Annotated in this window: 59 protein-coding genes (2 of these 59 cut by a window edge); 45 read left to right on the forward strand and 14 right to left on the reverse strand. The window is 51.5% G+C overall.

Going from position 1 to position 57,036, the window contains the following annotated elements:
* The 6 genes from GCU45_RS32005 to GCU45_RS32030 all read left to right on the forward strand — a co-directional run.
* Positions 1-872: the 3' portion of a helix-turn-helix domain-containing protein gene (locus GCU45_RS32005; RefSeq protein WP_152404066.1), read on the forward strand. Its footprint begins 715 nt before the window's first position; the window shows 872 of its 1,587 coding nt (coding positions 716-1,587); its start codon lies beyond the left edge, outside the window; the stop codon is at positions 870-872.
* A gap of 93 nt (positions 873-965) precedes the next feature.
* Positions 966-1,880, forward strand: a complete 915-nt coding sequence (locus tag GCU45_RS32010) for a carbohydrate ABC transporter permease (RefSeq protein WP_152404068.1) — start codon at positions 966-968, stop codon at positions 1,878-1,880.
* Positions 1,881-1,892: 12 nt separating this feature from the next.
* Complete coding sequence (locus GCU45_RS32015; protein WP_425281321.1) at positions 1,893-2,726, forward strand: carbohydrate ABC transporter permease; 834 nt, start codon at positions 1,893-1,895, stop codon at positions 2,724-2,726.
* A gap of 108 nt (positions 2,727-2,834) precedes the next feature.
* Positions 2,835-4,154, forward strand: coding sequence for an ABC transporter substrate-binding protein (locus tag GCU45_RS32020; protein ID WP_152404071.1), 1,320 nt, complete (start codon positions 2,835-2,837; stop codon positions 4,152-4,154).
* A gap of 127 nt (positions 4,155-4,281) precedes the next feature.
* A complete protein-coding gene (locus GCU45_RS32025; RefSeq protein WP_152404073.1) occupies positions 4,282-5,931 on the forward strand; it encodes an MGH1-like glycoside hydrolase domain-containing protein in 1,650 nt (549 codons plus the stop codon).
* 12 nt (positions 5,932-5,943) lie between these two features.
* A complete protein-coding gene (locus GCU45_RS32030) occupies positions 5,944-6,825 on the forward strand; it encodes a glycoside hydrolase family 43 protein (RefSeq protein WP_152404075.1) in 882 nt (293 codons plus the stop codon).
* Between the two features lie 502 nt (positions 6,826-7,327).
* On the opposite strand, the gene GCU45_RS32035 is transcribed toward GCU45_RS32030, so the two are convergent.
* Positions 7,328-8,248 carry a nucleoside hydrolase gene (locus tag GCU45_RS32035; RefSeq protein ID WP_152404077.1) on the reverse strand — a complete coding sequence of 307 codons (921 nt, stop codon included), beginning with the start codon at positions 8,246-8,248 and terminating at the stop codon, positions 7,328-7,330.
* A gap of 239 nt (positions 8,249-8,487) precedes the next feature.
* Between GCU45_RS32035 and GCU45_RS33960 the strand changes: the two genes are divergently transcribed.
* Positions 8,488-8,652 (forward strand): hypothetical protein, encoded by a 165-nt coding sequence (locus GCU45_RS33960; RefSeq protein WP_167527303.1) that lies wholly within the window; start codon positions 8,488-8,490, stop codon positions 8,650-8,652.
* Positions 8,653-8,834: 182 nt separating this feature from the next.
* Here GCU45_RS33960 and GCU45_RS32040 read toward each other — a convergent pair whose 3' ends face one another.
* Both GCU45_RS32040 and GCU45_RS32045 read right to left on the reverse strand, forming a co-directional pair.
* On the reverse strand, positions 8,835-10,583 hold the full coding sequence (locus GCU45_RS32040; RefSeq protein ID WP_152404079.1) for a methyl-accepting chemotaxis protein: 1,749 nt from the start codon (positions 10,581-10,583) through the stop codon (positions 8,835-8,837).
* A gap of 137 nt (positions 10,584-10,720) precedes the next feature.
* Complete coding sequence (locus GCU45_RS32045) at positions 10,721-11,509, reverse strand: AraC family transcriptional regulator (protein ID WP_208837168.1); 789 nt, start codon at positions 11,507-11,509, stop codon at positions 10,721-10,723.
* Positions 11,510-11,925: 416 nt separating this feature from the next.
* Between GCU45_RS32045 and GCU45_RS32050 the strand changes: the two genes are divergently transcribed.
* Together GCU45_RS32050 and GCU45_RS32055 are read left to right on the forward strand one after the other, a co-directional pair.
* Positions 11,926-12,369: a DUF5348 domain-containing protein gene (locus tag GCU45_RS32050; protein WP_152404082.1), complete on the forward strand. Its 444-nt coding sequence runs from the start codon at positions 11,926-11,928 to the stop codon at positions 12,367-12,369.
* Positions 12,370-12,478: 109 nt separating this feature from the next.
* Complete coding sequence (locus tag GCU45_RS32055; protein WP_425281322.1) at positions 12,479-12,970, forward strand: GNAT family N-acetyltransferase; 492 nt, start codon at positions 12,479-12,481, stop codon at positions 12,968-12,970.
* A gap of 37 nt (positions 12,971-13,007) precedes the next feature.
* Here GCU45_RS32055 and GCU45_RS32060 read toward each other — a convergent pair whose 3' ends face one another.
* Positions 13,008-13,478 (reverse strand): GNAT family N-acetyltransferase, encoded by a 471-nt coding sequence (locus GCU45_RS32060; protein ID WP_152404086.1) that lies wholly within the window; start codon positions 13,476-13,478, stop codon positions 13,008-13,010.
* A gap of 241 nt (positions 13,479-13,719) precedes the next feature.
* Here GCU45_RS32060 and GCU45_RS32065 point away from each other — a divergent pair, with 241 nt between their 5' ends.
* The 15 genes from GCU45_RS32065 to GCU45_RS32140 all read left to right on the forward strand — a co-directional run bounded on the left by GCU45_RS32065 (position 13,720) and on the right by GCU45_RS32140 (position 27,518).
* Positions 13,720-14,496 (forward strand): ABC transporter ATP-binding protein, encoded by a 777-nt coding sequence (locus GCU45_RS32065; RefSeq protein WP_152404088.1) that lies wholly within the window; start codon positions 13,720-13,722, stop codon positions 14,494-14,496.
* A 37-nt stretch (positions 14,497-14,533) separates the two neighbouring features.
* Positions 14,534-15,343 (forward strand): ABC transporter permease, encoded by an 810-nt coding sequence (locus tag GCU45_RS32070; protein ID WP_152404090.1) that lies wholly within the window; start codon positions 14,534-14,536, stop codon positions 15,341-15,343.
* A 12-nt stretch (positions 15,344-15,355) separates the two neighbouring features.
* On the forward strand, positions 15,356-16,273 hold the full coding sequence (locus GCU45_RS32075; RefSeq protein ID WP_152404091.1) for an ABC transporter permease: 918 nt from the start codon (positions 15,356-15,358) through the stop codon (positions 16,271-16,273).
* Between the two features lie 32 nt (positions 16,274-16,305).
* Positions 16,306-17,907: an FAD-dependent oxidoreductase gene (locus tag GCU45_RS32080; RefSeq protein ID WP_152404093.1), complete on the forward strand. Its 1,602-nt coding sequence runs from the start codon at positions 16,306-16,308 to the stop codon at positions 17,905-17,907.
* Positions 17,904-18,236: a 4Fe-4S dicluster domain-containing protein gene (locus tag GCU45_RS32085; protein WP_076166160.1), complete on the forward strand. Its 333-nt coding sequence runs from the start codon at positions 17,904-17,906 to the stop codon at positions 18,234-18,236. The genes GCU45_RS32080 and GCU45_RS32085 overlap by 4 nt, the downstream gene beginning before the upstream one ends.
* Before the next feature lie 27 nt (positions 18,237-18,263).
* A complete protein-coding gene (locus GCU45_RS32090; RefSeq protein WP_152404094.1) occupies positions 18,264-19,286 on the forward strand; it encodes an ABC transporter substrate-binding protein in 1,023 nt (340 codons plus the stop codon).
* A gap of 32 nt (positions 19,287-19,318) precedes the next feature.
* Complete coding sequence (locus GCU45_RS32095) at positions 19,319-20,929, forward strand: FAD-dependent oxidoreductase (protein WP_152404096.1); 1,611 nt, start codon at positions 19,319-19,321, stop codon at positions 20,927-20,929.
* On the forward strand, positions 20,926-21,276 hold the full coding sequence (locus GCU45_RS32100) for a 4Fe-4S dicluster domain-containing protein (RefSeq protein ID WP_152404098.1): 351 nt from the start codon (positions 20,926-20,928) through the stop codon (positions 21,274-21,276). Before GCU45_RS32095 ends, GCU45_RS32100 begins: the two co-directional genes overlap by 4 nt.
* A 256-nt stretch (positions 21,277-21,532) precedes the next feature.
* On the forward strand, positions 21,533-22,591 hold the full coding sequence (locus tag GCU45_RS32105; RefSeq protein ID WP_152404100.1) for an ATP synthase beta subunit C-terminal domain-containing protein: 1,059 nt from the start codon (positions 21,533-21,535) through the stop codon (positions 22,589-22,591).
* 99 nt (positions 22,592-22,690) lie between these two features.
* Positions 22,691-23,317 (forward strand): hypothetical protein, encoded by a 627-nt coding sequence (locus GCU45_RS32110; protein ID WP_152404102.1) that lies wholly within the window; start codon positions 22,691-22,693, stop codon positions 23,315-23,317.
* Between the two features lie 181 nt (positions 23,318-23,498).
* The gene (gene wecB / locus GCU45_RS32115) at positions 23,499-24,650 is read left to right on the forward strand and encodes a non-hydrolyzing UDP-N-acetylglucosamine 2-epimerase (RefSeq protein ID WP_152404104.1); all 1,152 of its coding nucleotides are present in this window, start codon (positions 23,499-23,501) and stop codon (positions 24,648-24,650) included.
* Positions 24,651-24,655: 5 nt separating this feature from the next.
* Entirely contained in the window at positions 24,656-25,213 is a 558-nt protein-coding gene (locus GCU45_RS32120) for a hypothetical protein (protein ID WP_152404106.1), read from the forward strand.
* 228 nt (positions 25,214-25,441) lie between these two features.
* A complete protein-coding gene (locus tag GCU45_RS32130; RefSeq protein WP_152404108.1) occupies positions 25,442-26,044 on the forward strand; it encodes a class I SAM-dependent methyltransferase in 603 nt (200 codons plus the stop codon).
* A gap of 61 nt (positions 26,045-26,105) precedes the next feature.
* Positions 26,106-27,092 carry a phosphotransferase enzyme family protein gene (locus GCU45_RS32135; protein ID WP_167527304.1) on the forward strand — a complete coding sequence of 329 codons (987 nt, stop codon included), beginning with the start codon at positions 26,106-26,108 and terminating at the stop codon, positions 27,090-27,092.
* Between the two features lie 69 nt (positions 27,093-27,161).
* Complete coding sequence (locus GCU45_RS32140; RefSeq protein ID WP_152404112.1) at positions 27,162-27,518, forward strand: hypothetical protein; 357 nt, start codon at positions 27,162-27,164, stop codon at positions 27,516-27,518.
* 121 nt (positions 27,519-27,639) lie between these two features.
* Here GCU45_RS32140 and trxA read toward each other — a convergent pair whose 3' ends face one another.
* A complete protein-coding gene (trxA, locus tag GCU45_RS32145) occupies positions 27,640-27,948 on the reverse strand; it encodes a thioredoxin (RefSeq protein ID WP_152404114.1) in 309 nt (102 codons plus the stop codon).
* Positions 27,949-27,981: 33 nt separating this feature from the next.
* On the reverse strand, positions 27,982-28,872 hold the full coding sequence (locus tag GCU45_RS32150; RefSeq protein WP_152404116.1) for a class I SAM-dependent methyltransferase: 891 nt from the start codon (positions 28,870-28,872) through the stop codon (positions 27,982-27,984).
* Positions 28,873-29,211: 339 nt separating this feature from the next.
* Here GCU45_RS32150 and GCU45_RS32155 point away from each other — a divergent pair, with 339 nt between their 5' ends.
* Complete coding sequence (locus GCU45_RS32155; protein ID WP_152404118.1) at positions 29,212-29,769, forward strand: GNAT family N-acetyltransferase; 558 nt, start codon at positions 29,212-29,214, stop codon at positions 29,767-29,769.
* A gap of 128 nt (positions 29,770-29,897) precedes the next feature.
* Complete coding sequence (locus GCU45_RS32160) at positions 29,898-30,092, forward strand: GNAT family N-acetyltransferase (RefSeq protein ID WP_152404119.1); 195 nt, start codon at positions 29,898-29,900, stop codon at positions 30,090-30,092.
* An 88-nt stretch (positions 30,093-30,180) separates the two neighbouring features.
* On the opposite strand, the gene GCU45_RS32165 is transcribed toward GCU45_RS32160, so the two are convergent.
* A complete protein-coding gene (locus tag GCU45_RS32165; RefSeq protein ID WP_152404121.1) occupies positions 30,181-30,918 on the reverse strand; it encodes an SDR family oxidoreductase in 738 nt (245 codons plus the stop codon).
* 79 nt (positions 30,919-30,997) lie between these two features.
* The gene (locus GCU45_RS32170) at positions 30,998-31,252 is read right to left on the reverse strand and encodes an Atu4866 domain-containing protein (protein ID WP_152404123.1); all 255 of its coding nucleotides are present in this window, start codon (positions 31,250-31,252) and stop codon (positions 30,998-31,000) included.
* Between the two features lie 217 nt (positions 31,253-31,469).
* Here GCU45_RS32170 and GCU45_RS32175 point away from each other — a divergent pair, with 217 nt between their 5' ends.
* From GCU45_RS32175 to GCU45_RS32190, 4 genes are all read left to right on the forward strand, one after another.
* Positions 31,470-32,402, forward strand: a complete 933-nt coding sequence (locus tag GCU45_RS32175; RefSeq protein ID WP_152404125.1) for an AraC family transcriptional regulator — start codon at positions 31,470-31,472, stop codon at positions 32,400-32,402.
* A 14-nt stretch (positions 32,403-32,416) separates the two neighbouring features.
* Entirely contained in the window at positions 32,417-32,953 is a 537-nt protein-coding gene (locus GCU45_RS32180) for a GNAT family N-acetyltransferase (RefSeq protein ID WP_152404127.1), read from the forward strand.
* Between the two features lie 114 nt (positions 32,954-33,067).
* Positions 33,068-33,379 carry an ArsR/SmtB family transcription factor gene (locus GCU45_RS32185; protein WP_152404130.1) on the forward strand — a complete coding sequence of 104 codons (312 nt, stop codon included), beginning with the start codon at positions 33,068-33,070 and terminating at the stop codon, positions 33,377-33,379.
* A 146-nt stretch (positions 33,380-33,525) separates the two neighbouring features.
* On the forward strand, positions 33,526-34,137 hold the full coding sequence (locus GCU45_RS32190) for an NAD(P)H-dependent oxidoreductase (protein ID WP_341874567.1): 612 nt from the start codon (positions 33,526-33,528) through the stop codon (positions 34,135-34,137).
* A gap of 149 nt (positions 34,138-34,286) precedes the next feature.
* On the opposite strand, the gene GCU45_RS32195 is transcribed toward GCU45_RS32190, so the two are convergent.
* Positions 34,287-34,754 (reverse strand): DinB family protein, encoded by a 468-nt coding sequence (locus GCU45_RS32195; protein ID WP_152404134.1) that lies wholly within the window; start codon positions 34,752-34,754, stop codon positions 34,287-34,289.
* 214 nt (positions 34,755-34,968) lie between these two features.
* Here GCU45_RS32195 and GCU45_RS32200 point away from each other — a divergent pair, with 214 nt between their 5' ends.
* The 3 genes from GCU45_RS32200 (at position 34,969) to GCU45_RS32210 (ending at position 39,507) form a co-directional block, all read left to right on the forward strand.
* Positions 34,969-35,880, forward strand: coding sequence for a LysR family transcriptional regulator (locus tag GCU45_RS32200; protein ID WP_152404137.1), 912 nt, complete (start codon positions 34,969-34,971; stop codon positions 35,878-35,880).
* A gap of 45 nt (positions 35,881-35,925) precedes the next feature.
* Complete coding sequence (locus GCU45_RS32205; protein WP_152404139.1) at positions 35,926-36,723, forward strand: polysaccharide deacetylase family protein; 798 nt, start codon at positions 35,926-35,928, stop codon at positions 36,721-36,723.
* Between the two features lie 225 nt (positions 36,724-36,948).
* Complete coding sequence (locus GCU45_RS32210) at positions 36,949-39,507, forward strand: glycosyl hydrolase family 95 catalytic domain-containing protein (RefSeq protein WP_152404141.1); 2,559 nt, start codon at positions 36,949-36,951, stop codon at positions 39,505-39,507.
* A gap of 146 nt (positions 39,508-39,653) precedes the next feature.
* Here the strand turns inward: GCU45_RS32210 and GCU45_RS32215 are convergent, their stop codons facing one another.
* On the reverse strand, positions 39,654-41,189 hold the full coding sequence (locus GCU45_RS32215; RefSeq protein ID WP_152404143.1) for a sulfatase family protein: 1,536 nt from the start codon (positions 41,187-41,189) through the stop codon (positions 39,654-39,656).
* A 117-nt stretch (positions 41,190-41,306) separates the two neighbouring features.
* Here GCU45_RS32215 and GCU45_RS32220 point away from each other — a divergent pair, with 117 nt between their 5' ends.
* Positions 41,307-42,182, forward strand: coding sequence for an AraC family transcriptional regulator (locus GCU45_RS32220; protein WP_152404145.1), 876 nt, complete (start codon positions 41,307-41,309; stop codon positions 42,180-42,182).
* An 84-nt stretch (positions 42,183-42,266) separates the two neighbouring features.
* Here GCU45_RS32220 and GCU45_RS32225 read toward each other — a convergent pair whose 3' ends face one another.
* Positions 42,267-43,145 (reverse strand): LysR family transcriptional regulator, encoded by an 879-nt coding sequence (locus GCU45_RS32225; protein ID WP_145020048.1) that lies wholly within the window; start codon positions 43,143-43,145, stop codon positions 42,267-42,269.
* 148 nt (positions 43,146-43,293) lie between these two features.
* Here GCU45_RS32225 and zwf point away from each other — a divergent pair, with 148 nt between their 5' ends.
* The 3 genes from zwf to gndA all read left to right on the forward strand — a co-directional run bounded on the left by zwf (position 43,294) and on the right by gndA (position 46,996).
* Entirely contained in the window at positions 43,294-44,817 is a 1,524-nt protein-coding gene (gene zwf / locus GCU45_RS32230) for a glucose-6-phosphate dehydrogenase (RefSeq protein ID WP_152404147.1), read from the forward strand.
* Between the two features lie 64 nt (positions 44,818-44,881).
* On the forward strand, positions 44,882-45,547 hold the full coding sequence (gene fsa, locus GCU45_RS32235) for a fructose-6-phosphate aldolase (protein ID WP_076166067.1): 666 nt from the start codon (positions 44,882-44,884) through the stop codon (positions 45,545-45,547).
* A 30-nt stretch (positions 45,548-45,577) separates the two neighbouring features.
* Positions 45,578-46,996, forward strand: a complete 1,419-nt coding sequence (gene gndA, locus GCU45_RS32240; RefSeq protein WP_152404150.1) for an NADP-dependent phosphogluconate dehydrogenase — start codon at positions 45,578-45,580, stop codon at positions 46,994-46,996.
* A 73-nt stretch (positions 46,997-47,069) separates the two neighbouring features.
* On the opposite strand, the gene GCU45_RS32245 is transcribed toward gndA, so the two are convergent.
* Together GCU45_RS32245 and GCU45_RS32250 are read right to left on the reverse strand one after the other, a co-directional pair.
* A complete protein-coding gene (locus GCU45_RS32245) occupies positions 47,070-47,576 on the reverse strand; it encodes a hypothetical protein (RefSeq protein ID WP_152404152.1) in 507 nt (168 codons plus the stop codon).
* 104 nt (positions 47,577-47,680) lie between these two features.
* Positions 47,681-48,565 carry a LysR family transcriptional regulator gene (locus GCU45_RS32250; protein WP_152404154.1) on the reverse strand — a complete coding sequence of 295 codons (885 nt, stop codon included), beginning with the start codon at positions 48,563-48,565 and terminating at the stop codon, positions 47,681-47,683.
* Positions 48,566-48,681: 116 nt separating this feature from the next.
* Here GCU45_RS32250 and GCU45_RS32255 point away from each other — a divergent pair, with 116 nt between their 5' ends.
* On the forward strand, positions 48,682-49,014 hold the full coding sequence (locus GCU45_RS32255) for an antibiotic biosynthesis monooxygenase family protein (protein WP_152404156.1): 333 nt from the start codon (positions 48,682-48,684) through the stop codon (positions 49,012-49,014).
* A gap of 152 nt (positions 49,015-49,166) precedes the next feature.
* The gene (locus tag GCU45_RS32260) at positions 49,167-49,727 is read left to right on the forward strand and encodes a pyridoxamine 5'-phosphate oxidase family protein (RefSeq protein ID WP_152404159.1); all 561 of its coding nucleotides are present in this window, start codon (positions 49,167-49,169) and stop codon (positions 49,725-49,727) included.
* 150 nt (positions 49,728-49,877) lie between these two features.
* Here GCU45_RS32260 and GCU45_RS32265 read toward each other — a convergent pair whose 3' ends face one another.
* Positions 49,878-51,053 (reverse strand): ROK family protein, encoded by a 1,176-nt coding sequence (locus tag GCU45_RS32265; protein ID WP_152404161.1) that lies wholly within the window; start codon positions 51,051-51,053, stop codon positions 49,878-49,880.
* Positions 51,054-51,257: 204 nt separating this feature from the next.
* Here GCU45_RS32265 and uxaC point away from each other — a divergent pair, with 204 nt between their 5' ends.
* The 6 genes in view from uxaC to GCU45_RS34460 are tightly spaced (at most 27 nt apart) and all read left to right on the forward strand, a layout consistent with a single transcriptional unit that may run on beyond the window.
* Positions 51,258-52,661 carry a glucuronate isomerase gene (gene uxaC, locus GCU45_RS32270; protein WP_152404163.1) on the forward strand — a complete coding sequence of 468 codons (1,404 nt, stop codon included), beginning with the start codon at positions 51,258-51,260 and terminating at the stop codon, positions 52,659-52,661.
* Positions 52,662-52,680: 19 nt separating this feature from the next.
* Positions 52,681-53,967, forward strand: a complete 1,287-nt coding sequence (locus GCU45_RS32275; protein ID WP_152404165.1) for a nickel pincer cofactor-dependent isomerase, group 22 — start codon at positions 52,681-52,683, stop codon at positions 53,965-53,967.
* Positions 53,968-54,741 (forward strand): SDR family oxidoreductase, encoded by a 774-nt coding sequence (locus GCU45_RS32280; protein ID WP_152404167.1) that lies wholly within the window; start codon positions 53,968-53,970, stop codon positions 54,739-54,741.
* A gap of 26 nt (positions 54,742-54,767) precedes the next feature.
* Entirely contained in the window at positions 54,768-55,568 is an 801-nt protein-coding gene (gene larE, locus GCU45_RS32285) for an ATP-dependent sacrificial sulfur transferase LarE (protein ID WP_152404169.1), read from the forward strand.
* A 27-nt stretch (positions 55,569-55,595) separates the two neighbouring features.
* A complete protein-coding gene (larB, locus tag GCU45_RS32290; protein WP_152404172.1) occupies positions 55,596-56,369 on the forward strand; it encodes a nickel pincer cofactor biosynthesis protein LarB in 774 nt (257 codons plus the stop codon).
* A protein-coding gene (locus tag GCU45_RS34460; RefSeq protein WP_152404174.1) for a nickel pincer cofactor biosynthesis protein LarC crosses the window boundary here: on the forward strand, positions 56,350-57,036 show its 5' portion. 252 nt of this gene lie beyond the right edge of the window; the window shows 687 of its 939 coding nt (coding positions 1-687); the start codon lies at positions 56,350-56,352; the stop codon falls past the right edge of the window. Before larB ends, GCU45_RS34460 begins: the two co-directional genes overlap by 20 nt.

A 57,036-nucleotide genomic window follows, 5' to 3' on the forward strand; every position in this document is an offset into this window, starting at 1 on the left:
TGGTCACCACAGAGTCCGTGGACTGGCTGTACTCTTTTGCAGATCACCTCCGGTCAGAAGTGAAGCGTATGCTTGGATTTGAGCTGGGCTTCGGCATCGGCCAATCCGTAACAGGCTTCAAGACTTGGAAGGACGGCTACCTCTCATCGCTTGTGGCCTGGAACTATGAAGACAGCCGTTTGCCGGCCGAGACCCATCTCCAATCCATCGACAAAACGTCCATAAGCGCGGATGAAATCAAAGTCATCGAACGGTACTTGGCCAAAGGTGAATATGCTGCGTTTGATCAGGCCGTCCGCCCCATTCTCCAGCTGGCTTTTACAGGGCCTGCGGCCAGCAGGGTGAAAGTCATTTTTCAGTTGTACCTGGCTCTGGAGTCGGCAGCGAGCGATTTGCTCATCAGGATCGAGAGTGCAGAACAACTGTGGATCCGGCCGGAGTTGGCCTATTCATTGGATTCGGTGGATAAGGCGTACTCGTACCTTGCAGGGATCGCCCGGAAAATCGCCAGGCAGCGCGAAGAAGGCGCTGACGCTGCCGATGTCAGCCTGATTGAATCCGTCCGCCGCTATATTGATGACCACTATGCATCAGACTTGAACTTGAGCGATATGGCTGCCCGTTTTAACTATCATCCTTCTTATTTCTCGGAACTGTTCAAGAAACGGGTCGGGCGAACCTTCATTCAGTACTTGACCCATGTGCGGATGACGCAGGCGATCCGGCTGCTGGAGGATACCCAGCTCAGCCTGTGGGATATAGCTGAACTTACGGGCTTCAGCAATGCCAGCTACTTCAGCTCGAAATTCAAAAAGATTTACGGCGTTTCTCCTTCCGATTACCGTGAGAGATTACCGAGAGAGGTTACCTGAAAAAATTGATAGCGAAGTGCCGAAGAAATAGAATTCAGCGTGTGCCGCATCTTGCTTATGATGTTCTTACCAACATCAGAAGGAGGATTCGCGATGCGAACATCACGCAGGCTGCCGATCCATTCGCACAACCGTACGGCGTACGCTTTTTTGCTGCCATGGCTTATCGGCTTTTTTTGCCTCACGCTCGGACCGATGCTCGGTTCGCTGTATTTGTCGCTGACCAAATACAACTTGCTGCGTCCACCCGAATGGATCGGTTTCGCCAATTTCAAGCAGATCTTTACGAATGACGCGACGTTTACGCATTCGCTGCAGCTGACATTCGTGTACGTGCTGCTGTCCGTACCGCTCCGTATCATTTTTGCGCTGCTCGTGGCGCTGGCACTGAACAAGGGGATTCGCGGACTGGGCATCTACCGGACCGTCTATTACGTTCCGTCCCTTCTCGGAGGAAGTGTTGCCATCTCCATCGTCTGGCGGCAAATCTTTGACAGCGAAGGCGTCATGAATGCGTTCCTTGGGTGGTTCGGCCTGGAAGGGCCAGCATGGATCGCCAACCCCGATTATCTGATTTATCCGATCGTCACGCTGTCGGTTTGGCAGTTCGGCTCGGCGATGGTCATCTTTTTAGCAGGCCTGAAGCAGGTGCCGGCCGATCTGTATGAAGCCTCCCAAGTAGATGGCGCCGGGAAAATACGCCAGTTTTTCAGCATATCGCTGCCGATGCTGACGCCTGTTCTCTTTTTTAATCTGATCATGAGCATTATCAACTCGTTTCAGGCGTTTACGCCGGCTTACGTCATCGGCGACGGTCACGGAGGACCGCTGGATGCCTCGATGTTCTACACGTTATACCTGTATTTGAAAGGCTTTTCCTATTTCGATATGGGATATGCATCGGCGCTGGCCTGGATCATGCTGCTCATTATTGCCGTCTTTACGGGCATTATCTTTGCCACGTCGCGCTTCTGGGTGTTCTACGGCGACGGGAAAGGGGGGAGATAAGCCATGCTGACGATGAAAGGAACTTACTCAAAGGCGATTAGGCATGTGCTGATCCTCCTGGTCGGACTGGCTATGCTGTATCCCGTATTGTGGCTGCTCAGCAGCTCCTTTAAGCCAAATCAATCGATTTTTACTGATACCGGTTTATGGTCGCACAGCTTTACGTTCGATAATTACAAAAATGGCTGGAAGGGCTTTCAAGGCGTATCCTTCAGCCGCTTTTTCGGCAACTCGGCGCTCATCTCCATCCTCTGCGTGCTGGGTAACATCGTGACCTGCTCGCTTGCGGCCTACGCCTTTGCCCGGCTGGATTTCAAGCTGAAAAAAATATGGTTTGCACTGATGCTGGTGACGATCATGCTGCCTTATCATGTGACGCTTGTACCGCAGTATATCATTTTCAGCAAGTTGGGCTGGATTAACACGTATGCGCCGCTGATCCTACCCAAATGGCTGGCTCACGACTCTTTCTTTATCCTGCTGATGGTTCAGTTCATCCGCGGCATCCCGCGCGAGCTGGACGAGAGCGCGACGATCGACGGCTGCGGCCAGAGCAAACTGTACCTGCGGATCATTCTGCCCCTGTTAACCCCGGCGCTGATCTCAACCGCGATCTTTACGTTTATCTGGACGTGGGACGATTTCTTCAGCCAGATGATTTATATCAGCGATATCAAGCTGTTTACGGTACAGCTCGGCATCCGGGCACTATACGATCCGACGGGTTCATCCGATTGGGGGGCGCTGCTCGCCATTTCGGTGCTTTCGCTGCTCCCGATCACGCTGATCTTCCTGATGTTCCAGCGCTACTTCCTGGAAGGCATCGCGACGACAGGGCTGAAATAACCCCTGCGCAGTTCTGAAGACACCGAATGAGGAGAGCAGCAGTCTGCGACAGGAACGACAATTGTGCAAACGCTTCATAAACTTATAGCGATGAAGGAGAAATGGAACATGAAAAAAAGATGGTTCATCTCTGTGCTGGCGGCCATGACTGTGATGCTGTCGGCATGCGGCAGTTCGGGCGGCCCGGCCGCTTCCAGCGGATCCGGCGGGGAAGCGAATTCCGGAAGCGACCAGGTCGAGCTCAGGATGATGTGGTGGGGAGACCAGGCGCGGGCGGATTTGACGAATAAGGCGCTTGAGCTGTTCGAGCAGAAGCATCCGGATATTAAAGTCGTGGGCGAGTTCTCGCCGCAGGACGGTTATTTTGACAAGCTGAACACGCAGCTGGCTTCGGGAACAGCTCCAGACGTATTTTTTCTGGGAGGCAATGTGGTGGACTACGCCAACAAGGGCGTTCTGCTGGATCTCCAGCCTTATAAAGGCAATGAGCTGAAGCTTGACGATATGGATACGACAATGGTGCAGTACGGAACAATCAACGGCAAGCTGGTTCATATTTCAGCAGGCGCCAACGCCCGCGGAATCGTTATCAACAAGACGCTTTTTGAGAAAGCCGGCATCGAAGTGCCGCAGGATGGCTGGAACTGGGAAGATTACGCCCGGATCAGCAAGGAAATTTCCGACAAGCTGGGTAAAGGCTACTATGGGACTTACAATTTCACAACCGACGGCATGGATATTTATTTGAAGCAGAACGGCAAACAGCTGTATGACATGGCAAACAACAAGCTTGGTTTTGAGGAAGCCGATATTCTGCCATGGTTCCAGTACTGGGACCAAACGTCGAAGGCAGGAGGCGTAGTCACGCCGGAGCTTCAGGTCTCCAATCCGCCGAATGATGCAAGCAAGTCTCTGATCATCAAAGGAAAAGTAGCGATGACCCTGCTACCTTCCAATATGCTGGCCTCGTACCAAAGCCTGACCCAGGATGAATTGACGATGGTGCAGGTACCGCGCGGTCCGAAAGGAACCGGCGTGGTGTTCGAATCCAGCCAGGGTATGTCCGGCTACGCGAAGACCCAGCATCCGAAGGAAGTGGCCGAGCTGATGGATTTCTGGATTAACGATCCGGAGGCTGTGAAAATACTGGGCAGCAACCGGGGCGTTCCGGTGACGGCGGAGGGCCGCAAGACGCTGGAGGCCGAGGCCAGCGCAGCCGACAAGATCGTCTATGACTTCACGAGCCGCGTGTCCGAAGCGAACAAGAAGGAGCCTTTTGCCATCAGCTACAACCCGCCGGGGAACGCCGAGTTTATCAAGCTTGCGGATAATACGGTCCAGCTGATCGGCTTCGGGAAAGAAAACGTGGAAAAAGCGGTGTCCGACTTCTTTGCGGGAACGGTGAAAATTTTCCAAAGTAATCAGTAAGTATCCGGCAGTATCCGGCGATGACGCCAATCCCATAATCAATGGCCCCGAAAGGTCATCCGCTGCGGCAGGGACTTGGCGGGGCTTTTTTCTGATAGAAGAAACATAGAAAGCGAGGAGAACGATCGTGGATGAGAAGGCGCTGTTAGAAAAATTAAGGTCAGTGAACGTTGAACAGCGGATTGGAGAGCCCGGGAAAGCGCCGGACTTAGATATTGCTGCCGAGTGGAAGCGGACTGGTGTCCGGTTTGCCGCATCCGAAGGCAAGCTTGAAGGTGCCTATTACAAGGCGATTCGCAGTCTGCTTGACTGCATCGCTGTTGTTGGCGGCGTACCGATGCTGCAGGAAGGAGGGATTTATCTTGGCTGCTGGCTCGAAAGCACCGGCACGATCAACGCGGAGCTGCTGTCACGTTTCCTGCCGAGCGTGGCGCAATCGACGTTCCGCTCCTTTGCGCTGCACCAGCGGGCCGATGGTCTGCTCCCTTACAAAATTACGGGTGACGGGCCGGCTTACCGCCAAATCCAGCTCGTTACCCCGCTTGCCCGCAGCGTCTGGAATCATTATTTGCTGCAGGGGCGGGACCATGCGTTTCTGCGAATGATGTACCAGGCGATGGAACGCTATGATGTCTGGTTGGCTGCTCAACGTAATACCCGGGGGACCGGCTGTGTCGAGGCATTTTCGGCTTTCGATACGGGCCATGATCTGTCGCCGCGCTTCTGGCATGTGCCGGACACGCCACACCATGGCGATCCGAGTCGGTTCGATTTCGATTCGCCGGTTTTACCGTTCCTGGCGCCGGACCTTACGGCGAACGTATATTGTCAGCGTTTGTATTTGGCCAAAATCGCCGAGGAGCTGGGCATGCCTGGCGAGGGGTGGATTTCCAAAGCTAAGCAGAGTGCTGACAGCCTCTTCCGGTACTGTTTTGACGAGGAAGATGCCTTTTTCTACGACCGTGACCGTCAGAACCGATTTGTCCGCGTTCAGTCCGATGTTCTGCTGCGCGTACTCGCCTGTGAAGTCGGTGACCGTGAATTTTTTGATACGATGCTGTCGCGTTACTTGCTGAACACGCGCAAGTTTTTTGCCAAATATCCGTTTACCTCCATTGCGATGGATGATCCGCGGTTCGACCCGTTCTCCAGCTACAACAGCTGGGCGGGGCCGTCCAACTTTCTCAGCCTGATCCGGGCTCCGCATGCCTTTGAGCATCATCACCGGCATGTCGAGCTGACATGGGCCATGCAGCCGATCTTGTGTTCATTGGCCAGGGCCGAGCGTTTCGCGCAGACCGTTAGTCCTTGGACAGGGGAAGAGGGCTTTACCGAAGCCTATTCTCCTGCCATCTTGTGCCTGCTCGACTACGTTGAACGGCTTTGCGGAATCCTGCCTAGACCCGATGGGGAAGTCTGGTTTACAGGGCTTCTCCCGTCTGCGATGGATCATGGAGAGGAGGTCGCCGGCGAGACGGCTTATGCACGATCCATAGACAGGGTGCTCTATGAGCTGGTCAATCTGCGTGACAAGTCGGTCATTTACCGGGAGGGTCAAGCTTATATGAAATTCCCTTCCGGCGTCCGGGTCGTTACGGACCGGGAGGGAAGCCTGCGGGGTATTCTTGGAATGAGTGTGCGGACGGTTGATGGCCGATTGGAATGGGAAGGCCGGAGCATCCCTTTTTCGGTCAAAGGTAATGAGTATCTCAAGTACGGCGATGGAGAACTGAAACAAGCCAGAGATGTTGGCATCATTTATCCGACATATTCTTAAGGAGGTCTTGCCATGAAAAGGAAGGAGATTCAGATTCGGGACCCGTTTGTATTACCCCTCCCAGAGGAAGGCAGATATTATTTATACGGGAGCACGGATGCTAACATTTGGGGGCCTGGAACCGGATTCGACGCCTATATCAGTAACGATCTGGAGGATTGGGACGGGCCGTACCCTGTATTCAGGCCGGGAGTCGATTTTTATTCCGATACGAATTTTTGGGCACCTGAGGTTTATGCATTGCACGATAAGTTCTATATGTTCGCCACGTTTCGCCGGCGCGACAATGGGCGTCTTGGCACGTCGGTTCTGTCGTCACCCGGTCCGCTGGAGCCTTTCGTGCCTCACAGCAGCGGCCCTGTCACTCCGGATGCCTGGAGTTCACTGGATGGGAGCCTATTTATGGACCCAGAAGGGCAGCCATGGATGATCTTCTGCCACGAATGGCAGCAGGTCGGGGACGGTGAAGTGTGCGCGATGCGATTGAGCACCGATTTATCCGAGCCGGCCGGAGAACCAATCACGCTGTTTCGGGCATCTGAAGCGCCGTGGACGACGCCTTACGAGTCGCCGCGATATAAGGAAACGGTCAATTATGTCACGGACGGCCCCTTTTTGTTCCACGGTGAATCCGGCCATGTATACATGCTGTGGGCCAGCTTTATCGATAACCGGTATGCGCTGGGAATTGCTCGCTCGGCGACAGGGGGCGTCACCGGACCATGGATTCATCAGCCGGAAGCGCTATATCGGAATGACGGAGGACATGGCATGGTATTCCGGACGTTTGACGATAAGTTAGTATTGACCCTTCATGCTCCCAACCGTACACCTGACGAGCGCCCGTTATTTCTGCGGATTGAGGAAGCAGAAGGGTTCATTCAGCTTCGCTGAAAATTAAGAATTCTATAAAGAAAGACTCCGCCAGTCATACTGGCAGAGTCTTTATGAATGAACCAATTGAACGCGTTTGACGGTCCAAAAGGGGACGATGACAGGTTTACGGTCATTAGAAACGATAACGAATGTCCGGGGGTCGTCGGTTCTATAGCAAACTCCGGTATAGAACTCTCCGCTCACCAGATGAATCGTAATTTCTGTATTCGTTTCAGCTGCAGAAAGAATCATTTCCTTATTCAAATTGGAATGGTCACCCCCATACACAATCGTTAATCAACTATAATTAAACAGAATTCTGGAAATTAATCAAGATTTTTGTCGAATTATTAAAAAATCTTTTAACAAAGTACATTTAAAGGAGCCAGACCGCATTTAGCAGGTGTTTTTCTGGCGAATCTTGCGATCAGAGGCAGCCAAGTCCCGGATACATGTACTTTCATATATTTTAAAAAAGAGCCGACTACTTCCTATCAAGGGAGCAGCAGCTCATAAGAAATTACTTCACTTCGGCAATCTTGTTGAACAAATCGCGGAATACGGCATCCCGGTTCACATGGTAAATATAACGGATCTGATGCCGCGTAGGGTCATTCACCCAACGGAAATCTTCTGAAATTCGCGGGCTGGGAACCAAAATGCTGGGGCAGGCTTCCGGAACAGCCAGCCAGGCGATGACAGAGATGTCCCAGATGACGCGGGAATACGCGTAATGATCCGACGAACAATTCCGGTACGTGTCGTAGAGATATTGTCCTACTTCTCCCTTATGCTTCATATGGGTTTCCAGTTCCGAAAGGGTCGTCAGGAGATGAGATGCCGTTCCCATGCACGGGACGAGAACAAGAGGGACACCGCAGCCGAGCAGCAGCCTTGAGCCATGCAGATCCTGCGCGAGGTTGAACTCGCGCGTATCCGGCCAATGCAGCGAATGGCCGCCCAGCCATACGACGACGATCCGGTTGATAATCTCCGGTTCCAGCAGAATGGCCGAGGCCACATTCGTGATGGCCCCGATCGCAACGACATACAGCGGATCGTCCGGTGAAGAGGCCAAAGCCCGTTGGACCAGATCCCGTGCCGCATCGCTGTCCACTGGCACATCAGCGCCGGGAAGATAACTCTCTGATCCCCGGTACACGGGGATATCCTCCCGCTGGGCAAGCTGCCGGATTTTCAAGATCTCCTGGTAGCTTTTTTCCATGCCGTCCAACGGGCTTTCCGACAGTTCGTTAAAAAAAGGCGCGGCATACAAGGCTTCAACAGTAACGCTGGTGCTTGATTTCATGGCATAGATGACAGCGAACTGATCATCGATTTCGTTAAAGGTATCCGTATCCAAAACGATTCTTACCGGTCTTCCAGGATGCTGCAGCCGTCTGATTCGCTCATCGTCTGTGATCTGAGGAAATGTGGTCACGCTTTACGTCCTCCTATTCTCCACTGCATGATTTGGACTTCCAGCTTTAACCTCAATATATCACAGAAACGGTGGGGCAAGCCGGTTAAATGCAGCTAAATTTTCAACTCTTTAGGTGACGGCTCTTCCCCGGAACTTACAAGTCTGTAAGATAGGTGTAAGTGAAATCAATAGGTGGCAAGCCGGTTCACATGTATACTTTGAATAAATAAGGAAAGGGAGAGTGAAGGTGAACCGTAATGGAAGACAAACATGAAAACCATCTATTGAATATCGCACTTTACGTCATGCTGTTTATCATTCTGATTTCCTGCTTCGGGCGGCTGATCGATCACTCGATCTACTTCGCAGAGAATGCTCTAAGTATGCTGGTACGAATCATGGAACGAATTTTATCCTTTTGAGTCCTAGAGATTGAATCATTTGAATCAATAATCTATAGCTGCGATCCGTCGCAGCTTTTTTGTGCAGATCATTTTAAGGCGGAATAGGGATTGGGGAAATAGAAATCGAGGTCAGCAGGGCAGGACATCTCCGTAAAAAAAGGGTAAGCCTAATGGCTTACCCTGTTTGCAGATGATTCGAGCTATACCCGGAACTTGCTGATGATTTGCGACAGATTACGCGCCATCGTCAGAAGCTGCTCGGAAGAGCTCGCGATTTCTTCCATCGATGCGAGCTGCTCCTCGGAAGAAGCCGCAACGCGCTGCGTTTGCATGGCGGAGGAGGTGGTGATGCGCTCCAGTTCTTCCAGCGAAGCCGCAATTTCCTCGCTGCCCGCGGACATCTGCTCCGAGGCAGCAGATACTTCCTGGACCTGGGCGGACACTTCGCGGATGGCCTGCACGATGGCGCGGAAACTGTCCCCGGCCTGCAGCGCGATCTGCGTACCCATGCGGGCTTCGTCGGAAGAACGCTGGAGGGAAGCTACAGCCTCATTCGTCCGGTCTCCGATGCCTTCGAGGATTTCTTTCACCTGCTCGGACGAATTTTTCGACTGCTCTGCCAGCTTGCGGATTTGCTGGGCGACCACGGCAAATCCGCGGCCGTGCTCGCCAGCCCGGGCCGCTTCGATGGAAGCGTTAAGGGCCAGCAGGTTCGTCTGGTTGGCCACATCGGCAATGAGGGCCAGAATTCCCCCGATTTGCCGGCTCAGCTCTTCCAGCTCCCGCATAGTTCCAACGGAATCGGACAAATTGTTCTCAATCGTCTGCATCTGCTCCAGTGATTTCTTCATGACGGATTCGCCTTCAACCGCGCGCTCTGTCGTATTCGCAGCAAGATCCGAGACAACGCTGGAGGACTCGGCGATACGCTGGATGCCCACGGCCATTTCGGACATAGCCCGCTGGCTTTCCGTCGAGCTATGAAGCTGCGTCTCCGAATCGGCTGCGACCTGGCTGATCGCTTCGGTAATTTCGTTAGTGGCCTGCGCCGTTTGCTGGGCACTTTCCTGCATCAGCTTGGCTTCATCGGTAACTTCGAGGGAAGTATGCTGAACATTGCCAGCCAGCTCACGCAAGCTCGAAACCATGCTATTAAACGCATCTGCCGCTTGGCCGATCTCGTTTCTGCTCTTGACCGGGACACTGACGGTCAAATCGCCTTCGGCAGCCATTTGGGACACTTCCGCCAGTCGGCGAAGGGGTTTAAGGGCATATCGGACAGCTACCGATACGATAATGATGGCTGCTACGAGAAACGCGGCTCCAACGGCGAGGCTTGTCCAAAGGATTTCAGAGAGACGCGTCTGAATTCCGTCATAGTCGAAATCGATGCCGAAGACCGAGACGATGTTCCCTTGTTCATCTGTCACGGCTGAAAGATAGGTCACCCAGGTCCCCAACTCATCGTCGTAAGGAACGGTTACGGCCGAGCCATCTTTTATCGTTTGATCAAAAGCATGTTCAAAATAAGCAGGCATCACATATTCAGTTCCCGGCTGCAGCATTTGATCATCCGGGCCTTGCAAATTGATGACAGATCTTTTACCGTTACGGTCCAGTTTCTCCGTGGTCAGAATATAGGCGTTGCCAATGCCTTGGTCTTTGCTAACCATCGCCTTCAGCTGACTGCGGATGACCTGAAAAGGCTCCGTACCTGTCGGCTCATGATCGGCTACCGCCTTGGCAATCTGCTTCACTTGGCTTATATTGGTATCCAGCTGGGACTCGAGGACGCTTCCGAGCCCCATAAACCGTTCCTGGAACAGACTTTTCTGCTCATTATAGGAGATCCACGTTTGAGCGCTGATCACGACGACGAACAGAACGGCCAGCAGCAGCGTGCTCAGCACCATTAAACTCCGGAATCTAGATATCTTCTTTGACTTCACGTTTGTGCACCCTCTCGGATTGGATTAACCAATATATCGGTACCATGCACTCGTTTATTTAGCGGAGAAACCGGGGGAAACAGAGGTAATATATTCCACCCACAAGACGATTCAATATTCCGGACTTCTGACCTTCGTCATGACTTCGAAACGGCTGAAGGAGGATATCCTTTGATCGACTTAAATACGTTGCTGAAATACGATATATCATGGAATCCGCAGCGGTCCGCAACCTGGGTCACCGTGAAGCCTCCGGTGGATAAGAGCATTTCCGCTTGATTAATCCGGATCTGGTTCACATATTCCTTGAAGGAATATCCCGTGACTTGTTTGAACAATTTGCCGAAATAGACGGGATTCAGGTTGACGATATCCGCCATCCCGGTTAATTGCAGATCCTCCGGATAATGGTCGATAATATGTTCGAGCACCTTGTTGACGCGTGGATCAACAGGGTGATGTCCGGCGCTGCGGTAGGTATTGGTGATGAGGATATGATGGACGATAAGCATAAACAGCGCTCTTGCATGCATGATATAGCCCGGATGCTTGCGCATCCACACCTGGGTGAACTGCTTGATGTAACCCAGGATTTCGCTCGTGATGAGGTTTTTCGTAACGGTCTGAAGTGGAAGCGCTTCCGATCTGCCAGGCGCAAGCCATTTGAAGTTGAATGCGTAAGAGTGCATGGGACAGTCCGTAAAGGTGTAAGCTTCGCGAACGCTGCCCACGGGTATGTAAATCACATCCCCGGCTTCCACCGTATATTTAATGCCATTAATAAAATAATTGGATTTCCCTTCGACAACAAACGTCAAATCCTGAAAATTGATCGTCTGGCGAATAATTTCCCATTGTGGGAAACAGCGCCTGTCCACGAAGAAAACAACGTCTGGAACGAGATTTTGCAGCCTTTTCAAATCCATGCGGAATCCCCCTTGTTCCGTTTTATCCATATTCGGACGGCATGATGAAATCTATACTTAATAATTTAATAATTACAAATAATATTTAGTTGCTCTATGGATTCTAAAAATGGTTTACTTTTATAATAAGCATAGTAGTAATGAAGAAATTCAGTCATCATTAGTTATTGCAAGCCGGACTACAAGCTTATGAATGTGAAAATTCCTGTTTACTTGTTACAAATTTGATTATAGTTTAGTGGAGCATACTTGAGTACCATATCATGAATGGTGCGTTCCATTCAAACCGTTTTTGTAAGCGATTACCGAAATATTTAGCTTTCTGGCTTGCTGCGGTTGCTTGCCGGGATTGTCATGTTCAGAAAACGTTTTTGGTGAGACAGCGTCAATAAATTTTTTATGGATAAGGGGTTCGCATGACAAAGGATACGATGCTACAGGAACTATTAAACTTGGAAGCCCAGTTGAAAGAAATCACCCATGGCCTTCGGCAGATTGACGGCACGTGGAGTGAGCATTTTGACCCGGCTGATCCGGACGATATGTATGTGTGTTCGACATTCGCCAAAGTGGAAGACGAGCTTGCCGCCGTCCGCCGCCTGATTCAAGGCATTGAGGCACGAGTGATTGCCCAAGGCACACTGATAAAGAACGCTGATGGACAGTATGCCATCGGAAACACAGGTATCATGTTAACTGCGGGTTCTGCCGTCGAGGTCTTGTTCCGCAGTTCGGAGCAGGATGCCGAATGGATTGAAAGCGGTGTCGAATTGTGCGGTGATGAGTATGCATTAACGAGTTTTCCAAGACTTGACTTAGAGGGTTTAACGGTAAGGGTCAAGCAGTACCCCTCCGAATAGAGAGCGGTGCGGTGTATAACACGCTCACGTTTGTCACGAGAAGATCGGATGTGCTAGAATGGCAGCAGCTTTAAGCACTGGAAACGAGGGGGCAGCGTGAGTGGAAGTTATGTTAACTCAAGTAAACACCGAAGAGGAGATTGCAGCACTGGCTGATCTGGCCTATGGGATTTGGCACGAATACTTTATCAGCATCATTACACGGGATCAAATCAACTACATGGTCGACAAATTTCAATCGGTTCCTGCGATAACCGACCAAATTCAACATCAAGGATACGAGTATTACTTTATCAATGTTGACGGGGCCCATGCTGGATATATCGGAGTCAAGCAGGGAGAGGGCAAGCTGTTCCTGAGCAAATTGTACATTGCCAAGGAATACAGGGGGCATGGGTACGCAAGCCGGGCTATGGAGTTCCTGACAACTCTATGCAAAGATCGGAGCTTAAGCGCCATCTGGCTTACCGTGAACCGGCATAACGACTCGACGATTGCGGTATATGAGAAAAAAGGGTTTAAAACCGTGCGCACGCAAGTGGCCGATATCGGAAACGGTTTTGTCATGGACGATTATGTGATGGAAAAGCCGATCGTTTAAAACGAATGAAAGCACCCTACGGGTGCTTTTTTGCTGTTCACAGCGTCTTGATATACCAGGCGTCACAGGCAAAATGCTCGGTCGCACTCAGCGGCTTGTCCATCGGAATAAACCCGTGCTTGAGATAAAATTTGTTGGCCGCCGTCATGTTGTGGAATGTTTCCAGGTAGCACTGCTCGTAATGCTCTTTGGCAAAATCGAGTGCCACCCGCAGCAGCTCCGCCGCGATCCCCGTTCCCCTGGCTTCTTGGCAGGCGTACATTTTCTGCAGCTCGCAAATGTGCGGGAAACCTGGCACAGGTCCAATGCCGCATCCGGCGGCAATACGGCCCTCATCTTCGGCCACCCAATATTTTGATCCTTCAGGGCGATATACGTGATAAAAGTTACCTAAATCGGGATCGGCCCAGGCGGTTCCGGGCTTGTTCGCACCAAACTCAATCAAGCATGTCCGGATTAGCTGCTCGACCGGCTTATTGTCTTTTTCCTCGATTTCTCGGATGATCATGATGACAACCTCCAATACTGAAAACCAATCTACCGTACTATCATACGACCTAACTAGAGATTCTGTATACCCCGCTAAAAAGAGTGGATCAGAATTTTGAATTAGCAATCGAATTTATTAATCCCTACTTGTTGAATCGGATTTAGAATGATAAAGTGCTGTCATATATCCAAGTAAACGGGTAGGAAAATATTATTTTGGCTTGTCGGCATCATTTGATTTCTAAAGGGAGGCAGAGCATATGGCGGAGACTTTGCTAAACATCACGGCGCTGAGTAAAAGCTTTGATACAGCCAAAGGACGTGTTGAAGCACTGCACAAAGTGGATTTGAACATCCGGGAAGGAGAGTTCATTACGGTCATCGGTCCGAGCGGCTGCGGGAAAAGCACGCTGCTGCGCATCATCGCCGGGCTGGACGGACAGTATTCCGGCACCATCACACTAGCCGGCCAGAACATTACGGGACCGGGAATCGACAAAGGATTTATTTTTCAGGAGCATCGTCTATTTCCTTGGCTGACGGTGGAGAAAAATATTGCTGCGGATTTGTCACTGCGTGATCCCGAGGTTCGGCGCAAGGTCGATGAACTCATCGAACTGGTCAAACTTGGGGGCTTCGAAAAAGCCTATCCCAAGGAGCTGTCCGGAGGGATGGCCCAACGGGTGGCGATCGCAAGGGCGCTGCTGCGCAATCCCCGGGTGCTGCTGCTGGATGAACCGTTTGGTGCACTGGACGCCTTCACCAGAGCGCATATGCAGGATGTGCTGCTGGATATTTGGCGCAGAAATCAGACGACGATGATTTTTGTCACCCATGACATTGATGAAGCCGTATTTCTGGCCAACCGGGTCGTCATTCTCAAGCCGCGGCCAGGTCAAATCAAAAACATCGTGCCGATTGATCTTCCCTATCCCCGGAAGAAAACGACGTCATCCTTTCAAGAGCTTCGGCTCCGCGTACTTAAGCTGCTGGATTCCCTGGATGAGTTAGAGCTTACGGATGGGGCCGGTATATAAAAATTGTTGTACTCATGTCAGAAAGGCAGGTGATTGTATGAGTCACGAAATTTCAGCAGCAGGACCCTCCCTAAGAGCAGGCTTCGGAAGGTGGAAGCTTCTCGGGCTGGGACTGATTCTGCCGGGAGCCGTCCTTGTTTTGTGGCAGATCTTCGGACAGCTGGGGTATATATCCGATTTGCTGTTTCCGACACCTCTCGTCATTCTGAAAGCCTTTGTCGGCCTCGCCCAGTCCGGTGATTTATGGGACCATTTCCGGATCAGCGCCGTGCGGGCGCTTGCAGGATTTGCGCTCGGGGGGAGCTTGGGACTCTTGTTCGGAATGCTGGTCGGTCTGTTTGCGAAAGTCGAAAAGATGCTTGATCCTACGCTTCAAATGATCCGCATGATACCGAGCCTTGCTGTCGTGCCGCTGTTTATTCTTTGGTTCGGAATTGGCGAGGAATCCAAAATTCTGTTGATCGCCAAAGGGGCCTTCTTCCCACTCTATATCAATACTTATCTCGGTATCCGTAATGTGGATAACAAATGGTTCGAAGTGACCCGTGTGCTCGGGTACAGTCGTATCCAGCAGATCAGAAGGCTGGTGATCCCGGCGGCGCTTCCTAACATTCTCCTGGGGATCCGGTTATCGATCGGGTTATCGTGGCTGGGTCTGGTGGTAGCCGAATTGATTGCTTCGACTTCCGGGGTCGGTTATATGATGTCCGATGCCCGCCAGTTTGCCGATACACCGGTCGTTTTCGTAGGCATTATCGTGTTTGCGGCCGCGGGACTCATTACGGATTATATCGTTCGGCTGGCGGAACGCAGGTTGTTAAGGTGGAAGGAAAGCTATAACAGGTAAGGAGGTATTCAAATGAGCCTGCAAAGCGAAATGCCGATACCGCAAACAACGGTTAAACAAGATCGTGATATCCATTCGCCTCCACATTCAAATCCCGCGGCTGGGGAGGCTGCAGTTAAGGTTACAGCGGATATCGTACAAACGAACAGGCAGCCGAGGAGCTCCAAGAGATGGTGGGCCGATCTGTTGTGGGCATCTATTATACCGGTTGTGGTGGTGGTGTTATGGCAATGGGCAGGCGGCGCAGGCTGGATATCGCCCGAATTTATGCCTACGCCGTGGGTCATTCTGAAATCGTTGATTCATCTCATTGCCTCGGGTGATCTTGCCTACCAGATTGGAGTGAGTTTACAGCGTACGCTCCTCGGATTTGCGATCGGAGGGCTGCTTGGACTGGTGTTCGGATGTTTTACCGGTATGTTCCGCAAGGCGGAGTATTTGCTCGATCCCAGCATCCAGGTGCTGCGGCTGGTTCCACATTTGGCCATCGCGCCCTTGATCATATTGTGGTTTGGCTTTGGCGAAACCTCCAAGATAGCCATCATCATTTCCGGTTCTTTTTTTCCCATGTATATCAATACATACGCTGGGATTCGCCAAGTGGACGGTAAATGGTTCGAAGTGGGCAGGGTGCTCGAATTCAAGCCGTATCAACGCTTCACGCGGCTGATTGTTCCTGGGGCACTGCCGAGCATCCTGCTTGGCGTCAGATTGTCGCTGGCTGTATCGTGGATCAGCCTTGTCGTTGCGGAACTCGTAGGTTCTACGGCCGGGATCGGTTTTATGATCAATGAAGCCAAGCAAAACTCGGATACCCCGGTTATTTTTGTCGGTATTCTGATCTTCGCGATTGTAGGCAAGCTGATCGATTCGCTGGTTCGCCTGCTGGAGCGCAGGTGGCTTCATTGGCGTGATTCCTATCGTGGTTAAATCCAATTCCGAAAAAATAGGAGGCGTGGCAAATGGCAATTCAGGAACAGGCGCAGCATTTGAAAACGGACGTATTGGTGATCGGCGGGGGACCGGCGGGTACTTGGGCCGCCGTAACGGCAGCCGCCAAGGGAGCCAGAGTGGTGCTGGCCGATAAAGGATATTGCGGATCCAGCGGGGCAACGGCGCCTTCAGGCACAGGAGTGTGGTATGTGAAGCCGGATGAACGGCTGAGGGAAGAAGCCAAAGCCAGCCGCTATGACATGGGCGGAAGACTGGCGGAACACCGCTGGATGAACCGGGTGCTTGACCGCACTTATGCCAATATGAACCAGTTGGCAGGCTGGGGGTACCCGTTCCCGCTGGATGACGAGGGCAATCAGCACCGGCGCAGCCTGCAGGGGCCTGAATATATGCGCCTCATGCGCAAGGTGGTCAGGAAGGCGGGCGTGACGATTCTGGACCACAGCCCGGCGCTGGAGCTGCTGGCCGACGAGCATGGCGTGGGAGGTGCTGCAGGAGTCAATACGCAGACGGGTATCCCGTGGACGGTGGAGGCCGGAGCGGTTGTGATCGCCACAGGCGGCTGCGCCTTTCTCAGCAAAGCGCTCGGCTGCAACGTCCTCACAGGCGACGGATATCTAATGGCCGCTGAGGCCGGGGCAAATCTTTCCGGCATGGAATTTTCCAACGCTTACGCGATTTGCCCGACATTCTCGTCCGTGACGAAGACGGCTTATTACAGCTATGCCAGCTTCTATTATGAAGACGGCACGATTGTTGAAGGAGCCGGTTCCAAGCGGGGGCGTTCCGTGATTGCTCGTAATCTTATGGAGGGCCGGCAGGTCTACGCCGTCCTCGATCAGGCGCCAGAGCATTTGAAGCCGCTGCTCCGGGTGGGCCAGACCAACTTCTTCTTGCCGTTCGACCGCCGCGGCATCGATCCGTTTACGGACCCGTTCCCGGTTACGCTTCGCCTGGAAGGGACGGTCCGTGGGACCGGAGGCATCCGGCTTGCGGATGAGTTCTGCGCAACCGATGTGCCAGGGCTCTATGCTGCAGGAGACGCTGCCACCCGGGAGCTGATTTGCGGCGGGTTTACCGGAGGAGGGAGCCACAATGCAGCTTGGGCTATGTCCTCCGGCTCCTTCGCCGGAGAAGGTGCGGCGGCCTACGTCAAGAAGCTGGGTGCTCATGATGGAAGCCGCAATTTAGAGCGAAAGTCTACCCAGCCCATCGTGGAGGAAGGCAAAGGCAGCGTTAAACCAAGCCGGGCAGCGGAATGGGTGCAGGCCGTTCAGGATGAGGTCAAACCTTATGACCGCAACCTGTTCCGGACCGGCGAGGTGATGACCCAGTCTTTGAACAGGCTGAACGGCTTATGGAACGAGCAGCGGGAACAGGCTATTGAGCACACGGTGGATGGCGTCAAAGCTAGGGAAGCGGCCGCGATGACGGCAACGGCCCGTTGGATGTACACATCCGCCTTGGCCCGGACGGAATCCAGGGGCATGCATAAGCGGAGCGATTTTGCCGGGATGGACGACAATCAGCACTACCGCCTGATCACAGGCGGATTGGACCAATTGTGGGTTCGTCCGGAACAAGTCCGTAAGGAGGTCGTCGTCCATTGATTGAAGTTATCAGTGAAAGCAAATGCATTGCCTGCAATCAATGCGTGTCCGTATGTCCTACCAACGTATTCGATCGCGTTGCTGACGGGATTCCCGTGATCGCCCGGCAAAGCGATTGCCAGACCTGTTTTATGTGCGAGCTGTACTGCCCTGTAGACGCCTTGTATGTCGCCCCGGAATCCGAGTCGGTCATCGGTGTCACGGAAAGCGAGCTGTCAGAACAAGGCCTAATGGGAGGATACCGGGAGAAGGTTGGCTGGGGGAAAGGCCGCAAGCCTGTCGCCAGTCACGAATATATGTATCAGCTGTCGAAGCGGAGCGGATTTTAATTATCGACTGAAGTGGGGGAGCCAATCATGAAGACAACGCATCATAAAAACACCAAACGCGGCCGCTTTTGGAAGTCAGCTGTCATCCTTGCAGGTCTGTTTGCCGTCATCGTGGTTCAGGGCTGCTCGCTGTCCAAGCGCACCGGGGATGCTGCCGAAGCTGCCGCGGATAAGCCGACGGTGCTCAATTATGGCTACATCGGGATCAATAAATTAAATGTGCCGTCAAGCGGAGCTGAAGGCTGGGGATTCCATAAAGGGATTATTCAGGAGGAACTGAAGAAGCACGGGATTACGCAGGTGAACCTGACCGGCTTTCCCAACGGACCCGACCAAACGGAATCATTAGTCAGCGGCCGGCTGGACGCGGGCAGCCTTGGCGATACACCGGCGATCATCGCTTACGCCTCCGGTGCGAAAACACGTTTGATTTCCCAGCCATCGACTTATTCCATCGGGTACTTGTTTGCCAAAAAAGGCGGAGCTAAGTCCATCAAAGATTTGGAAGGCAAAACGATTGCCATTCAAAAGGGATCTTTTATGCACCGCTATGTCGTTGGCCTGCTCAAGCAGGAGGGTGTGAAGGATTATAAGCTGGTTCACATGCTGATTCCCGATGCGCAGGCAGCTTTGGCAAGGGGGGATGTCGACGCGTTGACCAACAATGGCGTGCAGGCGATAAAGCAGATTGACGAAGGTTATCCGCTGCTTGACGATGCCACCAAACATCCCGATCTGATCGGTACGAGTGCTACCGTCGTGTCGGACGCTTTTCTGGCCAAATTCCCCGACTTTCCGAAAATATGGAACGAAGCGCGCAAAAAGGCGCTGGATGACTTAAAGCAGCACGAAGACGAATACTACCAATTTGTCGCGGATGCGCAGGGAACGACTCCGGATATTATCAAGAAGATTAGTCCGATCAGCGAGATCAAGGATACGCCGTTTACCGATGACGGCTTAAAGCTGATTGAAGGAACGAAAGACTTTCTGGTTGAAGAAAAGCTCGCGAAAAAAGATTTTGATATGAACGACTGGGTGCTGAAATAACCACGTACAGGACGATAGGGGGATTGCAGCGGATGGCACCCAAAATGGATATTCAATTAACCACGGATGTACTGGTTCTTGGTGGCGGGCCAGCTGGCGCTTGGGCGGCGTGGAAAGCCGCGTCCAAGGGAGCAAGGGTTGTGCTTGCGGATAAAGGCTTCTTGGGCAGCAGCGGTGCGACGGCACCTGGAGGAACAACCCTGCTGGTGATTCCTCCGGTTGCCGAGCTGCGGGAAGATGCCGTGCAGAGCAGGCTCAAGGCAGGCGGCTATCTGTCGGAGAATGCCTGGATTCACCGGGTTCTGGATGAGGTGGAGACCTATTTGGAAAAAGTCGGAGAATGGGGATATCCCTTTCCGAAAGATCATAACGGGAAGCCGCTCCGCACGCATTTGCACGGCCCCGAATATATGAAGCTGATGCGCCGGGCGGTCCGACAGGCCGGTGTGCGCATATTGGATCAATCCCCTGCGCTGGAGCTGCTGCACGATGCGAATGGCATCGGGGGAGCAAGAGGCGTGAATCGGCTGACGGGCCAAGAATGGGAAGTGCGCTCCAATGCGGTCGTTCTGGCTACCGGCGGCTGCGCGTTTCTGAGCAATGGATTGGGCTGCAACGTACTTACCGGCGAGGGACTGCTAATGGCCGCCGAAACGGGAGCCGAGCTTTCCGGGATGGAATTCAGCCGCCAATATGCGCCAAGCGCCGCCTTTGGCAGTGTGACCCGGGGGAGAATGCTGGCTTGGTCTACGCTATATGATCAAGAAGGACGCGTGATCGGCCGGGGAGACCGCGCCTTCGGCAGTCTGCAGCAGCATCTCCTGAAAGGACCGGTGTACGCCTCGATCAATTTGGCCGACACAGAGGAGAAGCGGCGGTTTCTTCGTCACGCGCATCCGATCTTCTTTATGCCGCTCGAGCGCGCAGGCATCGATCCGTTCCGGGATAAGTTTCCGCTCACGCTCCGGTACGAAGGGACGATGCGCGGGACGGGCGGGCTGCGGCTCACCGGGAACGACTGCCGCACGAGCGTTCCGGGTTTATACGCAGCGGGCGATGCCGCCTCGCGAGAGAAAGTAACAGGCGCCATTTCAGGCGGAGGAGCGTATAACGCTTCCTGGGCGATATGCAGCGGAAACTGGGCGGGTGAAGGTGCTGCGGAGTATGCATTATCCCAATCCGGGGATGCCTGTAAGCGGGATCTGACGCCGGCAGGACGATACGGCTTGGTGCAGCACTCCGACGCCGACCGGCTGATGGACGTCCCGGAAATCATCTCGGCCGTTCAGCGCGAGGTGTTTCCCTTGTCGATTAACTTTTTCCGTAGCGAACCGGTCATCAGGGCGTCTCTCGACCGTTTGCACGGGCTTGTTCCTTTTTTGCATGACAGTGTATCTGACGATCACCGTCATCGTGTGCGTGCCCGGGAAGCAGCAGGCATGGTGGCTACGGCGAGATGGATGTACTCGGCCGCCCTTGCGCGCAAAGAGAGCCGCGGGCTGCATGCCTTTGCGGAATACCCCCAGCTGGATCCCCGCCAGACCCACCGTCTCGTGGTGTCGGGGGTCGACCGAATCCACATCCGGGCGGAAAAGGTCCCTCATGCGTCCGAACTCACGCCGGAGGAGGGGATGGTCTTATGATCGAGCTGGTCAGCCAGGAGCGGTGCATCGGTTGTTCCATTTGCGTAAAGGTCTGTCCAACCAACGTGTTTGATATGCAGGATGGACAGCTTGTGATCGCCAGGCAGGAAGACTGCCAGACATGCTTTATGTGCGAAGCGTATTGTCCCGTTGATGCTTTGTATGTTGCGCCTTATGCGGACCGATCCGTGGAGGTTAGCGAGGAGGCGTTGTTGCACCAAGGAATGCTCGGCAGCTGGAGGGCAGAAATCGGATGGACGACAGGCAGTCAAACGACGATGGCCGCCCGGGATACTACGCCGTTTTTTGAGCAATTTACGAAAACCCATCGGCCAAAGGAAAGCTAATGTAACGTACTGAAGCATATGGATGTGTAAAGCCACCCTGATTTCAAACAAGGGTGGCTTTTTTGGCGTGCGGATCGGCTGCCGGCGGATGGGTGAGTTACAAATTTGTTTTTAAAAGTCCTCAGTTTTCCCTCAAATGTTGAGCCTTTAAATATTTCTTTGGTGCAAGGTAACACACAATCACAAATTTCTCCTAATTATCTATTGCGCTATAGAGTAAAATAAATTACTATACAAAGTAAGGAGGTGCTAAAAAATGGATGAGGAGTTACAGCTTAACGTTCCGCTGCTGCGCCGACGCGTACCCAATCTAACGACGGCGGCACGGGAGGCTGGTCTAAGAGCGGCAACGGTTTCCAATCTATGTACAGGTAAAATCCCCGTCGGCCGCGCTGAAGTAAGGACGTTGGTGGCTCTTGCTTCTTTGGCGGGATGCAGTCTTGATGAACTCATAATTAGAGGGAGTGGTGTTCGTATGATCGAGACAGGTGTAAAAGCGTTGGATTTGCTCGCCCCGGTAGTTCGCGGGGGAACGGTTGGATTTGTGGCACGGCCGAACATGGGGCAGCTCGTTATGCTCGCAGAGCTGATGCTTCGCATGAAGAAACGGGGATTCGCAACCGTGTTTTGGGACCCGCAATCGGATATTTCGGGCGTCGAGCTGGTTCAGGAGCAATCCGAGTTTTCCCATTCGGCCAAAGAAGACGTTTATCAGCAAATCGTGCAGCTGCGCGGGGAAAAAGATATCCTCCTCGGCGTTGATCGGAGCAAAGTTTTATCCGGCGAGTTATTATCCTTGCGAGATCGTCTTAAAGAGGTGGGAGCCCGGCCCATCACGATCGCCCTCGTAGATATTAAGTGTGAAGCGGCTGACGACGATAATGCGTATGGACCTTTGGATACCCTTTGGAGATTTGACACCGATCTAATCAGCAGGGGCATTTATCCGGCAATCGATCCGATCGGGTCGACCTCGACCGTTCTAGAGGGAGCACATCTGGATGCCGTTCATCTGACCACCCAGCAAGCGGCACGGAAACTGCTCCGCCGTTACAGAGAGCTGAGATCGCTGGTGACCGTACTGGGCACAGAAAAGATTTCCGATAGTGATTTGCAGCTGTACCAACGGGGTGAAAGGCTCGAAGCTTATCTTGCACAGCCTTTCTACGTATCCGAGCCCTATACCAAGAAACCGGGTGAATGGTTGACGCTTTATGATACACTGGCTGATGTGAAGCGGATCTTGGACGGCGAAATGGATACAACCGAGCCTTCCGAATTGTTTTTTAAAGGGCGGCTGGAAGTCACCAGCTGAAGCGGGATGATTGAGATCTGGTAAACGGTTGCATAGGGCCGGTCCAGCTGACCGGCTCTTACGAACCGTATCGAATGGTTATCGAAAGAGGTGAACGGCTTGATTCGCGGCGTCATACTCGAAGGTTTATCCACAACTGGGAAAACATCCGTATTATCTGCATTAAAAAGAGTACATAGTTTAAGTTCGCATGCCGAGCGAACGATGATCGCGCTAAGTGAACATTATTCGCAAATCCTGCATTCCGATCACGGCGTACTGAGGTCCTTGGATCAAAATGAACATATCCAGCTGTTGAATCAGCATATCGCTTATCTTGAACAGCTGCACGGTTGGATTGAATCTCTGGGTCAAACGAAACCGTCTAACGGAATTTTTTTCATATTGGAGAGATTTCATCTTAATCATCGTGCGGCATTCGCAGATCAATCAGAAATTGAGGCTTTGGAACAGCGATTGCTGCGTCTCAATGCAAAATGCGTTTTTTTGACCTTGTCTCCGGAAGCTGTTCCGACCCGATTTGTTGAAAGCCGAGGTGAAGCCTGGCGGTCCTATGTCATGGCGAATCATCCGTCTGCAGACGAAGCTTGCCGTAAGTTTGTTGAGGATCAGGAAAGGCTGCACACATGTATGAAACAATCGCTCATTCCTGCAATGGAAATCAACACCGACGAAGCGGCGTGGGATGATTATGCGAATCAAATTTTGAAGGCGTTGGACGAATAAGCATAATAATACATACCAGGTGAAACAAGCTACAGGCTGCCGAACAACGGTGGCCTGTTTGGGTTATAAAGGGAGTCATTCCTGAACAAAAGGAGATGTGGTGCTTCGCAACGAAGTAATATTATGGAAACGGTATAAAATCGTGGCAGAGAAGAGGATTTTCCAAAGGAGAGAATCGACAATGAAGAAAAAAATAATGGTTATATTCGGCACTCGACCCGAAGCGACGAAAATGTGCCCGGTAATTCAAGAATTGCGCCATCATCATGAATGGTTTGAGACGAAGGTGGTTGTTACCGGCCAGCACCGAGAACAATTATCCCAAGCTCTTTCACATTTTAATATTCAACCCGATGTCGACTTGGCTTTGATGAAAGAGAATCAATCACTGGCTTACTTAACTTCGGCTGCGATTGTTGGACTCGACAACATCATTAATGAGGATAAGCCTGACATGATACTGGTTCATGGAGATACGCAGACTGCGATGTGCGGAAGCTTGACAGCATTTTTTCATAAAATCCCGGTTGGGCATGTCGAAGCAGGCTTACGTTCTCATCAAAAATATTCGCCTTGGCCCGAAGAAGTAAATCGCAGAATTGTCGATGTTATTACAGATTTACTATTTGCGCCGACATCTGTTAGCAAGAACAATTTGAATAGAGAGGGTTATGATTCCGAACATATTTTTATTACCGGTCAAACTGCCGTCGATGCAGCAATTCTAACCAACAAAGCTGATTATAAATTTCATAATGAACAATTAAACGATCTTGTCCAACTTCAAGGAAGATTGATTACTGTAACGGCTCACCGCCGTGAAAATTATGGAGAACCTATGCAGCAAATGTTCAGGGCCATCCGACGTGTGGCTGATGAACATCCAGATGTTCATATCGTTTATCCGGTTCATTTGAGTCCATATGTCCAGGATACCGCATTTACGATGTTGTCCGGTCATGATCGGATCCACTTGCTTGATCCCATTGAATACCCTGATATGATCAATCTGTTATCCCGTTCTCATCTTGTATTAAGTGATTCAGGCGGACTTCAAGAAGAAACACCCGTTTTTAATAAACCTTTGATCCTTATGCGAGATACTACAGAACGGCCAGAGGCTGTTGCGGCGAATGCCGTTTACCTGTCCGGAACCCAAGAGGATTCTATTTTTAACATAGCCAATAAACTATTAACGGACCCGGATCTTTATCATCAGATGGCAAATGCGAGAAACCCATTTGGTGACGGGCTCGCCTCCAAAAGAATCGTACATATTATTGCCCATCATTTCGGATTAACCGACGACCTGCCAGATGAATTCGAGGAGTAAGCCTAATGACTCAATACTACTATATTGCTTCAAGCCGTGAGCTTCCTACCGGCTCATTCGGTAAGAACAAAACGGTAATGACCATTCGGGATTACATTGAAAAAGTGAACCCATCCGCGAAAGATCAGATTGTTATGCAAGCGCTGCTGGAAAAGGACCCGGAGGGGGATCAGCTGATGGATATCTTCGAAACGGAATTGGACGCAGCCGGCTTGTATGTAGCGGGTCCTATGAAATCAGTAGATGCGTCGTGCCCGTTCCGGCAGCCATACATTTATCAGGTAGACCCTGATGGAGGATCTTTCGAAATGAATGACGAGAAGAAGCTGTCTTCGTCTGAATACTACCAATGCAGAAGAAAATGCATAACCGAGCTGTTCCAGTATATGGGACGTCATTTAGAGATTGGTGAAGAGCTGGAGCTGTACTCATGCACCGCATATGGGTGTGAAAGGTTTAGTGACTTACCTAACCAGGATGATCTTGTAATTGATTTGTCCACTTTCCAATTGGAGGACAATTTTGAGTGGAAAGAGCGCCAAATGATACGCGTAAGAAAGTAAAGTGTTTGACGATAAGATATGGGGAAGTATCCATCTGGCCATCGGAAGTGCCCCAAACCAATGCGAACATGCCAATCTGTCCTCCATCCACTGGGATATCGTGCTGAATCAGTGCGGGGAATGGGGTGGCGGCCAGCTTTGGTTTGATGACGTCTTAGTCCGGGAGAACGGTCGATTTGTATTGGATGAGCTTCAGGGTTTAAATCGTGAATAAGGCGGGATAAAGAAATGGATAAAACAAATCTGGCGAAGTCGTATGATATCGATTCACACCGAAGAGCAAACGCGCATCCGGCGGATTGGAAGGTGATCGAGAGGGACAAGTTTCTTAACCACCTGCAGGATTCAGGTAAAAGGAAACTTCTAGAAATCGGTGCCGGAACAGGGATAGACAGCCTTTACTTTAAAGATCATGGTCTAAAGGTAACCAGCATTGATTTATCCAGTGAAATGGTGCGTTACTGTAGAGAAAGAGGGCTGCAGGCGTATGTGATGGATTTCTATCATCTAACATTTGAGGACGATTCGTTTGATGCTGTCTACGCCTTAAACTGTCTGCTGCATGTGCCTAAAAACGAAATAGGCGGCGTGCTGTCGGAAATCAAACGAGTGATGAAGCCTGATGGATTATTTTATATGGGATTATATGGAGGTACAGACTCCGAGGGGGTTTGGGAAAACGACTGGTGTGAGCCAAAACGTTTTTTCGCTTCTTATTCGGATCGTTCCATCCGGGCGCTAACGGGGCAATATTTTAAGGAAATCAGCTTTCAAAACGTTCCTTTAAAAGAGGGTGATCCCTATTTTCAGGGGCTCCTGTTACAGAAATAAAAAATGAAATCCAAGGCGGGCAGTAACTCGGTTCGCAAACATGAAGATACGGAGGTTTCAAATGGTCACAGCGGATATTTTGTCCAAAGCGGCCGCATCGTTTGACTTTGATGTGAATACGCTGGAGTTTGTTAGCCATTCAACGAATGAGGTTTACCGGTTTTCGAAAAACAATGAAATTTATTTCCTGCGGATATCGGTTAAGCCTCTCGCCTACGCTGAAAAGATACACACCGAATTGGAATGGGTTCACGATTTGGTACACCATGGCGTAAACGCCTCTTTGCCGATCTTAACGAAGGATCAACAGCTAACCGCCTTGTATGAAGAAGACGGGCAATGTTTTATTGCCGCTGTTTTTCGCATGGCACCGGGAAAATTCTTCGAGAAAGGCAACCTTCACTTATGGGGGACAGACATCTTTCACGCATGGGGAGAAACCATGGGGAAGATGCACAAGCATTCGAAGTCCTATAAACCTACGGTGAAGGACAGCCAAAGAGATCATTGGAGCAAGAGCGAGTTCAGCAATCCGAATTTGCAGCATGGGAAGTACCGGGTGCTTCTCGAAAAATTACAAAGCCTTGAAGAACAAATCGATTCGCTCCCTCGGGAGGACAATGCTTATGGGCTGATCCACCATGATTTTCATCCCTACAATTTCATGATCGACGGAGATACGATTACCGTATTTGATTTTGACGACTGCATTTATGGCTGGTATGCGCTGGACATTGCCATTGCGGCAGCACATGCGGTTTGGTGGGGGTCCCCTGGAGAAGACCGGAAGTCAAAAAATGAATTTGCCCGGAGATTTTTGGATGATTTTATTGCGGGGTACTTCAAGCATCATCCGTTGGACTCTCATTGGATTCAGCGGATTCCTTTGTTTATGGATTACCGAAATATATGTTCCTTCTTCTGGTGGCTGCAGGATTGGGATGGAGATGAAAGTAAACTGAATGATTTTCAGAAGAATGCAATAACAGAGGCGGTGAAAATCATCGCGGATGGCCGCTCCTTTGACGGCTGTGAGATTGAAATGTAGCGTTACCAATTTCAAAGCGTCAGGGCCGGGCTCCTGAATGACCTTCACTGCATGGAAAGGGGAATACGCATGAATCGGAAGAATAGCATCTTTGCTGCAGCGTGTACCGGGATCGCTCTGTTGTTGTTCTTTATTGTGATCATGTACAACAATCCCCAAACCAGAGGCCGAGTATCTCTTGAAAAGCAATTGAACACGATCATTGCTAACCACGCTGTTGACCAAATCAAGTCCCTTTCGCAAAATGAACAGACTTATCAGTTTTTGGCACGCCTGAGTCCGACGATTCAATGCAAAAGAACATCCGATATCCAAGGGATGAATCGTGATTATCAATATTATTATGTCACAACTCTAGACGACAGAAAAGTTGACGTGTATGTCCGTAAAGGCGACTGGAAGGTCACGGGTATTCATTTGCAGTAAACCTTTGGATTCAGGATCAGCGATAGATCGGTTACCTTCAGGTACAAGATTAAACGATAAGCAAAAGCCGGAGATTCCCGCTGAAGGAATTCCGGCTTTGTTTTGCTACTTTGATTCATGCTTAGGACGTGAGTTCCTTCAAGATCTGTTTCGGCAGAATCCCCGATTCCTGGAATACGAGCTTGCCATCTTTGAATATAAGGGTGGTCGGTATGCTCATAATCTGAAATTGGGAAGAGGTCACCGGGTTATCATCTACATTCACTTTAATCACGTTAACCGAACCGCTTGTTTCCCTTTCGAAATCCTCCAGAATGGGAGCAAATATTTTACAAGGACCGCACCATGATGCCCAAAAATTCACAACCGTTACGCCTTCTGTCTGCATCATATTTTTAAACGTTGCGTCTGTTGCATGTTGGATCGCCATCGTTATCTTCCTTTCAATAATAGATTTCCCGACTCAAATCTCTCTGGTGTACATGTTCTGATCCTGCAGTCGAATCAGTACCTTGCCAAAACGCCCGCCCTGTTGGAAGGTTACTTGTCCAGACGGATATGCTTGGTCCAGATAGTCTGCAACGATTGTTTGGTTGCGCTCATCGACTGGAAGACCATGTCTGCGAAGCCAGCTCATCATCTCCTGCAGCGCTTCTTCCTTCGACATCTCCACCGTTTTCGTTTCCCGGGTGACCAGGGACTCATAGGCATAGCCTTTGAGATACAGCAAATGGAGCAAATATCCCATTTCCGCTGGTTTGGACTTGTAAGGTTCGCCGGTGACGAGCGGCCAGATTTCGTTGACCAGACTATGTTCTGCGGACGAAACAGGCAGACTGATATAACAGAATTTTCGGGCACATTGGAGCACTTTCTCTACGCTCTCCCAGTCGCGAATGACCGGACACATCGAAACGAAGACGAGATCGAAAGCCTGGCTCAAGCCATTGGCTTGAACGTCGATTTCCTCAAACGGTACGGACATAATCTTTAATTGGCCTTCGTCAAACTTGGCTATGTTTTCTCGCAGCAATTCAACTTGTGGTGGAGAGGACTCGACGGCCGTCACACGGGCTCCCCGCTCTGCAAACGGCACCGAAAATACGCCCGAAGCGGCGCCGATGTCCAGCACAGAGGCATTCTTAAATGATACCCCTTGTCCCTCAATCCAGTTCAGGATCCGATTGGTTCGTTTTCTTCCCTCCGGGCTAAATGACTGCTCATGGAAAGCCTTGGCTTTATGATCAAAGTCTCGAGAAGGGTCGATGCCGGCCTGTTTGGACCTGTTTATATAGGTGTCGGGATCTTCTCTCCACGCTTTTTCCCAGCGGGCTTCATTAAAAAAATCGCTCATGATCTTTTAAACCTCCATAGATCTGTTATATCCATAATTGGAACAAAAAAATAAATTTGTCTGTATGTTTAAAACATAAAGGCTCTTGCTTGACCGAAAACATCGTAAACCCACACCAAAGTACTTATAGAGAAGATGGATGGTTCAAGAGAGATCCTCCTTTCTGTTCAACAATATTATAGATCTTTAATATCCATAATAGTGTATACTCCAGGGATTTGCAATGCCTTCTTCAGAAAAATTCATTGTATAGCTGTTCATATCCCTTCATAATTTTGATACGAGAGACTAAGATCTTAATTAAAGAACGTTAATGTTTGACAAAGGAGGAGTCATTCGATGTACAAGGCTATAGTTAATGATGATACATACATTTCGATTCTGGAAGACAGGCATGCTAACGAGCTTTATCATTTAATTGACAGCAGTCGTGAATCTATACGGCAGTGGCTGCAGTTTCCTGATCTTACATATAAAGTCGAGGACACAAGAGCCTTTATAAGCAGGTCATTAAAAAGATTCGCCAATAACGATGGGTACTGGGCTGGGATATGGTATAAGGAACAGATTGCAGGGTCTATAGGTTTTCTAGGTATCGATTGGGAAGCGGGTCGAACAGAAATAGGCTACTGGCTAGGCTCATCATTTGAGGGGAAAGGTTTAATGACTTCTGCATGCAGAACGTTTGTCGCTCATGCATTCTATGATCTGCGGCTTCGTAAAGTCGAGATCGGCGCAGCTGCAGGCAATATCAGGAGCCGAGCGATTCCGGAACGATTGGGCTTCACGCAGGAAGGGATTATCCGGAATTACGAACGTTTACATGACCAATATTTAGACAGAGTCATTTACGGTCTTACGCAACAGGAGTGGTTAGACCAGCAAGCCATGTCCTAATTGGCTATCTGATCATTGGTAACCACCAAAACGAATATAAACGAATGTTACCAAACAACTGAAACGTAAAATGGTAAAATCAACCTGTTGGAGAAGTGTTACAGATCATTAAAAAGTGAGGTTCGTGAATGACACTGATTGAAGTCCGCCAACAGGGCATTGCCAAGCATTTGCTGCACCAGGCGCTGACCTACCTCAAAAAAATCGGATGTGAGTGTGCCGTACTGCAGGTTGAAACGGTCAATTCATCGGCTTTATCCTTGTATCAAGCCGTGGGGTTTAGAGAGGTATCGGAGGAAGTACGGTATGAACGGGACTTCTAACCGCTTAAAAACAATCAGGCAGCCGGATCGTTTTGTCGACCGGCTGCCTGATTCGTCCTTCGGATGGTTAATTTATTTATTCATCGTATCATCCAAGCCGGGCTGTGGGGCGAACCACCAGCTCGTTCACATCGACGTCCGCCGGCTGCTCGATCGCATAGGCGATGGCTCGGGCAATAGCGGAAGCAGGAAGAGCGTTACGCCGGTACGTTTTCATAAATTCCCTTGCCCCGTCATCCGTAATGCTCTCAGCGAGCTCGGATTCCGTTACGCCGGGAGAAACGAGCGTTACCCGAATGTCTGCATCAATTTCCTGCCGCAAACCTTCCGTGATGGCGCGAACGGCGTATTTGGTTGCACAGTATACCGCCGCCGTCGGCGTGACCGAATAAGCCCCGATGGAAGCCACGTTAATCATATGGCCGGATTGCTGCTCCTTCATCACGGGTAGACCGGCGGCAATACCGTGCAGAACCCCGCGGATATTGACGTCGATCATCCGGTTCCATTCGTCGATTTTCAAAGCTTCCAACGGTGATAGCGGCATCACGCCGGCATTGTTCACGATGACATCGACCCGTCCGAATCGGCTCTGCGCCAAGCGGATGATGGACTGCATTTGCTCGATATTCGTCACATCCAGCTGTTGATATAAGGCGGACCCTCCTTCTGCCTCAATGAGGGAAGCCAGTGCTTCCAGTTTTTCTACGCGTCTGGCTCCCATGACGACATGGGCGCCCCGGCTGGCGAGAAGCTTCGCTGTAGCTTCGCCGATCCCGCTGCTTGCACCTGTAATCACAACGACTTTTCCATTGATTTGGGACATTGAACATTTCTCCTTTGGATTTGATTTATGCTAAGTTGCTCGATTCGAACTCTTGTGATGAAAAAGGGGCATCTCCCCGCTAATTTTCACGATAGAGAATCATGCCGGCGTGGTAGAGCACCGAATCGCGGAAGTCGCCGTCCGCTGTAAACCCTGTATCATCCACATATTCGATATGGTCGCCTACAATGGTGTACCTGCCTTGATAAGCGCTCTTCCGATTACCGCGCGCTTCGTCATACCGCCCGTTCGGCAGCAGCTCATGCCGGATGTGACCGTCTTTTGTTACCCACATGCCGACATACGGATGGGATTGTTCGTTTTGTGCAGTCATTGAATATTCTCCTTTCCTTTGCGAAAGCCGGATTGAATCCTGCCTTGTCATCGTTTTCTACAGTTATGTGATCCGGACCATGTTTCGCATTTCTTACATGTTCATTATCGTTCCTTCGGGAAGAGGGACGGTAGCCGGATCATACAAGATGATTGCCTAATCCTCCAGAAGCGGATAAAGTTAAGCTAATCATATAGATCAAAGGGGGAAGAAGAGGATGGATGAATGGTTCGAGAAACAAAGAAATGAACTGCTCCGGATCATCGAGAAGTTCACACCGGAGGACGGTACGCATGAGACAGAAGTTCCCGGTTTGCGCTTCATTCGCTCTTCCCGGTTATCCGAACCGGTATATTCTGTCTATGAACCTTCCCTTTGCGTTGTGGCGCAGGGTTCCAAGGTGGTCATGCTGGGACAAGAGGTGTATCAGTACGACCCGAGCAGCTATTTAACCGCTTCAGTCCAATTACCGATCACAGGGCAAGTGATGGAGGCATCGAATGAAACGCCGTATTTAAGCTTGCAGATCCTTTTTGATATGAACCAAATTCTTGATGTGATTCAAGCATCCGATGATGCCATCCGAGCTGGGAATGAGACCAGCCGGGGGTTGAAGGTAAGCCAGCTCAACGATACGCTTCTGGATGCCGTGCTGCGGCTTGTGAAACTGGTCGAAACACCGCGCGATATTCCGGTGCTTGCGCCTTATGCCATGCGGGAAATTATTTACCGGGTGCTTCAGAACGAGCACAGCGCATCTCTGATGCAATTTGCCGTGATCGGAAGCCACGCACAGCGAATCGCGGGGGTGGTTGAGAAGATTAACCGCGATTTTGCCCTTCCTCTTCGCGTAGAAGAATTGGCTGCGGAGGCCCGTATGAGCACTTCGTCTTTGTACGATTATTTCAAGGAAGTCACAGGGATGAGTCCGATCCAGTACCAAAAGCAGATCCGTTTGCAAGAGGCGCGCAGGCTGCTCTTCTCCGAATCGATCGATGCGGCGGAAGCTGCGTTTCAGGTCGGATACGAGAGTCCGTCGCATTTTAGCAGGGAATATGCGCGGATGTTTGGGATGCCGCCGGTCCGGGACCTACGCCGATTGCGGAGCACGATGGTTGACGAAATGACGATTTCGGCAAAAATCAAATGAAAGGAAATGAATTTATGGATTTTAAGTTGTGCCTTATTCCTTATGAAGATAAGACACTGCTGTACAATCTCATACAGCTATACCGCTACGACAGCAGTGAGTTTGATGGGCATGTGCTGAACAGGCACGGTCAATACTTATACAAATACATGGATCATCAATGGACAGATGAATATCGGAGGCCCTTCATGGTCTCTGTGGACGGGGAAATCGCAGGATTTGTTCTGGTCAGTCTGGATGTACCGCAGGAGTATATGAAATTAAGCAAGGCTGAGAAAACAAATTTAATCAGCGATTTTTTTATCATGAGAAAATACAGGCGGAGAGGGGTAGGTAAAAAAGCTGCCTATACCCTACTCGAGGAGTTCAAAGGGACATGGGAGATCAGGCAAACGGTTGGCAACAAGCCGGCATATGCTTTTTGGAAACATGTGATTTCAGAGTATAATCAACACGATCGTTATTGCGAAGAATTTCTTCAAAACGAGCAGTGGCATGGTCCGGTCTTTGTCTTTAATTCTGATACAGACGAGTCTGATGAAATACAGTGACATGAGATATAAGTGTAATCAAAATAACAAGTTGTTGGCTTGCAGATCGTAAGGGTTTAACAATACTTTTATCGTCATGTTGACATATCGGGAATTATCGATATAATAAAACTCATGAAACCACTTGAACCCACTGAAGTGTTTAAAGCATTGTCCAATGAAGCGCGTTTGCAAATTTTAGAGTGGTTGAAAGATCCTCAAGCCCATTTTGGCCCCCAGGGAGGGGTGGAACTGATCGAAGTTGGGGTCTGCGTAAGCCAAATTACAGCCAAGCTGAACATGACTCAATCGACCACATCCCAGTATTTGTCCGTGCTGCAGCGGGCAGGTCTGATCCATGCAACCCGAATTGGTAAGTGGACCTATTACAAAAGGGATGAAGAAGCGATTCAGGCCATCGCCTCGTACATCCAGAAAGACCTGTAATGATAGAGACTGGATTCAATTCAATGAATTCAGTTTTTATATACATAACAAATCGATAATTCGAGATATGTAAATATAAAATTTTATTTTTATCCAATACATCGACATATCTCGAATTGTGATTAAATGATAAGGAGATGTTTTCATTGACCAACCCTTCCATCTTGACCAACGATACGCATTCCAGCCAAACTAACCGATCCTCGAGGACCGCCACGCTTGTGATTGTTGCTCATCCCGATCTGGAGCATTCCCGGATCAACAGGCGACTGGCGGAAGAGCTGGAGCGGCGGGGCAATGTGACCGTACATCGGCTGTATGAAGCCTATCCGGACGAAAAGATCGATATTGCAAGCGAGCAGGCGCTGCTTCTGGCGCACGACCGAATCGTGCTTCAATTTCCTTTTTTCTGGTACAGCTCGCCTTCACTGCTGAAGAAATGGATGGATGAAGTGTTCGAGTTTGGATGGGCCCATGGACCAGGCGGGGTCAAGCTGAATGGAAAAGAGCTAATCATCGCCATCTCTTCCGGAGGTTCTCCGAGCATGTACCAAGCCGGCGGCTTTCACAATTACTCTTATGGCGAGCTGCTCCGTCCGTTCCAACAGACGGCAAACCTGACCGGGATGATCTATCGGTCGCCGTTTGTTATTGGCCGAATCCGCGAAGTCAGCGATGAGCAGCTGGAGAAGTATGCCGCAGAATACGCGGACTATGTAGAAGGCGAGAAAGTCTTATCAGGCACAACAAGTGCTTAACACGGTAAAAGATTAGTTCTCACGCATAAGTTAAAGCCCCTTCAAGGAGCCAAGCGCTGCTGTGAAGGGGCTTCTTTCGTTTAGCTGGTAGAACTTCCGCTATGAGGCACATTTTCGCTCGAATGCAATCCGTTTTACAAGGAAGCCGGCTATTGTACCGCTTTTTGCTGGCTCGTAATCGTTCCCAGGTGGATAGCTTCGTGCATCAAGGCGAAGTTGAACAACTCGGCAGCGGTCGTGAATTCAAAGGGTCCCAACACGAACGGGGACTTCAGATCCTGCTGAAGCATATCCGGCGTAATCTCCGAAATCTGGGACAGCTGATTGGCAAGCTGCTGCACCAATTCTTCTTGGGATGGCGGAGTAATCGTCCAGTCGGCCGGCTTTGTACCGCTGTTGAACAACGTTTCGTAGGATGCCGGAATAGTCGACGCTGAACCGAAGCACAGCTGCTGATAACGATCGAGCCAAAATACGATATGCCCGACGTTCCAGCGGATCGTATTTCGAAAACCTGCTGGCGTAATATCGAAGAGCGATTCCGGTATGCCCTGAACTTGACCGATCACCAGTTGATGCAGCACCTTGCCCGTATTCACGATAGATTGTGTACTCATTTGTAATTCCTCCTTAGTGGTTTGTGGGGTGGTTTATTTCGTTCTTGTTACCAAGTTTACCGGTCCAGACCATAAGCAACAATCACGTAATTCCGATGGTATGAATCGTTTTCACTAATGGATCTTTCATCGTATGGGAAATTCTTCCGTCCTCCGTTATACTGGATATAGAACTTAACATGGCAGCATACGAACCAATGGGAAGGAGACGTCCATGGAACTTCGACAGCTTGAATACTTTGCCGCGATATGTAAAGAAATGCATTTCTCTCGGGCCGCCGAAAATCTCTGCACGACACAGTCGAATTTGAGCCAGCAAATCAAGTTTCTGGAAAAAGAGCTGGGGATGCCTCTGTTTGACCGGATCGGCAAAAAGATTGCTTTAACCGATGCCGGCCGGATCCTGCTCGAACAGAGCCAGCTGATCTTTGAAAGGGTGGATTACATTCAAGGGGCCATCTCGGATCTGAAAAAAATGGAGGGCGGCAAGCTGGACATCGGCATTTTGCCAGGGGATGGGGACCTGCTGTTTGACGCGCTGCTGCTTGATTTTCACCGAGCTTACCCCAAACTGTCCATTTCGGTCAGCGAAACGACGAACGTATATGAAGAGGTTTTGGCCGGGAACAGAGACTTGGGCGTCACGACGATGCCTGAGCGGCCCGACGACCGTATGGCCATTATCCCGCTGTTTCATGAGGAGTTTGCGCTTGCCGTCCGATCGGACCATCCTGCTGCTCGATTAAAAGCCATCCCCTTTGAACAGCTGAAGGAGCTGGATATGGTCACATTCGGCCCCGATCACCAGATCACGAAGCTAATTCGATCCTGCTGCCAGGAAAAAGGGATGGAGCTGCATCACGCGATGGTGACCTCGACGCTTTCGACGCTTCTCTCTATGGTAGAGCAGGGAATTGGAGCATGCATTCTTCCCCGGTTGCTGCTCGACAACCTTGGCCGGGAACAAATCACTGCAGTCACGCTTCTGCATCCAACGCCGAGCCAGGAGATCTGCATCATTTACCGGACGGATAAATATTTGGGGAAGGCAGGCCGCATATTCATTGAGGCATTACAAGCTTACATAGAGCGTGTAATTGAAAGCGCAAACCGTTCGCTTGGTTAAAAGGGTCATGAAATGAAGTAGATTATAAAAGAGGAGAGACGACATATGCGCATCCAACTGGACTGTTTTCCTAACGGTGTGAACAAGGCGGTGACGCTCAGCTTTGACGACGGGCGGGACCATGACCGCAAATTAGTCGGTCTGCTGAACGACTATGGCCTCAAAGGGACGTTTCATCTGAACAGCGGGAATCTCGGCAAAGCAGGATATATTGACAAAACGGAAGTCGTGGCATTGTTTGAGGGGCAAGAGGTTTCGGTTCATACGGTGGACCATCCCTTTCTGGAACAGACGCCCCCGGATCAAGTGCTGGAGCAGGTGGTGGAAGACCGCAAGGCATTGGAGGAGCTCGTCAACTATCCGGTCAAAGGGATGAGCTATCCGTTTGGCACCTACAGCGATCAGGTTGTGAACATACTGCGGTCCATCGGTATCGAATATGCCCGTACGGTGAACAGTCATGGCGGCTTTCATAAGCCGGACGACTGGCTCCGCTGGCATCCGACCTGCCATCATAAGCAAATGGTTGAATACGCCGATCAATGGATTCCTATGCAGCAAAGATATTCGAAAATGTCGCTTTTTTACGTCTGGGGACACAGCTATGAATTCGATAACGACAATAACTGGGACTTGGTAGAGCGGTTCGGTGAGATGATCGGCGGCAGGGACGACACTTGGTACGCGACGAATGCGGAAATTTACGCCTATTGCAAGGCCGTGGAAGGACTCCGGTACTCTGCCGATTCACGCCTCATTCATAATCCGTCGGCCCTATCGGTATGGGTCAGCGTAGATGGGGACCCAATCGAAGTCCGCTCCGGAGAAATCGTACGTTTATAAACTGACCATATTAGTCAGACCCTTTTACGAGGAAGCCGCTAGGTCGGCTTTCTTTTTTTGTCGCCACTCCAGATCGGCCCGGATCGTCGTTTCGTAACAAATTCCATGTCCATCGTAACTTATTCATACTGGCAGCATCCCGCGCACGATTAAGATAGACATGGATTCACCTTTAAGCGTGATCGTCTAAAGCTATTTCATCACAAACGCAGGGAGTGCAGGCCAGTGAAAAAAGCAGTTGGATCTCCAAGCATGAATATGCGCGAGCATGTCTCACGGGCGGATTTGCATTACCGTCATACCGTGGAGCGAAGTGAGGGCGGCCTTCCGCTCGGAAACGGCCGGATGGGCAGTCTCATTTGGACTTCCCCCTCGGCGCTTAAGTTTCAAATCAACCGGGCCGATGTGTATGCGAACGACAGACGTACCAACAGCTTCAACCAGCGGCACTCGGATTATGCTTACGGCTGCGGCTTTGTCGATATCGATCTGGTGGATTATGGCGAAGATGTATTTAATGACAATGGAATTCGTCAGCATCTAAGTCTGTATGACGCGACGGCATCGATTTCGGGGATTGGGGTGGCGGCGGAGGCCTTTGCTGCGTCCGGGCATGATGTGTTCGGCGTCCGAATCCATGATCGCCGGCCGGCACCGCAGGTGATCAACATTAAGCTCAAAATGCTGCGTCCGGCAGAAGTCGTGACCCAAAACCACTCGGCTGTGTCACGCCTCATGATAAGGGACGGCATGATGGTGCTTCATCAGCAATTCCGCGAAGGAGACTATTTCTGCGCTTCAGCGGTCGTTATTGCGGTCACTGGAAGGGACGCTCAGGTAAGGATGAACGACGAGTACGGCGGCCGGAAGCCAGTAGGCGCTTATCGGGAAAGTCTGGTGATCGGGCAGCCGAATGAGACAGAAATGCGCCTGTGTGTTCAACCGGGAAACGGCAGTTTTGAACTCTTCATGAGCAGTGCAGCCAGCTATGATGAACAGGAAGATGTCATCGGGGAAGCGATCCGAACAGTGCGGCATGCCATGCAGTCGGGATATGACGCGCTGCTGGCGGAGCATCGCAAGTGGTGGCATTCTTTTTGGGACAAATCGTATATCCGCCTTCATAGCGAGGACGGGCGTGCCGAATTTGTCGAGCAGCATTACACGTATTATGTATACCTGATGGCATCCAATTCGCGGGGTTCACAATTTCCTCCGAATTTCGGCGGCATGCTGCTCAGCCCGCGCGGCGATCTTCGGCACTGGGGGGCCATGCATTGGTGGAACAACATGAATTTGTATTATAACGCTGTGCTGCCAACCGGGCATGATGAACTGTTCCATCCGTATTTCAACATGTATTCGGCTATGTACGACTCCTGTGCAGCCGCAGCAAGGCAGCAGTGGGGAAGCCAAGGCATTTATATCCCGGAAGTCGTGTCCTTTGACGGGGTGGAGGAGCTGCCGGAAGACGTTACCGAGGAAATGAGGGACCTCTATTTGCTGCGCAAGCCGTGGGAGCAGATGTCCGACCGGTTTCGCGAATATGCTTACTCCAAGCGGCCGCATGAGAGCCGTTGGAACTGGAAGTATCACGAAAAATATGTGGACGGCAGGTTTACGTACAAGGAACGAGGTTATGGCCCCTTTGGATTCACGACGCACATGTTCGCTACCCAGGTCGGAATTGCATACCACTACTGGTTGTACTATGAGTTCACCAAGGATGAAGAATGGCTGCGTGAGCGCGCATATCCGGTCATCCGGGGCGTCGCCGAGTTTTTCCGCCACTACCCCAACCTGCGGAAGGATGAGGACGGACTGTATCACATGTATCACACGACCAGCGACGAAAAATATTACGGCGGCAAAGACACGATGGATTCGATGGCGGGCATGCATACGATCTTTCCGATCGTCCTCCGGGCTTCGGACCTACTCGGATTGGATCGGGATGTACGGCCGGCTTGGCAGGAGCTTTACGAGCATCTTGCCCCGCTTCCGCGAAGCGACCAAGCAGACGCAGTCCTGAAAACGGGAGAAGGGGAAGCGGCCGTATGGGTCGGCGCTCTCGGTCCGGTGTTGGATCAGAAAAGCCATATCGACGTGAAGCCAGCCTATTTCGGCGGCTTATGTTCCCTTGAGACCTGCGGGAGTAACCAAGACATGTTTAAGACGACTATGGCGACGATTCGGTACCAGGAGGAGCTTCTCGATCACGACTGGAGCCGGGCTGCCTCTGAAATGTCGGGGATGGCACGCGTCTTGGCCAATATGGGGCTTGCCGAGCCTTTTAAGCAGGTCGTGCTGGCCCAGTTGGAATGTGTCAACGCGGAGCGGGATTACTGCTATTTCAACGATACAGGCCGAATCAAATCGTTTGAAAACCGCTTAACCGTCAGGGAAGGGGTGAACTGCATCAGCATTCAGCGTCTCGGCAACGCTGCAGCTGCGCTGCAATCGGCGCTGTGCCAAAGCCAGCCAGCGGGCCCAGGCCAGGATTCGGTTATCCGTCTGTTCCCTGCATGTCCTGTGGATTGGGACGCCGAATTTTCGCTATGGTGTCCTGGTGGATTTAACGTCAAATCGGCTGTTCAGGGTGGCGATATACAATATGTAACGATCACGTCCTCCCTTGGAGGAACATGCCGGATTCGGAATCCATGGGGAGAAGGCGAAGTACGCCTGCAGAAGGCAGGAGGCGAGGTTCACATGCTGGAAGGTTCGCTGCTTCAGTTTGAGACGGAGTTAGGTGATGAATTCGAGCTGTATCCGAATCGATAAATGTGTTGAAAAAGGCCGATTCACAGCGATGTGAATCGGCCTTTTTGGATGTTCTGCTGTTGCTCTTACGATCGGAAGTTCAAAGGTTCATGATTTTCATTACGCCGGGCCAAGCATGCCCGTGCTTTGAAGCGGGCCTGACAACCCTATGCTCCGGTAACCCTCGGCATCGGCATGGACTCTTTGCCGAGCTCCGCCCAGGCATATTTAAGCAAAAGTTCGGTTTTGAGCGGCGCATGCTCCGGATCGTCCCATAAATTGTTCAGCTCTCCGGGGTCTTCCTGCAGATCGAAGATTTCACCGTAGGTCTGGTTGTAGTAGACTGTGATTTTATAACTCTCGTCGACGTAAGTTTTTTGGTGGATGGTGGTCGGTTCATGCCTGAACTCGCAGATGGCGTGATCCCGCGCCTGCACGGCTTCGCCGAGCCATACCTTCTTCTGGTCGATGCCCGTCATCGCGTAAGGAACCGGCAGATCGCACAGGGACAAGAAGGTTGGAGCCAGGTCCACCAAAGATTGAATGGCGCTGCTCCGCTTGCCGGCCGGTACTTCACCGGGATACCGGACAATAAACGGCAGCTTGATCAAGTCCTCGTAATGAAACCCGCCCTTGGCCTGCAGACCGTGCTGTCCGAAGAAATGCCCGTGATCCGTCGTAAAGACGACGATCGTGTTATCGGCCATTCCCAGTTCCTCCAGCTTATCGAGAATATGCCCGATGTACTTATCCATCATGCTGATCATGCCGTAATAGACGGCGACCAGCTTTTTCTTGTCATACTCTGTCAATCGCTTCCTGCTGCCGTACTCGTAATAATGATGCGAACGGTAACCGTGAATGCCATGTCCCGTTTCCTGCAGGTCTGTGAAGTCGGGTTGCTCTTCCTGCGTTTTGGCAAAATGCGGTGGGTTACGGTCATGTTCGCCCGGAACCATCTCCGGAATGGTGAGCTGCTCGGGATCGTACATCGTATCCCATGGCTCGGGAACAAGGTATTCCGGGTGCGGGTCGAAGAAGCTGGACCACAGGAAAAAGCTTTCGTCGTTTTCATGATATTGTTCCAGCAAAGCATTGGTCCGTTCGGCGATCCAGGTGTTGTAATGGTACTCTTCGGGAATCGGCCATTTATATGTTTGATCCCGGTCCATGGTACCTGTAGGCGGCAGGAAGTAGTCTCTCCAGTTAAGGCAGCCTTTCTCTTCCATCCACAGCGCATAATGCTGCCCGACATGGGCTTCATTGGTGTGGTTCCGCGCCAGCTCGACATGGTCAAAACCGTAGAACCCGTCTTTGTAATTTTTCCAAAACTCCAAATCCTGAAGAATGGGATAGGCTTCAAGCGACGGAAATTCCTCGGTCGATGTGAGCGGCTGAAAATGTGCTTTACCGATCAGCCCGGTCCGGTAACCGGCCTGCTTGAAATCTTCGCCTACCGTATGGCGGTCCTCCAGCAATTTGGTGCCGAGCGTCCACGCGCCATGCTGGCTCGGGTACATGCCGGTAATGATCGAGGCACGGCTCGGCGTGCAGGTCGGATTGGGGCAATACGCCCGGTCGAATGTGGTCCCTTCCCGGACAAGCCGGTCCAAATTCGGGGTATGTATTTCAGGATTAAAGGCGCCAATCGTATTCCAGTGCTGCTGATCGCTGGTGATTAACAAAATATTAGGTTTCTTCATCCGTCATCCTCCTCGAACTGATTATATGTAAAGGGGTGCCCAAAGAGAATGGCGTATTGTATGATAGATTTATCATTTTGTCAGTTCATGTAAGGATGATGGAGAGGATGAGAACGCATGCTGCAGGAGTATGATCACGAATTCGCGGAGTTTTTATATTACACGCCGACGAGGATCGATAAAGGTACACCGTTCTGGCTGGTCAGGGCGGGTCAAAGTACGGCAAAGCCGGGTTACCGGATTGGTCCGCGCAGAATTGAATGTTACAGTATTCATTTTGTCAGGGCAGGCAGCCTGATGGTTGAATATGAAGGGCACGCGTACAGGCTCCAGACAGGGGATGCCTTTTGCATGTATCCGAACCGTACCTATATGTATTACAGGCCGGAAGACGATCATACTCTGCAGTTAACATGGCTGGCCATGGATGGACCCGGCATGGAACCGATGCTGAATCTGGCAGGCTTTCATCCGGATGTACCCTGCTCCAGAGGGCTGTGGAGTCCAGAGGTAGCGAATTTGATCCGACGTCTGTTTGCGGAGTGGAAGGATGGTAAGACAGACCAGGTCGCCGCCGCCCTGAACCTGAAAGGACTGCTGTACCAGGTGTTATCCCAGCTGATCGCAAGCGCCAAAGCCGTGGACGAGCCTTATCGTCCTGCTGCGACAACGATAAAAAATAGTAAAGCATCCCAATGGACCGAGTACATCGAATGGCATGCCGCCGAGGGGATCACCGTACAGCAAGTAGCCGAGTATGCCGGCCTGAATCGCACCTATTTTTCGACACAGTTTACGAGGTTTGTAGGCATGACGCCGGCCGAGTATATTGCCAAGGTCAAGATGGACAAGGCCAAGCAAATGCTGTCCGGGACGTCGGCTGCCGTTACGGAGATCGCTTATTCCCTTGGGTATCCGACCCTGTTTGCATTTACCCGTGCTTTTAAAAACTACTGTTCGATGTCCCCGTCAGCGTACCGGAAGCAGCACTGAATTTAAGAACGGACAATGCGTTAAAGGACGCCATTTGCTATGGCGTCCTCTTCACCTTGCGCTTACTATTGTCTTTGCACCCGGCTAATGAACCACCTCGATAAATCTCGTCGCCGCAGCCGATATCGGCATGTTTCGCATCACCATAAGGCCCACCTTGGAAGGAGGGATCTCCACATCCAGCTCAATTTCAAAGAGAGAGCCTTCCTTCAGCTCTTTGGCTACGAATTCGCGCGTGACATACGAAATACCAAGCCCACGCTTGGCGAATTCGATCAGCAAATCGACGCTTCCCACCTCGATGTCGGGTTTCAGCTCATGTCCGTATTTTTCAAACAGCTCTGTGATGGCCATACGCACCCGGCTGTTCCGTGAGAACAGAATAACGGGATATTCCATCAGCTGTTCCATGGACAGCGCCTGCCCCTTCAGCTCCGCATACCGTTCGCCCGCCACAAAGCAGTCCTGGAGCTCAATGCTTTCCGTTACCTCCAGCTGCGAGTCGAAGATCGGCATCCTTACAACGCCAAGGTCAATCCGCCCCTCCTTTAGATAGGAGATCACTTCCGGTGTCGTTCCGTGATTCAGGTGCAGCTTGATTCCCGGATACTTGACGTGGAAGTCCTCGAGAAAAGGAAGCAGGTAGTGCTTGAACAACGAATCGCTTCCGCCGATCCGCAGCTCGCCGCTGTCCAAATTTTTGAGCGCTACCATTTTTTCTTCAGCGAGCGTAATGAGAATTTGCGACTGCTCTATATAGGAAAATAAAATCTTGCCTTCCTGCGTCAGGCTCACGCCTTTGGAGTTGCGGTAAAACAACGTAACGCCGATCCGCTCCTCCAGCTGCTTGATGGCATGGCTGACGCTGGGCTGAGTCAGGTACAGCGCCTTGGCAGCCTGCGTTAAACTTCCCGTCTTTGCGGCCCAATAAAACACTTTATACAACTCGTAATTGTTAGTCATAGATATGGTCTATATCTCCTCAGAAATATATTGATTACATGTATGGCACATATTTGTATTATAGTGAATCCAAGACACAGAAACCAGAGCTTTTTCGACAGAATGAGAAGTGGAAGTCGCGGAGCTTTGAAAGGAAGGAGCAATTGAGATGAATCCTACAACTTTTGTATTGTTTGGAGCGACTGGCGATTTGGCCAAGCGCAAAATATACCCTGCTCTGTATCATTTATATATCCACGGAAAGCTTCCGGAAGCTTTCTCCGTGATCGGCCTCGGCCGTAAAGAAATGACGGATGAGACGTTTAAGGCTCACGTCAAGCAGTCACTGTACGATTTTTATCGGCTGAATGTGAAAGAGGACGACTCCCTGCAGTCCTTCCTGGGACTCTTTGGCTTCAACATCCTGCACATCGATGACACGGATCACTTCGTCCGGTTAAAAGACCGGGTAGAGGCTTGGGAGCAAGGAATCGGCGGAACATCGAACCGCTTGTTTTACTTGTCCGTTGCGCCGAACTTCTTCGGCACTATCGCCTCCCAAATCGAAAACAGCGGCCTTGGCAGCGTAACGGGCTGGAAGCGCCTCGTGATCGAGAAGCCGTTCGGCCATGACGTCGCTTCGGCCCGCGAGCTGAACGACCAGCTGAGCCAAGCTTTTGCGGAAGAAGAAATTTACCGGATCGACCATTACCTCGGCAAATCTATGGTGCAGCGGCTTGAAGCATTGAAGCAGGCGAATCCTGTTATTCAGGCGCTGTGGACGAACCGCTTTATCGCCAACGTCCAAATTACGGCTGACGAGACCGTAGGCGTTGAGGAGCGCGCTGGATACTACGACAAAGCCGGCGCCCTGCGGGATATGTTCCAGAACCACATGATGCAGCTGCTCATGATGCTGACCATTCACGCGCCGCACAACATGGCTTCGGCGGAGAACGTCCAGCTCAAGAAGAAGCAGGTGCTTGAAGCACTGGATCCGCTGCAAAAGCAGGATGTGCTTACCAACATCGTGCGCGGACAATACACAGCCGGATCCATTCAAGGCAAACCGGTTCCCGCATACACAGCTGAGCCCGGCATTTCCGAAGGTTCGATGAACGATACGTTTATCGCGGCCAAGCTGCATATCGATAATTACTACTGGCGCGGCGTTCCGTTCTACATCCGGACAGGTAAACGTCTGGCCTCGAAGAGCACGCGCATCGTGATCGAATTCAAGGAACCGCTCACCACGGCGACGCAAGCAGAGCAGGCAACCGTACCGAACCTGCTGGTCATCGAGATCGGGCCGAAAGAAGGCATCACACTTCAGCTGAATGCGAAGGACCCGGATCATCCGAACGGCTTTAAACCGGTATACATCGATATGTATCCGGACCGCAAAGAAGCCCAGGAAGCGTACGAAACGCTGATTCACGATGCACTGAACGGAGATTCGACGTTTTTCGTCCATTGGGATGAGGTCGACCTGTCCTGGCAGTGGGTGCAGCCGATCCTGGAAGCCTTCGCCGCTAATGAGGTGCCGCTGCATCCTTATGCTGCCGGTTCGCACGGTCCGGAAGCGGCGCATGAGCTGCTTGCCGCAGACGGATTCCACTGGTGGTTCGATGAGGATGACGAAGCCGGCCAGGCTGCTTCCGAGCCGCTTGTCGAGCAAGTTACCGCCAGCTGATTTTGGGTTCTATGCTCGGTTTACCGAGCCAATCATATATTGAACATTCACAGGAGGTTGTAAGATGAAATTTTTTATTGATACCGCCAATCTGCAGGATATTCAATCCGCCTACAAAATCGGGGTTCTGTCCGGAGTCACCACGAACCCGTCCCTGGTTGCCAAGGAAGGCGTGAAATTCGAAGACCGGATCGCCGAGATTTGCCAGGCTGTGCCGGAAGTGGAGTCCGTGTCGGCGGAAGTGACGCCGGATGCGGAAACCGCTGAGGAAATGATTGCCCAGGCAAATGAGCTGATTAAGATCAACAACAACGATGAGAAAATCACGATCAAGCTGCCGATGACCCTCGCGGGTCTTGAAGCCTGCCGTTATTTGTCCCAAAAAGGGGTCAAAACAAACGTGACCCTGATCTTTACCGTGAACCAGGCGCTGCTGGCCGCCCGTGCCGGAGCAACCTACGTATCGCCGTTCCTGGGTCGTCTGGACGATATTTCTGAAGACGGCGTCCTTCTGGTGGACAAAATTGCGCAGCTGTTCCGCACGCATAACCTGGATACGCAAATTATTGCAGCTTCGGTGCGTCATCCGGACCACGTCACCCGCGTCGCTATGGCCGGCGCGCACATTGCGACCGTTCCGTTCGGCGTGATTGCACAAATCGCCAAGCACCCGTTGACGGACCAAGGTTTGGTTAAATTTGCGGCCGACTGGAAAAGCAGCGTCAAGTAAAAAGAGAGAGATCTGGAGGAGAGAGAAACGATGAGCAAACAGCAAATCGGTGTGGCCGGTCTTGCCGTCATGGGCAAAAACCTGGCTTTGAATATGGAAAGCAAAGGCTTCGCGGTCGCTTTATATAACCGTTCGCAGGAAAAAACGAAAGAACTGCTCGCCGAAGCCGAAGGAAAAAACTTTGTCGGTACATTCAGCATCGAGGAGTTTGTGCAGTCGCTGGAAACCCCGCGCAAAATCATGATGATGGTTAAAGCCGGCGGACCGACGGACGCGCTGATCGAGCAGCTTGTTCCGCATCTGGAAGAAGGAGACATCCTGATTGACGGCGGGAACGCCTTCTTCCCGGACACCGAGCGCAGATACCGGGAGCTTCAGGCGAAGGGCATCCGCTTTATCGGAGCCGGGGTATCCGGCGGCGAAGAAGGAGCCCTGAAAGGACCGGCGATTATGCCTGGCGGCCAGAAGGACGCCTACGAGCTCGTTGAACCGATTCTTACGGCGATTTCGGCCAAAGTCAACGGAGATCCTTGCTCGACGTACATTGGCGAAGGCGGATCCGGCCATTACGTGAAAATGGTCCATAACGGCATCGAGTACGGCGACATGCAGCTGATCGGCGAAGCTTATCACCTGCTGAAGGATGTGCTGGGACTCGGCACGGAAGAGCTGCACGACATTTTCACCGAGTGGAACCGCGGCGAGCTGGACAGCTATCTGATCGAAATTACCGCTGATATTTTCTCCAAGAAAGATCCGGACACCGGCAAACCAATGGTTGACGTCATTCTGGATGCAGCGGGACAGAAGGGAACTGGGAAATGGACGAGCCAAAGCTCGTTGGATCTCGGCGTACCGCTGTCCATCGTGACCGAATCGGTATTTGCCCGCTTCTTGTCCGCAATGAAGGAAGAACGCGTGGAGGCAAGCAAAATCCTCAAAGGGCCGCACACTGCTCCGTATGAAGGGGATGAGCGGGAGTTTGTGGAAGCCGTACGCAAGGCGCTGTACGCAAGCAAAATCTGTTCGTACGCCCAAGGCTTCGCCCAGCTCCGTGCTGCCTCCGAAGAGTTTAACTGGAATCTGAACTTCGGCAGCATCGCGATGATTTTCCGAGGCGGCTGCATCATCCGCGCCCGCTTCCTGGAAAACATCAAGCAGGCCTACGATAAAAATCCGGAGCTGAAGAACCTGCTTCTGGACGATTACTTCGGCTGGGTCGTTACCAACTACCAGGATGCTTGGAGAAACGTTGTGTCCGTTGCCATGCAGCGCGGCATTCCGGTTCCGGCCTTCGCTTCCGCACTGGCTTACTACGACAGCTACCGTACGGAGCGTCTGCCGGCCAACCTGCTGCAAGCGCAGCGCGACTACTTTGGCGCGCATACGTTCCAGCGTGTCGACAAAGAAGGCACCTTCCATTTCCAATGGATCGAGTCCGAAGAATAATCGATTGTGGATAATAAAAAAACGTTCCGACGCTCTAGCATCGGAACGTTTTTTTGTTCAAAGGAGCGGAACACTATTCATCGAGCGAGCCTGTATCATACACGACTTGCCCTTGAGCGTTATATCCGGTGAATCGCATTGGCGGGTTTTGCGGTTCATCCAAGAGCACATACCAGTATACGGTGCCGTCAGATGCAGGGATCAACTGGGCTTCGGTTTTTACTTTGCGTGTCTCCACGACGACGCTCCGAATGTCTTTGTTATTCACAGTCCCGACAAACATGGGGCTAAGCTGATTCAGGTTGCAGTAACTCCAGTCGATATCCTGGTCAGGATGGATATCCGTGTACGTGCCGACGATCCAAGTCCAACTTTGACGGTTGTGCTTGAGCAGGCCAACATTGTATTGATGGTCATTTCTATAGAAAACCACCGTATGCTTATTGTCTGGATCAAAGGTTTTTAAAATGTCGTCATAAGGGATGTTGGATTTGTGCATCGCTTCTTCGATCGTGGATGGGGAATTTGAACAGCCCGCAATCAGTACGAAACATAACAATAGGATACATCTGATTTTCATTTGTCACGTCCTTAACCCGAGATCACAGTGAACACGCATTTTTCACTTCAATAGTAAAACGCAGTATTTCGCGGTTAAGTTGGAGCGATAAATACACATTTTATTTATGCATCCGATTTCTGTTCGCCCATCATCTCCACAATACACGAAATCGCCCTTGCTGCCGCCGGAGAGCACTTCTTAAAAGAGACCGCGGCCAGAGCGATGGACCTTGAAGCTTCCGGGGCAATCGGCCGGGCCACGAGCCCTGAAGGAGCTGAAGCAAGAATCGTTTCCGGCAGGATGCTGATGCCAAGTCCGCTACGCACCATCGCCATGATGGCATGATCGTCCTCAAGTTCAAATCGCATACGGGGAACCGCTGCTTGACCGTCAAACCACGCCCTTACATCGGTATCGCAGCCTTTCGCAGGCATAATAAACGGTTCATCCTCAATATCCTCCAGTGATATCGTGGATTTTACGCTGTGTTTATGATCAGCCGGCATAACGCACACCATCCGATCCTGTATGAGCATTGTGGTCTCAAGGCCATGCGAAGAAGGCATGTTCACAAATCCAAAATCTGCAGTCCCGTCCGCAATCCATCGCTCGATATCTTGATAGTGCCCGTCGAGCAGCCGGATTTCGATCTGCGGGTACTTTTGCTGGAAACGTTGAAGGATATCCGGCAGCCAATGGATCGATACGCTGGTAAACGTTCCGATCGTGACAGTTCCCCGCACTAGCCCCTTGATCTGATCTACCTCCTGCAGCATGTTTTCCTGCAATTGAAGCATTTCCTTCATATATTTCCACAGCCGTTCTCCGTCATGGGACAGTCGGACGCTTGACCGGCCCCTGGTAAGCAGCTGAATGCCTAGTTCCAGCTCCAGGCTAATGATGGCACGGCTCACCGCCGATTGTGTTAAACTCAGCTGATCCGCCGCTTTCGTCAAATTTTCGGTTTCGACGACTTTTCCGAGAATTTCATACTTTGCCAAGGTCATTTTATAACACTCCCGCCATGAGAAATAATCATTACAACCATTTTAAACATTCATTTTATTTATTGTAAGTGGCTCGGTATAATGCAGATAGAATGACGGATAAGGGGAGAACGAGGATGGGAGCTATTGCAAAAACGCCGCAACCGCCGTATTATGCGGTCATTTTTACTTCGGAAATGTCTGAAGGAGAGAACAGAGGGTACGGGAAAATGGGAGATAAGATGGTCGAGCTCGCTTCGAAGCAGCCGGGTTTCCTCGGAGTCGAAAGCGTTCGGGGAACGGATGGTGTCGGAATTACCGTCTCGTATTGGGAGTCGCTTGAGGCGATCAAGACCTGGAAGGAGAATTCCTTGCACAGGGTAGCTCAGGATAAAGGGAAAAGCGAGTGGTACGCGCGGTTCGGTCTGCGGGTGAGTAAGGTCGAGAGAGACGATTTTATGAATATGTAAGCTGTAATTAACCCCGTCTGAATGGCAGCCCCCATTGCACAAACACTCATAACTATAATGTATGATTACGCTGTAAAAATATATTTTTAATATGCAGTGGATTAACATACAATGAATTTAATTAATCGACAGAGTACGAATGGGGGATTCAAATGGGCAAACAATTTCCGGCTATGCTGCCTGAGCATATGGATTTTATCCGGAAGCAGCACATGTTTTTCGTTGGTACGGCGCCGTTATCACAGGAAGGACACGTCAACTTGTCGCCAAAAGGTTATGACACGTTCCGGATTTTGTCCGAGAACCGGGTCGCATACCTGGATTTGACCGGAAGCGGCAATGAAACGAGTGCCCACCTGGAAGAAAACGGCCGGATCACGATCATGTTCTGTGCGTTTGAAGGGCCAGCGAACATCATGCGGCTGTACGGAACCGGGACGGTGATTTTACCGGAGAGCAGGGAGTGGGAGACATTATACCCTTTGTTTGATCCGATGCCCGGAGCCAGGCAGATCATCACGATCGATGTGCATAAAGTGCAGACGTCCTGCGGTTATGCGGTTCCCTTCATGACCTATGAAAAGGAAAGGGACACGCTGAATCGGTGGGCAGAGCATAAAGGCGAACAAGGGCTTCACGACTACTGGCAGGAGAAAAACAGGAGCACGATCGACGGACTGCCGACTCCTTTAGGCAGACGGCTTGGGTTATAGCCTAGTAAAAAAACGCGAAATCAAATTACCGATAACGCAAAACAAGCCGCGATGGATCCGGGCTTGTTTTTTGTATAGGTCGTTTTGTTGAATCGGGATTGTGAAATGGGAATGGGAGCGAGCATCATCGTTCAATATTCATCCCCGTAATCAATCAGCAAGGTCGTCACCGGAGGGCAAGCTAAGCACAGGCACGTTCAGAAAACGGGAAATCGCCAGTGCACAGGCACCCATGACGCAGGATTTCCGCCCCATGCCCGACAGTGTAATCTCCCGGTAATGGCTGATTTGGGAATGGAGTTGATGATGGATCCTCTGCAGTGCATCGGGGATCATACGCAGCAGCTCACTGTCGATGACGACAACGTCCGGATTGTACATATTGATGACATTGTTCAGCCCGATCGACAGGTAATAGACGAATTGATTCAGAGCGTCATGCACTTGTTCGTCGCCTTCGGCAATGCGCCGGTTGATCCACTCCATATCCGAGGCGTCACCAGGTTCGGCCGCAAGGATGTTCCGGAGCACGCTTGTCTCCGAAGCATACTTCTCCCAGCAGCCGCGGTTGCCGCAAGCGCAGGGCTCTCCGCCGGGAACGACGATCATATGGCCGATTTCACCGGCAAAGCCCTCATGGCCGCGAAAAAACTTGCCGTCCATGATCATGCCGAGCCCAATGCCGGAATACAGTGTTACGCAGAGAAGGTTGTCGGTCGTATGGTGAGCGTATGCCCGCTCGGCAAAAGCGCTGAGGTTCGCGTTGTTTTCCAAATGGACAGCCGTACCGACTGCACGTTCCAGATCCTGCTTCAAGTCAACGTCCTGCCATTGGAACCGGGGCACGAATTTGATGGTCTCTTCATTGGAGACGAGTCCGTGGATCGCCAATACGATGCCGACCATCCCATAGCGGCTGCCCGCGCAGCGGCTTTGATACCGGCGGATCGCGGAGGCCAGCAGCTGTACGATATCCTCATAGGCTTCCGATTGAATTGGAATGATTTCGGTTGTGACCGGATGACCGGTTAAATCGGATAACATGAATGTCGCGTGTCCTGCGTCCAGGTCAATGCCGAGCGCATATCCTGCCTGGGCGTTCAGGGAGAGCATAATCGGTTTGCGTCCGACGGGGTTGTGCTCCAGCTCGGTTTCGACGACCAGTTCTTCTTCCAGCAAATCTGCTACCTGCGCGGAGATCGTCGCCCGGGTCAGGGCCGTAATCTTGGACAGATCCGCTCTGGAAATTTTTCCTTCTTTCATAATTTCCCGTATAATCAACGCCCGGTTGATCTTTTTAATATAAGAGGCGTCTCCGGTTACCATTTGTTTCCTCCAATTTTAGAACGTCATGAAAATTCAGCATAAACCATATTGTAGCACGAACCCGCCTCGCCCGCTCAGAAATTACCCGATTGACAAAGGCGTGGGGAGTTGGTACAGTACGAATATATTTTGTAAGTTTAATAAACAAATTAAAAATTGTAAAGGGTTTCATACCAATTATCGATCCTTGGAGAGGAGAACAGGATGAGCCAATTTCTCGATTCGGAATTTTTGCTGGATACCCCTGCGGCGGTTCGGTTATATGAAAAGGCGGCTGCCGATTTGCCGATCTTTGATTTTCACTGCCATTTGGACCCGAAGGAAGTATGGGAGAACAAGCCATGGGCCAATATTACGCAGCTGTGGCTGGGAGGCGACCATTATAAGTGGCGTACGATGCGGATGCACGGCATCGGTGAGCAGCTGATTACAGGCGAGGCGGAGGATTGGGATAAATTTATGGCCTGGGCGGAGACGGTTCCGCACCTGATCGGAAACCCGCTGTACCATTGGACGCATTTGGAGCTCAAGAACGTGTTCGGCATCGAACAAATCCTGAGCCCAGTCACGGCCCGCGATATATGGGAGGCATGCAACGCCAAGCTGCAGCAGCCCGATTTTCTGCCGAGGGCGCTGATTGCCAGAGCCCGGGTGAAATTTATCGGCACGACCGACGACCCGCTGTCCCCGCTGGAATATCATGAGCGGCTGGCTGGCGATGACAGCTTTCAAACCATCATCGCGCCGACATTCAGACCGGATGGAGCATTATATATCGAGCGCCCCACTTACACCGAATGGGTACATAAGCTCGGGGAGATTACAGGCCAAACCATCGGTTCCCTGGATGCCTTCCTGAATGCGCTTCAACGGCGCGTGGATTACTTCGATGAGCATGGCGGACGTGCGTCCGACCATGATATCCCGTACCTTGATTTCGCAGACGTCACAAAGGAAGAAATCGTTCCTATTTTTAATAAAAGATTGAACGGTGAAGAATTGTCAGGCGCTGAGATTAACGCATATCGTTCTTTCCTGCTGAAGGAGCTCGGCAAAATGTACGCCGGCAAGCAGTGGGTCATGCAGCTGCATATGGGCGCGCTCCGCAACACCAATACAAAGATGAAAAACCGCATTGGTACGGATACCGGTTTTGACTCTGTGGGAGAAACGAACATTGCGCAGGGTCTCGCTCGCTTCCTTGATGCATTGGACCAGGAAGACGCCCTGCCGAGAACGGTGCTGTTCAATCTGAATCCGAAAGACAATGCCGTCCTGGCCGCGATGACAGGCAACTTTTATGAGGAAGGGGTGCGGGGCAAAGTGCAGTTCGGGTCTGGCTGGTGGTTCAACGATCATATAGATGGTATGGAAAAGCAGATGAAGGACCTGGCGAATGTCGGTCTGCTCAGTCATTTTATCGGCATGCTGACCGATTCGCGCAGCTTCCTGTCCTATGCCCGGCACGAATACTTCCGGCGCATTCTTTGCAATCTTCTCGGAGCATGGGTGGAGAAGGGGCTCGTGCCGGATGATATGGAGGCTCTGGAACGGATGGTTCGAAACATCAGTTACGGCAATGCCGAAGCCTATTTCATGAAACGATAACGGGGGGAGGGAAAAGCGCATGGGTATTTTGCAGGAGCTTCTGAAGGATATTCCGATTCCGAAAATGGCCAAGGTCAACGTACGGTTCAACGATGAACAGATCGTGGACCTGGGCGGCGACCTCGGGGCCAAGCTGCGTCAGCCGCACATTATGGAGAAGGTCAAGCCCGGCATGGAAATCGCGATCGCTGTCGGCAGCAGGGGTCTTGACCGCATTGTGGAGCTAACTGCCGTGACCGTCAAAGCATTAAAGGAAGCGGGTGCCAAGCCGTTTATTGTGCCGAGCATGGGAAGTCACGGAGGTGCCACGGCGGAAGGGCAGCGGGAGGTGCTGGCGCATCTAGGCGTCACGGAGGAGAGCGCAGGCTGCGAAATCCGCTCCTCGATGGAAGTCGTTCAGCTCGGCGTGCTGCCGAACGGCCTTCCGGTGTATTTGGATAAATACGCCGCCGCGGCGGATGGCATCGTCGTCATTAACCGGATCAAGCCGCATACGGCTTTTCGGGGACCGGTGGAGAGCGGCATCATGAAAATGATCAGCATCGGCCTTGGCAAGCAGAAAGGGGCGGAGGCCTGCCACCAGCTAGGGTTTAAATATATGGCTGAGAACGTTCCGGCCATGGCCAAAATGATCATGGAGAAGAAGCCGGTCCTGTTCGGGGTAGCGACGATCGAAAATGCGTTCGACAAGGTTGCAGTCGTTGAGGTGCTTACGCCGGAGGAGATTACCGACAAGGAACCGCAGCTGCAGCTTCGGGCGAAGGAACTGCTGCCGAAGCTGTTTTTTGACCAGCTGGAAGTGCTGATCATTGACGAAATCGGCAAAAACATCAGCGGCGACGGCATGGATCCGAACATCACGGGCCGATATCCGACGCCTTATGCGCACGGAGGGCCCGATGTCAACAAAATGGTCGTTCTGGATTTGACGCCGCAAACCGAAGGGAATGCAAACGGCGTAGGCACGGCCGACTTTACGACGCAGCGGCTTGTCGACAAGATGGATTTGGAGGTTACTTACGCCAACGGGCTGACGTCCACCGTCGTCGCGCCGACGAAGATCGCCACGACGCTGCCGAATGACAAGGAAGCGATTCAGGCGGCGGTGAAAACGAGCAATGTGCTGGATTTTAACCAGGCGAAAATCGTCCGGATCAAAAATACGCTCGTTCTGAGCCAAATCGAGGTGTCCGAAGCGCTGTTTGAATATGTGAAGCAGCATCCGCAAATGGAGCTGGCCTCGGAGCCGTATGATCTGTCTTTTGACGAGCACGGAAATTTACCGAAAACGGAGGAGAGTCACTAGATGACGACGAGTTTGTTTGATTTAACGGGGAAAACGGCGGTAGCGGTCGGCGGCAACAGCGTGCTCGGCTCGGCGATTGCCGAGGGCTTTGCCGAACACGGCGCCAAGATGGCGATCGTCGGGCGGAACCTGGACAAAGCGGAGGAAGTCGTAAGCGCCATCCGGAGCCAAGGCGGGGAAGCGAAAGCATTTCAGGCGGATGTGGGCTCGCGCGAGTCCCTGGTCCAAGCGGCCGCGGACATTGAAGCATGGTCTGGCGGATGGGACATTCTGCTCAACGCTCCGGGTACAAATAGCACCACTCCCTTTTTCGAGCTGGAGATGGAAGAATGGGACCGCATTATGGACGTGAACCTGAAGGGCATCGTGCTTACCTGTCAAATTTTCGCCAAGCGCATGGTCGAGCAGAAGCGCAAGGGAAGCATCATCAACATCTCGTCGGTGTCCTCAACGACGCCGCTCTCCAAGGTGTTTACGTATTCGGTGTCCAAAGCCGGATTGAACAGCGTCACCCAATTCCTGGCTCGGGAGCTTGCTCCGGAGGGGATCCGCGTGAACGCGATCATTCCGGGATTCTTCCCGGCTGTGCAGAACCAGAAAATATTAAGCCCGGAACGGGTCGAATCGATCATGCGGCATACGCCGATGAACCGCTTCGGTACGCCGGATGAATTAAAAGGGGCAGCGATCCTGCTTGCTTCAGATCAGGCGTCGAGCTTTATCACCGGCTCGATGATCCGGGTGGATGGCGGGTTCGGCAGCATGACGATTTAATGGCCATACGGGAAGGAGGCAGGACAATGCTAACCGAAAAATATGAGAAACTGCAGTCCATCCTGCGGGAACTAAATTCAGTTGTCGTGGCATTTTCAGGAGGGGTGGACAGCACCTTTCTGCTTAAAGCGGCTGTCGATACGCTCGGCCCGGATCAAGTACTGGCGGTGACCGCGGATTCGGAAACGTATCCGTCAACCGAGCTTGCAGAAGCGAGGGAGCTGGCTGAATGGATCGGAGCGCGGCATCAGGTCATTGAAACCTCCGAGCTGGCGATTCCCGGATATGCCGAAAACACGAAAAACCGATGCTATTTTTGCAAAAGCAGTCTTTTCGACCACTTGGTTCCCGTACTGACGGAGCAATCCTATAAAAATATCGTTTACGGCGTCATTGCCGACGACATGAATGAGTTTCGGCCCGGCATGCAGGCGGCAAAGGAAAGGGGCATTCGCGGACCGTTGCTGGAAGCCGGATTGTATAAGGAAGAAATCCGCGAGCTGTCCAGAGGCTACGGCCTGCCCACTTGGGATAAGCCTTCTTTTGCCTGCTTGTCCTCGAGAATCGCTTATGGGGAACGGATTACCAAAGAGAAGCTGAGCAAGGTTGAAAAAGCGGAGGCCTATTTGAAATCGCTCGGCATCCGCCAGGTACGGGTACGCACGCACCAGGACACGGCGCGGATCGAAGTGGAACCGAAGGACATGCAGACCGTTCTGGAGCAGCATTCGCAAATTTCCGGCAGGCTGCAGGAGTACGGCTACAAGTACGTAACGCTTGACCTGGTGGGTTATCAGAGCGGAAGCATGAACAAGGTTTTGGCATAACGAAAGCTCTGGAAGGGGATGAGAACTTTGTTGGACGACGTTCTGGAGCAAGTACGCAGCGGAGCCCTGAGCGTGGCGGAAGCCAAAGCGCGGCTGGCGGCATTTGAGGATCTCGGCTTTGCCAAGGTTGACCACCAGCGCAGTAAACGGCAGGGTTTCCCTGAGATCGTCTATGGGGAAGGCAAAACGGCGGATCATATCATTTCGATTGCCTGCGCTCTGCAAGCCCGTGGCAGCAGCGTCCTGGTCACACGCGTGGACAAGGAAAAAGCTGTGACGGTGCTGCGGGCGTGTCCGGATTATATATATCACGAGACGGCAAGGGTCTTGTATTGGAAAAAGGAACAGATGCCCGCTGACGATTCGCAAGGATATGTCGCCGTGATTGCGGCGGGAACCTCGGATCTGCGCGTGGCGGAGGAGGCGGCCGTGACGGCCGAAGTGCTCGGCAGCAGGGTCCACCGGATATATGATGTGGGCGTTGCGGGGATCCACCGCTTGCTCAGCCATTTGGAGGAAATCCAGCAGGCGACGGTTTCAGTTGTGGTGGCCGGGATGGAAGGGGCGCTCCCCAGCGTCGTGGGCGGTCTGGTCTCCCACCCGGTCATCGCAGTACCGACAAGCGTCGGGTATGGGGCTCATTTTCAAGGCTTGTCTGCGCTGCTTACGATGCTAAATTCATGTGCCTCAGGCATCAGCGTGGTGAACATCGACAACGGATTCGGCGGAGGTTATAACGCCGCGCTGATTCATCAGCTTGTACATAGAGGGGGACAACGGATTGAAAACGCTATACCTTGACTGCTTTTCCGGTATCAGCGGAGATATGTTCATCGGTGCGCTGCTGGATGCCGGCGGCGATGCGCAGCGGATGCAGAAGGAGCTGCAGAAATTAAACATCGAAGAAGAATATACGCTGCAGTGGAGCAAGGTGAACAAGAACGGGATCACCGCGACCAAATTTGACGTGCATCTACAAGAAGCGCATGAGAAAGATCACGATGAGCATCATCACGTGCATGAACATTCCCAAGCGGATCTTGAGGCCCAGGAAGGTTCAGGCGAAGCTCAATATGATCATGATGGGGCGCATCTTCACAGCCATAGCCACAAGCATGATCACGCCCACAGTCACGAACATCATCATGACCATACACATCACCATCATAGCCATGATCATTCGCATAGTCACGGCCATCATCACCATCATCATCATCGGGCATACAAGGATATCGTCCAAATGATTGAAGCGGCCGGTTTTGAGGAGCCGGTACGCGACACGGCGCTCCGTATTTTCAAGATCATTGGGGAGGCTGAGGGAAAAATACATGGCGTTCCGTTAGACGACGTTCATTTTCACGAAGTAGGCGCAGTAGACTCCATCATCGATATTGTCGGCGCCTCGATTTTGATCCATCAAATGGGTATCGAAGCGATCCATTCCTCGCCCGTGCCCGTCGGTATGGGC

It is taken from the genome of Paenibacillus cellulositrophicus, assembly GCF_009363095.1.
GTDB lineage: Bacteria > Bacillota > Bacilli > Paenibacillales > Paenibacillaceae > Paenibacillus_AQ > Paenibacillus_AQ favisporus.

Excerpts from the sequence above, each read along its gene's own strand:
- GCU45_RS32010 (WP_152404068.1), top strand. The coding sequence starts at position 966 with ATGCGAACATCACGCAGGCTGCCGATCCATTCGCACAACCGTACGGCG.
- GCU45_RS32015 (WP_425281321.1), top strand. The coding sequence starts at position 1,893 with ATGAAAGGAACTTACTCAAAGGCGATTAGGCATGTGCTGATCCTCCTG.
- GCU45_RS32020 (WP_152404071.1), top strand. The coding sequence starts at position 2,835 with ATGAAAAAAAGATGGTTCATCTCTGTGCTGGCGGCCATGACTGTGATG.
- GCU45_RS32030 (WP_152404075.1), top strand. The coding sequence starts at position 5,944 with ATGAAAAGGAAGGAGATTCAGATTCGGGACCCGTTTGTATTACCCCTC.
- GCU45_RS33960 (WP_167527303.1), top strand. The coding sequence starts at position 8,488 with ATGGAAGACAAACATGAAAACCATCTATTGAATATCGCACTTTACGTC.
- GCU45_RS32045 (WP_208837168.1), bottom strand. The coding sequence starts at position 11,509 with ATGGATTTGAAAAGGCTGCAAAATCTCGTTCCAGACGTTGTTTTCTTC.
- GCU45_RS32050 (WP_152404082.1), top strand. The coding sequence starts at position 11,926 with ATGACAAAGGATACGATGCTACAGGAACTATTAAACTTGGAAGCCCAG.
- GCU45_RS32055 (WP_425281322.1), top strand. The coding sequence starts at position 12,479 with ATGTTAACTCAAGTAAACACCGAAGAGGAGATTGCAGCACTGGCTGAT.
- GCU45_RS32060 (WP_152404086.1), bottom strand. The coding sequence starts at position 13,478 with ATGATCATCCGAGAAATCGAGGAAAAAGACAATAAGCCGGTCGAGCAG.
- GCU45_RS32065 (WP_152404088.1), top strand. The coding sequence starts at position 13,720 with ATGGCGGAGACTTTGCTAAACATCACGGCGCTGAGTAAAAGCTTTGAT.
- GCU45_RS32070 (WP_152404090.1), top strand. The coding sequence starts at position 14,534 with ATGAGTCACGAAATTTCAGCAGCAGGACCCTCCCTAAGAGCAGGCTTC.
- GCU45_RS32075 (WP_152404091.1), top strand. The coding sequence starts at position 15,356 with ATGAGCCTGCAAAGCGAAATGCCGATACCGCAAACAACGGTTAAACAA.
- GCU45_RS32080 (WP_152404093.1), top strand. The coding sequence starts at position 16,306 with ATGGCAATTCAGGAACAGGCGCAGCATTTGAAAACGGACGTATTGGTG.
- GCU45_RS32090 (WP_152404094.1), top strand. The coding sequence starts at position 18,264 with ATGAAGACAACGCATCATAAAAACACCAAACGCGGCCGCTTTTGGAAG.
- GCU45_RS32095 (WP_152404096.1), top strand. The coding sequence starts at position 19,319 with ATGGCACCCAAAATGGATATTCAATTAACCACGGATGTACTGGTTCTT.
- GCU45_RS32100 (WP_152404098.1), top strand. The coding sequence starts at position 20,926 with ATGATCGAGCTGGTCAGCCAGGAGCGGTGCATCGGTTGTTCCATTTGC.
- GCU45_RS32105 (WP_152404100.1), top strand. The coding sequence starts at position 21,533 with ATGGATGAGGAGTTACAGCTTAACGTTCCGCTGCTGCGCCGACGCGTA.
- wecB (WP_152404104.1), top strand. The coding sequence starts at position 23,499 with ATGAAGAAAAAAATAATGGTTATATTCGGCACTCGACCCGAAGCGACG.
- GCU45_RS32120 (WP_152404106.1), top strand. The coding sequence starts at position 24,656 with ATGACTCAATACTACTATATTGCTTCAAGCCGTGAGCTTCCTACCGGC.
- GCU45_RS32130 (WP_152404108.1), top strand. The coding sequence starts at position 25,442 with ATGGATAAAACAAATCTGGCGAAGTCGTATGATATCGATTCACACCGA.
- GCU45_RS32135 (WP_167527304.1), top strand. The coding sequence starts at position 26,106 with ATGGTCACAGCGGATATTTTGTCCAAAGCGGCCGCATCGTTTGACTTT.
- GCU45_RS32140 (WP_152404112.1), top strand. The coding sequence starts at position 27,162 with ATGAATCGGAAGAATAGCATCTTTGCTGCAGCGTGTACCGGGATCGCT.
- trxA (WP_152404114.1), bottom strand. The coding sequence starts at position 27,948 with ATGGCGATCCAACATGCAACAGACGCAACGTTTAAAAATATGATGCAG.
- GCU45_RS32150 (WP_152404116.1), bottom strand. The coding sequence starts at position 28,872 with ATGAGCGATTTTTTTAATGAAGCCCGCTGGGAAAAAGCGTGGAGAGAA.
- GCU45_RS32155 (WP_152404118.1), top strand. The coding sequence starts at position 29,212 with ATGTACAAGGCTATAGTTAATGATGATACATACATTTCGATTCTGGAA.
- GCU45_RS32160 (WP_152404119.1), top strand. The coding sequence starts at position 29,898 with ATGACACTGATTGAAGTCCGCCAACAGGGCATTGCCAAGCATTTGCTG.
- GCU45_RS32165 (WP_152404121.1), bottom strand. The coding sequence starts at position 30,918 with ATGTCCCAAATCAATGGAAAAGTCGTTGTGATTACAGGTGCAAGCAGC.
- GCU45_RS32170 (WP_152404123.1), bottom strand. The coding sequence starts at position 31,252 with ATGACTGCACAAAACGAACAATCCCATCCGTATGTCGGCATGTGGGTA.
- GCU45_RS32175 (WP_152404125.1), top strand. The coding sequence starts at position 31,470 with ATGGATGAATGGTTCGAGAAACAAAGAAATGAACTGCTCCGGATCATC.
- GCU45_RS32180 (WP_152404127.1), top strand. The coding sequence starts at position 32,417 with ATGGATTTTAAGTTGTGCCTTATTCCTTATGAAGATAAGACACTGCTG.
- GCU45_RS32185 (WP_152404130.1), top strand. The coding sequence starts at position 33,068 with ATGAAACCACTTGAACCCACTGAAGTGTTTAAAGCATTGTCCAATGAA.
- GCU45_RS32195 (WP_152404134.1), bottom strand. The coding sequence starts at position 34,754 with ATGAGTACACAATCTATCGTGAATACGGGCAAGGTGCTGCATCAACTG.
- GCU45_RS32200 (WP_152404137.1), top strand. The coding sequence starts at position 34,969 with ATGGAACTTCGACAGCTTGAATACTTTGCCGCGATATGTAAAGAAATG.
- GCU45_RS32205 (WP_152404139.1), top strand. The coding sequence starts at position 35,926 with ATGCGCATCCAACTGGACTGTTTTCCTAACGGTGTGAACAAGGCGGTG.
- GCU45_RS32215 (WP_152404143.1), bottom strand. The coding sequence starts at position 41,189 with ATGAAGAAACCTAATATTTTGTTAATCACCAGCGATCAGCAGCACTGG.
- GCU45_RS32220 (WP_152404145.1), top strand. The coding sequence starts at position 41,307 with ATGCTGCAGGAGTATGATCACGAATTCGCGGAGTTTTTATATTACACG.
- GCU45_RS32225 (WP_145020048.1), bottom strand. The coding sequence starts at position 43,145 with ATGACTAACAATTACGAGTTGTATAAAGTGTTTTATTGGGCCGCAAAG.
- zwf (WP_152404147.1), top strand. The coding sequence starts at position 43,294 with ATGAATCCTACAACTTTTGTATTGTTTGGAGCGACTGGCGATTTGGCC.
- fsa (WP_076166067.1), top strand. The coding sequence starts at position 44,882 with ATGAAATTTTTTATTGATACCGCCAATCTGCAGGATATTCAATCCGCC.
- gndA (WP_152404150.1), top strand. The coding sequence starts at position 45,578 with ATGAGCAAACAGCAAATCGGTGTGGCCGGTCTTGCCGTCATGGGCAAA.
- GCU45_RS32245 (WP_152404152.1), bottom strand. The coding sequence starts at position 47,576 with ATGAAAATCAGATGTATCCTATTGTTATGTTTCGTACTGATTGCGGGC.
- GCU45_RS32250 (WP_152404154.1), bottom strand. The coding sequence starts at position 48,565 with ATGACCTTGGCAAAGTATGAAATTCTCGGAAAAGTCGTCGAAACCGAA.
- GCU45_RS32255 (WP_152404156.1), top strand. The coding sequence starts at position 48,682 with ATGGGAGCTATTGCAAAAACGCCGCAACCGCCGTATTATGCGGTCATT.
- GCU45_RS32260 (WP_152404159.1), top strand. The coding sequence starts at position 49,167 with ATGGGCAAACAATTTCCGGCTATGCTGCCTGAGCATATGGATTTTATC.
- GCU45_RS32265 (WP_152404161.1), bottom strand. The coding sequence starts at position 51,053 with ATGGTAACCGGAGACGCCTCTTATATTAAAAAGATCAACCGGGCGTTG.
- uxaC (WP_152404163.1), top strand. The coding sequence starts at position 51,258 with ATGAGCCAATTTCTCGATTCGGAATTTTTGCTGGATACCCCTGCGGCG.
- GCU45_RS32275 (WP_152404165.1), top strand. The coding sequence starts at position 52,681 with ATGGGTATTTTGCAGGAGCTTCTGAAGGATATTCCGATTCCGAAAATG.
- GCU45_RS32280 (WP_152404167.1), top strand. The coding sequence starts at position 53,968 with ATGACGACGAGTTTGTTTGATTTAACGGGGAAAACGGCGGTAGCGGTC.
- larE (WP_152404169.1), top strand. The coding sequence starts at position 54,768 with ATGCTAACCGAAAAATATGAGAAACTGCAGTCCATCCTGCGGGAACTA.